Consider the following 54,871-nt stretch of genomic DNA (forward strand, 5'->3'; position numbering starts at 1 on the left):
GGTGTTGGAATGGTGCGCGTGGTCGGTCATGGCTCGAACCGCTTGCGTTCGTTGAGGGAAAGGGGCGTGACGTTTTCGTTCGTCGCCGGCTGCGCGGACGGCGCTGCGGGTGTCTTGGATATGTCCGGCTCGGGCTCCAAAACAGGAGCCGGCTGGCGTGCGGCGCGGGCGGCTGCGAGCGTCTCGTGCAGTTCGATCGAGCGCAGCATGTCGGCGGCGGTGATGCGGTCGGCGTCTGTGAGGCCGTCCTCATTGCGACGTAGCGCCGCCATCACCACCGCCATGACGGCGACGAAGACGCCCGGCAAAAGATCGATCGAGATCGCACCGGCCCAACTCGGCAGGAAGCTCGTCGCGTAGACGAGGACGGCCTCCGCCGAGGAGAGCGGCACGAAGCGGCGTTCGTCGACGCGGGGCTGGGCGAGGATTTCGTTGGCGGCTTCCGAGAGCGCGGCGGACTGCGCGGCAACGGAGGCGCGCACGGTTTCCATGACGGTGGACTGGCGGCCGGCAAGCTCCGCATCGGCGCCGCTCGTCACCGGGGCGATGAAGCCCATCGACAGATCCTGCGCGGCGCGGGCGACCGAGGGCGCGATCGAGGTCTGTTCGAGCGAGGCGATGACGCCGGACAGCGCCACCGTTTCCTGCGCGAACTCGTTGGCGCGCGGCTCGACCGGGCCTGCGGCGGAGACGAGCTGGCGCATCGCCGTCAGGTGAAGCTGGCCTTCCTCGAACAGCGTCTGCACGCGTTCGCGCGAGCCTTCGATCGTCGCCTGCAGCTCGTTCATCTGCGCCGACATCTGCGTCAGGAGCTGGACGACGCTGCCCGAGCCCGACGTGCCGGTGAGCGCGCCGGACGCGCGCTCGTCTTCGGCGAGACGGGCGAAGCGCTCCTGCGCGCGCTGAATGTCGGGCAAGAGCGAGAGCGCGCCGAGCGCGTTCGAATGCGCCTGGTCGAGGTCGGCGGTGTATTCCTGCTGGGTCGTCGCCAGATGCTGCTCGACGGCGGCGGAGCCGGCGAGTGCGGCGGCATTCAGCCAGGACGACATGGCGATGATCATCACCGAGCCGACGATCATGATCAGGAAGAGCGCGATGCGTGAGGCGCCGTCGCGCATCTCGGGAACGAAGCGGATCAGATAGGTCCAGAAACCGTAGATGCCGACCGAGACGGCGACGGAATAGATGATCGCGCCGAGGAAGACGAGCGTCGCCGAACCGTCGAGCAGGCCGCGCACGCCCAGATAGGTGTAGACGCCGCTCGCCAGCGCCAGCGTCGCCAGGACGAAGCGCGTCATCGTCTGCAGCGAGGCGATGTGGTTGCGCAGGCGGCTCGCGGATGCCGATGTCGAATGGTTACTCATTTCTTAACCTCTTCATTCGCAAAGGCAAAAGAAAGGTGTCGAAATGTGGACGCGCGCCCGCGCGCCGGCATCACGAGGATGTGTGCGCTCAGCGGCAAAGCGCGTCCGCCGGGGTCGGCACGACATGGTCCGGCAGGCCGTACATGTAGCTGCGGCCGTGGAGGAGGACGGCGCCGAACTCGCAGTCGCGATAGGGGCGAAGTTGCAGGCGCTGGCCGCCATGATAGGCGACGCGCGGCGCGTCGGTCTCGTGGTAGGAGCCGGTCGCGCGATAGCCCGATGCCGCTTCGCCCGCGCCGACGACGATGCGCTTGTAGCCGGCAGGCGAGTAGATAACGAGATTGCCGAAACTGTCGGCATGGACCTGGTCCTGGTAGAGGCTGCCGGCAGTGGCGGCCGATGCCGTGGCGGCGAAGAGCGCGGCGGTGAGGGCGTATGCGAGCGTGTTCATCACGGTCCTCCGGAACGGGGCTTGCGGCATGTTAAGACAAGTTAACGCTTTCTTAACCCTTGTCACCCGAAACGGGGCGCTTGCCCGCGCGTCTTTCTGCGGACATGGTTAATGCCGGACCGTCGCAGACGCGCCTTGAACAAGGACACGCATGAAACGCATCCACATTCCGCTGGCCTTGGCGGGCGTCCTCGTCGCCTCCGGCTGCGTCGCCGATCTCGACGATGTCGCGACCGGCTCGGTGCCCGCACAGCCGCCGCTCGCGACCTATGCCTGCGAGGACGGGAGCCAGCTCAAGGTGGCGGCAGCCGGATCGTCGGTCGTGGTCGATGCGCAGGGCGAGGAGGAGCCGGTCGCGCTGCCCGCAAGCCCGCCCAATCAGCTCTACCGATTCGCCGAAGGGCTCTACTCGCTGGTGGTCGAAAACGGCGAGGCGCTGTGGATGAAAAACGGCGAGGGCGCGCTCGCCTGCCGCACCTGACCAAACATTTCAGCGGTTAATCGATTGAAGCGGCGAGGGGGCGCTTTTCATTTGCGGCCTCACCGCTAAATGGGCGCTGGTCCAGCGTTTTCCGGCTTTGACGCATTGCAAAAACCGCATTAGAAAGCGCCCAACACTTCACGTCGCAGTCCGGCGACGGCATGACGCATAAAGGGTCCGTGCCGCCGTCGAACGGGGGAGCCATGAGCAAGACCACAGCCACCCGTGCGAGACCCCTGTCTCCGCATCTCCAGATCTACAAGCCGATCCCGACGATGATGATGTCGATCATCCATCGCATCACCGGCTGCGCGCTCTATTTCGGAACACTGCTGGTCGCGATCTGGCTGATGGCCGCTTCCGGCACGCCGGAAACCTTCGCCCGCGTGCAGGCGATCTACGGTTCGTGGCTCGGGCTGGTCGTTCTGTTCGGCTTCACCTGGGTTCTCGTCCACCACATGCTCGGCGGCATCCGCCACCTCGTCATGGATACGGGCAGCGAAGCGGCGCTCGGCAAGGATCAATCGAGACGGGCAGCCGTTGCGATGCCGATCATCTCGATCGTGCTGACGATCCTCGTCTGGATCGTCGCCATCATGGCGCGGGGAGCCTGAACATGAGCGACATGCGCACTCCGCTCGGCCGCGTCCGCGGCCTCGGTTCGGCCCGCGAGGGCACGATCCATTTCTGGCGCCAGCGCCTCACCGCCATCGCCAACGTGCCGCTCGTCCTGTTCATGGTCGGGCTGATGGTGGCGCTCGTGGGCGCGCCCTACGAGGAAGTCCGCGCGACGCTCGCCAACCCGTTCGTGACGCTGGTGGTGATCCTGTTCCTCGTTTCGGTGCTCTATCACATGAAGCTCGGCATGCAGATCGTCATCGAGGATTACGTGCATGGCGAAGGCGCGAAGGTGGCGCTGATCGCGCTCAACATCTTCTTCCCGCTCGTCATCGGCGTCGCCTCTGTCTTCGCCCTTCTCAAAATCGCATTCGGAGGCTGATCCGTGGCCGACGCTGAAACCAGAATGAACGCCTCGCGGCCCGCCAGCGACAGCTACACCTATGTCGACCACAAATATGACGTCGTGGTCGTCGGCGCCGGCGGCGCGGGCCTGCGCGCCACGCTCGGCATGGCCGAGCAGGGACTGAAGACGGCCTGCATCACCAAGGTCTTCCCGACCCGTTCGCACACGGTCGCGGCGCAGGGCGGCATCGCCGCCTCGCTGCAGAACATGGGCGCGGATTCGTGGCAGTGGCACATGTACGACACCGTCAAGGGGTCGGACTGGCTCGGCGATGTCGACGCAATGGAATATCTGGCGCGCGAAGCCCCCGCTGCCGTCTACGAGCTCGAGCATTACGGCGTGCCGTTCAGCCGCACCGAAGAGGGCAAGATCTACCAACGCCCGTTCGGCGGCCACATGCAGAATTTCGGCGACGGCCCGCCCGTCCAGCGCACCTGCGCTGCCGCCGACCGCACCGGCCACGCCATTTTGCACACGCTCTACGGCCAGTCGGTCAAGAACAACGCGCAGTTCTTCATCGAGTATTTCGCGCTCGACCTCATCATGACCGATGGCGTGTGCACCGGCGTCGTCGCCTGGAACCTCGACGACGGCACGATCCACCGCTTCTCCGCCAAGATGGTGGTGCTGGCGACGGGCGGCTATGGCCGCGCCTACTTCTCCGCGACGAGTGCCCACACCTGCACCGGCGACGGCAACGGCATGGTCGCGCGTGCCGGCCTGCCCTTGCAGGACATGGAGTTCGTCCAGTTCCACCCGACCGGCATCTATGGCGCGGGCTGCCTCATCACCGAGGGCGTGCGCGGCGAGGGCGGCTATCTCGTCAATTCCGAAGGCGAGCGCTTCATGGAGCGTTATGCGCCGTCGGCGAAAGACCTCGCCTCGCGCGATGTCGTCTCGCGCTGCATGACCATGGAAATCCGCGAGGGCCGCGGCGTCGGCAAGGCGAAGGATCACATCTTCCTGCATCTCGACCATCTCGACCCTGCCGTCATCCACGAGCGCCTGCCGGGCATCGCCGAGAGCGCGCGTATCTTCGCCGGCGTCGACGTGACGCGCGAGCCGATCCCGGTTCTGCCGACGGTCCACTACAATATGGGCGGCATCCCGACCAATTACTGGGGCGAGGTGCTGAACCCGACGGCCGAGAACCCCGATGCGATCGCGCCCGGCCTCATGGCCGTCGGCGAAGCGGCCTGCGCCTCCGTGCACGGCGCCAACCGCCTCGGCTCCAACTCGCTGATCGACCTCGTCGTCTTCGGCCGCGCCGCCGCCATCCGCGCCGGCCAGGTGATCGACCGCGACGCGGCGATCCCGGCGATCAACGTCGCTGCCTGCGACAGGATCATGGAGCGCTTCGACCGTATTCGGAACGCGAACGGCTCGACGCCGACGGCAAAGCTGCGCGACCGGATGCAAAAGGCAATGCAGGATGACGCCGCCGTGTTCCGCACCCAGGAATCGCTGGCCAAGGGCTGCGAGAACATCTCGGCGATCTGGAACGACCTCTCCGACATCAAGGTCACCGACCGCTCGATGATCTGGAACTCGGACCTCGTCGAGACGCTCGAACTCGACAATCTGATGGCCAACGCGATCACCACGGTCTATTCGGCCGAGGCGCGCAAGGAAAGCCGCGGCGCGCATGCCCGCGAGGACTTCTCCGAGCGCGACGACGCCAACTGGCGCAAGCACACGCTCTCCTGGGTCGACGAGGCCGGCAAGGTCCGCCTCGACTACCGCCCGGTCCACACCGAGCCGATGCTGGCATTGGCCGATGGCGGCATCGATCCGGCCAAGATCGCCCCCAAGAAGCGCGTTTACTGAGGAACGGAAGAATGGTCGAAATCACCCTTCCCAAGAATTCGCGGATCAACGAGGGCAAGACCTGGCCGAAGCCGGCCGGTGCCACGAACCTGCGCGAATACAAGATCTACCGCTGGTCGCCGGATGACGACGAGAACCCGCGCACCGACACCTATTATGTCGACATGGACGATTGCGGACCGATGGTCCTCGACGCGCTCCTGTGGATCAAGAACAATGTCGATCCGACGCTGACGCTGCGCCGTTCCTGCCGCGAGGGCATCTGCGGTTCGTGCGCGATGAACATCGACGGCACCAATACGCTTGCCTGCACCAAGGGCGCGGACGAGGTGTCGGGCGTCGTCAAGGTCTATCCGCTGCCGCACATGCCGGTGGTAAAGGATCTCGTGCCGGACCTGACCGTGCCCTATGCGCAGCTCTCGTCGATCCAGCCGTGGCTGCAGACGGTTTCGCCGGAGCCCGCCAAGGAATGGACGCAGAGCCATGAGGACCGCCAGAAGCTCGACGGGCTCTACGAGTGCATCCTGTGCTTCTGCTGCCAGACGTCCTGCCCGTCCTACTGGTGGAACGGCGAGCGCTATCTCGGCCCCGCCGTGCTTTTGCAGGCCTATCGCTGGCTGATCGATAGCCGCGACGAGGCGACTGGCGAGCGGCTCGACAACCTCGAAGACCCGTTCCGCCTCTATCGCTGCCACACGATCATGAACTGCACGCAGGCCTGCCCGAAGGGGCTGAACCCGGCCAAGGCGATCGCGGAGATCAAGAAGATGATGGTGGAACGGCGGGTTTAGCCCGCGCCACCGCGCGTCATCCCGGAAGGGGATCGGCGCGCAGCGGCGAGACCGTATCCGGACCCATTCCGTGACCTTCGACCGCACGGAATGGTTCCCGGCTCTCGCCTCGCTTCGCTCGGACTTCGGCCGGGATGACGCCCGGCATTGGATAGATCACGTCCCCATCCCGCAGCCTTGATTTGAAACTGCCCCGCACGGCGCTACGTTCCTTCGCAACACCCTCGGAGGACGACCATGTTCCGCACTGCCGCGCTTGCGCTCACCCTTGCCTTTACCGCCCTGCCGGCCTCCGCGCAGAACACTGAGCGGGCGATCTTCGCCGGCGGGTGCTTCTGGTGCGTGGAGTCCGATTTCGACAAGGTCGGCGGTGTCATCTCGACGACGTCCGGCTATATCGGCGGGACGAACGAGAATCCGACCTACGAGAACCACACCGCCGCGCGGCACCGCGAGGCGGTCGAGATCGTCTATGACCCGTCGCGGGTCAGTTATGATGCGCTCCTGTCGGCCTTCTTCCGCTCGGTCGATCCGACCGATGCGGGGGGGCAGTTCTGTGATCGGGGCTTCAGCTATTCGACCGCAGTCTATGCGGTCGGCGACGCCCAGCTTGCGGCCGCGCAGGCCGCGAAGACGGAAGCCGCGCAGGCGCTCGGCGGCGTGCAGCTTGCGACCGAAGTAGTGCCCGCGCCGCAGTTCTGGCCGGCCGAGGAATATCATCAGGACTATTACACCAAGAATCCGCTGCGCTACCGCTACTATCGCGGCGCGTGCGGCCGTGACGCGCGGGTGAAAGAGGTCTGGGGCTCGGAAGCGATGGCCGGCATCAAGGGCAGCTAAGCAGGACGCGCCGATATCAGGCCTGAGCGGAATGCAAATGGCAGCTTTCTGCGCTTCCGGTGCTCATGGACCGAATGTCCACTCCGCTCCGGTTCTCGAAGTCCGCCATTTTCGTCTCGCCCATGCCAGATATCGACACGTCCTGAGCCGATTCCGACCGGGGTCGGTTTTCCGATCTCCCGGCCGGTTCCCCTCGGGTCCGGTTGATCAGTGGCGCGCGGCGACGCGCTCGTCGGCGATTTCCTCGGCAATCGCGTTGGTCGGGCGTTTCTCCGTATCCGCGCGGCTGAAGATGTCTGCAAGCGTCGCGGGGATCGTCTCGACGAGCTTCATCGCGCGGGCGCGGACATAGCCGCCGGGCAGGAGTTCGCTCGCGACGTTGATCAGGCCGCCGGCATTGATGACGTAGTCGGGTGCGTAGAGGATGCCGCGTTCGGCGAGGAGTGCCGCGTCGGCCTCGTCGGCCAACTGGTTGTTGGCGGCGCCTGCGACCACCTTGGCCTTGATGGCGTCGATCATGCCGGCATGGATGACGCCGCCAAGCGCGCAGGGGGCGAACACGTCGACATCGGCGGTCGCCATGGCGTCGGAGGCAAGCGCGGTCGCGCCGAAGTCGCGGATGGCCTGATCCACGCGCGTCTTGTCGATGTCGGCGACGACCAGCGTCGCGCCGGCTTCGTGTAGTTGCTCTGCCAACCGGCGGCCGACGGAGCCAAGGCCCTGCACGCCGACCCGCAGGCCCTTCAGATCGTCGCGGCCGAAGCGGTGCTTCGCGGCGGCGTTCAGGCCGAGAAAGACGCCGTGGGCGGTGACGGGCGAGGGGTTCTCGCTGCCGCCGATCGTGGTGCCGGTGACGTTGGGCGTGCGGGCGCGCAGGAAGTCGGCGTCGGCGAGCGTCAGGCCGACATCCTCCCCGGTGTAGTAGTCGCCGTCGAGCTCGGCCAGCATCTCGGCATAGGCTTCGAGGAGTTCGGGCGTCTTGTCCGTCTTTGCATTGGCGAGGATGACCGCCTTGCCGCCGCCGAAGGGCATGCCGGCAATGGCGGATTTGTAGGTCATTCCGCGCGACAGGCGCAACGCGTCGGTGATCGCGGCTTCAAGGCTTTCGTGTTTCCAGACGCGCGTGCCGCCGAGCGCGGGGCCAAGTTTGGAGTCGTGGATCGCGACGATGGCGATCAGGCCGCGCGTCTCGTCGCGGCCGAGCACGATGCGCTCATGGCCGTCGAAGCCGGGCAGCAGGCTGGCATCGTCGGTGATGTCGGTGAGTTCGAGCGTGGAGCGCATCGCGGTGCGCTGGATGGGCTTGTGAGCCTGCAACATGGCGTTTCCTCCCGTCTGTTACATCTGCAACAGTCTAGGCGAAACGCGCGGATCTTTGGTTGCGAAGACGCAAGGGAAACGGATGTTCCCTTGCGTAAAAATCGTTCCTCTGCTCAGGAAATTACGCGAGCTTCGCGTCGAGCGTGACCTTGATCGCGCCGAGCGCCTTGGAGACCGGGCAGCCTGTCTTGGCCTTTTCGGCCAGTTCCCGGAACTTGGCCTCGTCGACGCCCGGCACTTTGGCGTTAAGCTTCAGCGCGCTTTCGGTGATCTCGAAGCCGCCGCCGGCAGTCGGGCCGTAGGTGACGGTCGCGGTGGTCTCCAGCTTTTCGGCCGGCGTGCCGCTTTCGGCCAGAAGATGCGAGAGCTGCATGGAGAAGCAGCCGGCATGGGCGGCGGCGATCAGCTCTTCCGGGTTGGTGCCCGACTTGCCGCTCTCGTCCTCGAAGCGGCCCTTGAAGGAATAGGGCTGCTTGGAGAACGCGCCGCTCTGCATGTCGAGCGTGCCCGATCCGTCCTTGAGCGCGCCTTGCCAGATTGCCGTTGCGTGCCTGTTCATGTTGCTCTCCTTCAAGAGGGTTGGTGTCGTCCCTCAACGTAGGAGCGTGCCGCATGGTTTCCAGTGGCTATTGGCACACGTCGATCCATTCGGCGCCGGTGAGCGCGACGAGGCGGGTCGTCGGCAGGCGGATCGCGGCGTTGGTGGCGCCGGCGGCCGGGACGACCTCGTCGAACTTTTGCAGCGACACGTCGCAATAGATCGGGAGCGCCGAGGGCAGGCCGAAGGGGCAGACACCGCCGACCGGATGCGAGGTGACTTCCACCACCTCTTCGGCCGGCAGCATGCGCGCCTTGCCGCCGAAGCGGTCTTTGAACTTGCGGTTGTCGAGCCGCGCCAGACCCGAGGCGACGATCAGCATCGGCGCCTCGCCGACGCGCAGGCAGATCGTCTTGGCGATCTGGTCGGGCGCAACGCCATGCGCCTCGGCGGCCAGCGCCACGGTGGCGGAACTTTGCTCGGTTTCGATGACGGCAATGTCGGGGGCGTTCTCGGCGAGAAACGCGCGCACGCTTTCAAGGCTCATGTGATTTCCTGAAATTTCAGATGGCTTCGCCGCGCAGGAGGCGCGGGGCGGCGGGCGAGAGGCCGGAGGCCTGGCGGATGAAGAATTCCTTCAGGCGCGGCATGCGCTCGACGAGGCCGAGACCGATGTCGCGGACAGCGCGAACGGGCGCGATGTCATTGGAGAAGAGGCGGTTCAGCACATCCGTGGTGACCCCCATCTGCACCGTGTCGAAGCGGCGCCAGCGCTCGTAGCGCTGGAGAACGTCGAGCGCGCCGATGTCCTGGCCGAGCCGGTCGGCCTCGACGATGGTTTCGGCGAGTGCGGCGGCGTCCTTGAAGCCGAGGTTGAGGCCCTGGCCGGCAATCGGGTGGATGCCGTGCGCGGCGTCGCCCACCAGCGCGAAGCGCGGCTTGACGAAATCGCGCGCGAGCGTCAGCCCGAGCGGCCAGGCGCGGGGCTTGCCCTCGACATGGATTTCGCCGAGTTCGAGGCCGAAGCGCTGTTCGAGTTCGTGCTCGAAGACGATCAGGTCGTCGGCGACGAGGCGGTCCGCGTCCTCGGTGCGCTCGGTCCAGACGATGGAGGAGCGATTGTTGCCGTCTTCGTCGGGCGCGAGCGGCAGGGTCGCGAAGGGGCCGGCGGGCAGGAAGTGCTCCTCGGCGCGGCCATTGTGCGGGCGCTCGTGGCGGACGGTGCAGACGATGCCGGACTGGCCGTAGTCCCAGTGGACCTTGCGGATGCCGGCCATGTCGCGCAGCCGCGATTTGACGCCATCGGCGGCGACGAGCAGCCGTGCCTCGACACTCGACCCGTCGGCGAAGTCGACGCGGGTCGTCGCCGCAAGCGGCGCGAAGCCGGTGACGCCAAGCCCCTCGCGGATTTCGACGCCGAGTTCATCGGCGCGACGACGTAGCGCGCCGTTGAGATTCCTGTTGGCGACCATGTGGGCGAAGGCTTCTCCGGGTCCGACTTCGCCGTCGAAGGTGAGGAAGACCGGCCGCACCGGGTCTGAGGTGCGCGAATCGGTGACGATCATCTCGGTCATCGCCTGCGCGCCGGGGGCGATCTCTTCCCAGCAGCCGAGTTGGTCGAGCATCCGCGTCGCCGCCGCCGCAATGGCCGAGGCGCGGGTGTCGCGCTGCCAGACGCCCTCGGGCGCGGCATCGACGATCAGGACGGACAGGTTCGGCCGCGCCGCCTTGATCGAGACAGCAGTCGCCAGACCGACATAGCCCGCGCCGGCGATGACGATGTCGACCGCGCGCGTCTTCGTGTCTTCAACCATGGATCGGTCCTTCCGAATGCTGTGTCTTCTTGACTTCGCGGTGCGTAGCTGTTGCAACCCGCGCATATTTCCAAGGAATGTCGGCCTTCGCCGGGGGATTTCAACATGACGACCGCCATGCAGGAACTTCTGTCCATACTCGATCTCGAGCGGCTGGAACACAATCTGTATCGTGGTCGCAGCCCGCAGGCGGGCTGGCAGCGCGTTTTCGGTGGCCAGGTGATCGGCCAGGCGCTCGTCGCCGCGCAGCGGACGGTGGAGGTCGAGCGCCACGTCCACTCGCTGCATTGCTACTTCATGCGGCCGGGCGATCCCTCGGTGCCGATCATCTACGAGGTCGACCGCATCCGCGACGGCGGATCTTTCACCACACGGCGCGTCGTCGCCATCCAGCACGGCCATGCGATCTTTTCGCTCGAGGCCTCCTTCCAGGCCGAGGAGGTGGGGCTGGAACACCAGATCGACGGGCCGACCGACGTGCCGGAGCCGGAGACGCTGAAGTCGCAGACCGAACTCATCGAGATGATGGGCGACAACGTGCCCGAGGCGATCCGCAAGTTCTGGGCGCGCGAGCGGCCGCTCGAGATCAAGCCGGTCATCCTCGAACATTACACGACCCGCAAGAAACTCCCGCCGCAACAGCGGGTCTGGGTGCGCACCTCGGGCGACGTGCCGGACGACCGCGCGCTCCAGGCGGCAATCCTCGCCTATCTTTCCGACATGACGCTGCTCGACACGTCGACCTTCGCGCACGGCCGGACCGGCTTCGACCCGGACCTGATGATGGCGAGCCTCGACCACGCCATGTGGTTCCACCGCCCGCACAAGCTCGACGACTGGCTGCTCTACAGCCAGGACAGCCCCAACGCGATCGGCGCCCGCGGGTTTACGCGCGGCTTCCTCTACGGCCGTGACGGACGGTTGATCGCCTCGGTGGCGCAGGAAGGCCTGGTCCGCGTGAAGACGACGCCCAAGAAATAGGCAAAACGCGTCCAGCCTCATGAAACTGATCATTAATTAGGCGGCCGCTTGCTTGGCGGTGGTCGCCAATGCCCCATTTCGGCCCTGATTCCCGCATGCGCGCCAATTGGCACGCGGCTTGATTCCCTTTGCCTGATCGTCAGCTCGCACGGCCGGCCGGCGATGTCACGCAACGGCGGGGGACCGCAGGGAAAAGGGCGAAAGCTTATGAAAATCGTGATGGCTATCATCAAGCCGTTCAAGCTCGACGAGGTGCGCGAGGCGCTGACCGCCGTCGGCATCCAGGGCCTGACTGTGACCGAGGTCAAGGGCTACGGACGCCAGAAGGGGCACACCGAAATCTATCGCGGCGCCGAATACGCCGTCTCGTTCCTACCGAAGATCAAGATCGAGGTCGCCGTCGGCGCAGAGCTCGTCGACCGGGCCGTCGAGGCCATCTCGTCGGCGGCCAAGACCGGCCAGATCGGCGACGGCAAGATCTTCGTCTACGGCATCGAGCAGGCGCTGCGCATCCGCACCGGCGAAACCGACACCGACGCGCTTTGACGGCCGCCCAGTTCTCAGGAGAAAATCATGAATAGTCGCAATTACCTGGCCCTCGCGCGGCCAATGGTCGGAGCGCTCGCGCTCATCGGACTGACGATGCTGCCGGCCGGCGCGCAGGAAGCGGCCCCCGAGGCGGCCGAAGCCGTGGCGGGCGAGGCTGCCCAGCACACCCAGTTCATCCTCAACTCGCTTCTGATGCTCATCGGCGGCATCCTCGTCTTCTGGATGGCGGCGGGCTTCGCCATGCTGGAGGCCGGCTTCGTTCGCACCAAGAACGTGTCGATGCAGCTTCTGAAGAACATCACGATGTATTCGCTCGCCTGCTTCGCCTACTACCTGATCGGCTACCAGATCATGTATCCGGGCGACGGCTGGACGGTCGCCGGCGTGATCGGCGCCTTCGGCGTCGCGGCGCTCGAACCCGTCGCGGTCGGCGCGGACGGCGTCGACCTGACCTATGCCACGGTCAGCGCCGACTTCTTCTTCCAGGTCATGTTCTGCGCCACCGCCGCCTCGATCGTCTCGGGCACGGTCGCCGAGCGCGTGCGCCTGTGGCCGTTCCTGGCCTTCACCTTGTTCCTGACCGCGCTGATCTACCCGATCCAGGCCTCCTGGAAGTGGGGCGGCGGCTTCCTCGACGAGGCGGGCTTCCTGGACTTCGCCGGCTCGACGGTCGTCCACTCGGTCGGCGGCTGGGCGGCGCTCGTCGGCGCGTTCATCATCGGTGCACGCAAGGGCAAGTACAATGCCGACGGCTCGGTCAACGTTCTGCCGGGCTCCAACATGCCGCTGGGCGTCCTCGGCATGTTCATCCTGTGGATGGGCTGGTACGGTTTCAACGGCGCATCGCAACTCGCCATGGGCACGATCGGCGACATCGCCGATGTCGGCCGCGTCATGGCCAATACCAATGCCGGCGCCATCGGTGGCGCATTGGCGGCGGCGATTCTGACCCAGCTTCTCTACAAGAAAGTCGACCTGACCTTCGTCATCAACGGCGCGCTGGCCGGCCTCGTCTCGATCACCGCCGAGCCGCTGACGCCGGGCCTCGGCACGGCCTCGCTGATCGGTGCGGTCGGCGGCGTGATCGTGGTGTTCTCGGTCCCGCTCCTCGACAAGTTCCGCATCGACGACGTCGTCGGCGCCATCCCGGTCCATCTTCTGGCCGGCATCTGGGGAACGATCGCGGTCGTCTTCACCAATGCCGAGGCGAGCCTGGTCACCCAGCTCTACGGCATCGTGGTCGTCGCGATCTTCGTGATCGTCACCAGCGCGGTCGTCTGGCTGGTCCTCAAGGCCATCATCGGCCTGCGCCCGACCGAGGAAGCCGAATATCTCGGCCTCGACAAGGCCGAGGTCGGCGTCGAAGCCTATCCGGAGTTCCCCGGCGCGACGATCCGCTGATCGTCATCCATCCCGTCGCAATGTCGGACCTCCGGCATTGCAACCTTGGGGCCCGGTTCGCCGGGCCCCTTTTTCCTTTCATGAGAAACCGGAGACCCTGAAATGATCCGCAACACGCTCATCGCCCTGGCCGCCACCACTGTGGCCGCGGCTGCCCAAACCGCGACGCCGGTCGACCAGACCGCGCGCACCGCTGTCATCTCCGCCTTCCAGCCGGAGTGGACGCTTCTGCAGGAAATGATCGAGGACCGCGAAGATCACCTCATCAACGGCACCGCCTTTATCACCGGCACGCTGGAGGACAAGCCGGTCGTGCTGTTCCTGTCGGGCGTTTCGATGGTCAATGCGGCGATGACGACGCAGATGGCGCTTGACCATTTCGAGATCGAGAACATCGTATTTTCGGGCATCGCCGGCGGCGTCGATCCGGCGCTGACCGTCGGCGACGTCGTGGTTGCCGAGGAATGGAGCCAGTATCTGGAGGCCGTCTTTGCCCGCGAGACGGACGGCGCCTTCGCTACGCCCTCATTCCTGCCGACGGAACTTCCCAATTATGGCATGATCTTCCCGCGGCCGGTCGACGTCGCGCGCGGCGAGGACGGGATCGAGGAACGGCAGTGGTTTTCCGTCGATGCCGCCCTTCTTAAAACCGCGCGTAAGGTTGCCGAGGAGATCGAACTGCAAGATTGCGTCGACCAGACATGCCTGTCCAAGGCGCCTTCGGTGATCGTCGGCGGCAAGGGCGTTTCCGGTCAGGCCTTCGTCGACAATGCCGATTTCCGCGAATACGTCTTCGAGACGTTCGACGCGCAGGTGCTCGACATGGAAAGTGCTGCGGTCGCACATGTCGCCTACGCCAACGAAGTGCCCTTCATCGCCTTCCGCTCGCTTTCCGACCTTGCCGGCGGCGGCGAGAGCGAAAACGAGATGGGCACCTTCATGCAGGTCGCCTCGGACAACTCCGCTGCCGTGGTGAAGGCGTTCATCGCCGCGCTGTCGGAATAGGCAGGATCATCTGCAGCATTCTGTGGACGGGCAGGCGGATCGCGCTTCGCCTGCATCCTTCCCGCCCATGGTTAATGCGGCCTTAACCCCCTGTCGTTAGCGTCGGTGCGAATCTGGCGCCGATCACGCGGCGCGACGGGCATACGGGGTCAGCCATGCGTTCGCAGTCACACGCACTCACCTTGAACGAGGGCGATAGCGGTTTCACCGGCTTCCTGCGCAGGCAGGTGCGCAAGCTGACGGGCACCGCGATTCTCGTTGCCGTCGCCGCGATCGTCGCAAGCCTCGCCACCTGGAACGTCGCCGATCCGAGCTTCAGCCACGCGACCGACAATCCCGTCACCAATGCCGCCGGCTATCCGGGCGCCGTCGTTTCCGATCTCCTGATGCAGTTCTTCGGGCTCGGCTCGGTCGTCGCGCTCGTGCCGGCGATCGTCTGGGCGATCGGGCTGGTGCTCGGGCGCGGCATCCTGCAGCCGGGCAAGCGCGCCTTCGCATGGTTCGGCGCCGCCGCGCTGGGCGCGGGCATCATCGGCTGCATGGAAGCGCCGCCGACCTGGCCGCTGCCGTCGGGTCTCGGCGGCGTCTTCGGCGACATCGTTCTGGCGCTGCCGGGCAAGTTCATCGGCGCCTATCCGAGCGGCCTTGCCGGCTTCGTCACGGCTGCGCTGCTCTTTATTCCTGCCGGCGCGCTGCTCTACGTTGCCTGCAATGCGCTGACGTCCAAGCCGGTCGAACGCAAGAAGCTCGCCCGCAAGCCGATCGAGGAAGAGGTCGACGCGGACGAGGACGAGGATTATGACGACGAGGGCACCGAAGGCCGGTTCCTGGCCCTCGGCGCGGTCGCGCATATGTGGCTTTCGGCGCAGGCTTTCTTCCGCCGTCACGGCGGTGGGGCTCTGGCTGCCCGCACCCGCCATCGCGACGACACGCTTGACGCGTTGGACGAGATCGAAAACCGCCCCGTTCGCCCGGTGGGCCGTGTCGAGCCCGGCTTCGAGCCCGCGCCGCGCGCGGCAGCCCCCTCGATCGAGCCGCCCTTCGATATCGACGATATCGGCCTCGACGAGGACGATCTCGACCCCAATACGCCCGTGCCGACACCGCAGCAGATCGCCGCGCGGCGCGCCCAGGCGGCTCCGCGGGCAGCAGCAGCGGCACCGTCCTCCGCCCGCGTCGAGCAGACCGCGCCGCGCCCGGCGCCGAGCGCTTCGAACGCGCGTCCGCCTGTTTCCGACGGTTTCGAGATGCCGGACCTCGAATTCCTTTCCGAGCCGAAGGCGATGGCGCGCGACGCCTCGCTTTCCAAGGATGCGCTGGAGCAGAACGCCCGCATCCTCGAAGGCGTGCTGGAGGATTTCGGCGTCAAGGGCGAGATCATCCAGGTTCGCCCCGGCCCGGTGGTAACGCTCTACGAACTGGAGCCGGCGCCCGGCATCAAATCCTCGCGCGTCATCGGCCTGGCCGACGACATCGCCCGCTCGATGAGCGCGATCGCCGCGCGCGTCGCCGTCGTGCCGGGCCGCAACGCGATCGGCATCGAACTGCCCAACGCCAAGCGCGAGACCGTCTATCTGCGCGAAATCCTCGCTAGCCAGGATTTCGACCAGACCAAGGCGAAGCTGGCGCTCGCGCTCGGCAAGTCGATCAATGGCGAGGCGGTGATCGTCGACATCGCCAAGATGCCGCACGTCCTCGTCGCCGGCACCACCGGTTCGGGCAAGTCGGTCGCCATCAACACGATGATCCTGTCGCTGCTCTACCGCATGACGCCGGACGAGTGCCGCCTGATCATGATCGACCCGAAGATGCTGGAACTGTCCGTCTATGACGGCATCCCGCATTTGCTGACCCCCGTCGTCACCGATCCGAAAAAGGCCGTCGTCGCGCTCAAATGGACCGTGCGCGAGATGGAGGACCGCTATCGCAAGATGTCGAAGGTCGGCGTGCGCAACATCGACGGCTACAACCAGCGCGTCGCGACCGCCGAGAAGAAGGGCGAGCAGATCAGCCGCACGGTGCAGACCGGCTTCGACCGCGAGACGGGCGAGGCGATCTACGAGACCGAGACGCTCGAAATGGAGCGCATGCCCTATATCGTCGTCATCATCGACGAGATGGCCGATTTGATGATGGTCGCCGGCAAGGACATCGAAGGCGCGGTGCAGCGCCTGGCGCAGATGGCGCGTGCGGCCGGCATCCACGTGATCATGGCGACGCAGCGCCCGTCGGTCGACGTCATCACCGGCACGATCAAGGCCAACTTCCCGACGCGCATGTCCTTCCAGGTCACGTCGAAGATCGACAGCCGCACCATCCTCGGCGAACAGGGCGCCGAGCAGCTTCTGGGCATGGGCGACATGCTCTACATGGCCGGCGGCGGGCGCATCCAGCGCGTCCACGGACCGTTCGTGGCCGATGACGAGGTCGAGAAGGTCGTCGCGCATCTGAAGCTTCAGGGCGTGCCGGAATATCTCGATTCGATCACCGAGGACGACGAGGACGACGAGGGTGGCGGCGGCGCGTCGGGCAAGTCCGGCGGCGGCAACGGCAACAGCAATCTCGACGATTCGGACGATCCCTACGACCAGGCGGTCTCGGTCGTGCTGCGCGACGGCAAGGCGTCGACCTCCTACATCCAGCGCCGTCTCGGCATCGGCTACAACCGTGCTGCCTCGATCATCGAGAAGATGGAGCAGGAAGGCATCGTCGGCCCGGCCAACCATGCCGGCAAGCGCGAAATCCTCGTGCCGACCGAGGAAGAGACCTACTAGCGGGGAAGGGGCGCGACAAATTTGCCGCGCTTCCGGCCAAACTAAAGCCCCACTGGCGCGTTATCCGCCTCAGTTGAGGGCAACACAGATGATTTCGCGAGTTTCAAGAATGGCAAAATCCAGTTCGAAGACCCGCCGCGGCGTTCTCGCGCTTGGCATGGGCGCGGCGCTTCTCGCCGCCTCCGGCATCCTGCCGTCAGGCAAGGCCATGGCGCAGCCGGCCGAGGCGCAGCAGATCGCCGACCACTTCTCGTCCGTGAAGACCATGATGGGCGATTTCGTGCAGTTCGGCCCGAGCGGCGAGCAGACCGGCGGCAAGTTCTTCATCGAGCGTCCGGGCAAGGTGCGCTTCAACTACGAGAACCCGTCGACCTTCAAGGTCACGGCGGACGGCACGTCGGTCGTGCTCGAAAACGCGCGCATGAACACGGCAGACCTCTATTCGCTGTCCTCGACGCCGCTGAAACTGCTGCTCGACGAGCGCATCGACCTGTCCGGCAACAAGGTGCAGGACGTGCGCCAGGAAGCCGACGCCACCACGATCACGCTCGCCGACCGTTCGGTCTTCGGCAATTCGACCATCACCATGATGTTCGACCCGCAGAACTACGAATTGAAGCAGTGGACGATCCGCGACGCGCAGGGCAAGGACACGACGGTGATGATCTACAACGTCCAGTCGGGCGTCACCTTCGACCGTTCGGTCTTCGCGATCAATTACGACCGCATCAACGAGATGGTCTCGCCCAACCGCTGATCATCGGCGCTGACCTGTGGACGAGCGGCCGAAACGGCCGGTTCTCGTCCCGAAGCTTGAGTTCGAAGGATGCGGCTGGCAGGGTCCGGCCGCATTTCTCATTTCGGGCGCAGCTTCTCCATGCCGTTTTCCATCGCCACCTGGAACATCAATTCCGTGCGCCTGCGTATGCCGCTGGTCGAGCAGTTCGTGACGCAGTATCGGCCGGACGTCCTGTGCCTGCAGGAGACGAAGTGCCCGGACGATCTGTTCCCGCTGAAGGCGCTGCGCGCGCTCGGCTACGAGCATATCGAGATCAGCGGCCAGAAGGGCTATCACGGCGTTGCCACCATCTCTCTGCGCCCGCTCGAAATCGTCGAGAAGCGCGATTTCTGCACCATGGGCGACTGCCGGCACCTCGCGGCCAATGTCGAGGCGGGCGGCCACAAGATCCTCGTCCATAATTTCTACGTGCCCGCCGGCGGCGACGAACCGGACCCGGCGATCAACCCGAAATTCCGCCACAAGCTCGATTTCGTGTCCGAGATGCACGGGGTGCCCGCCACGAGCGGCAAGGCGGCCTCGTCGATACTGGTCGGCGATCTGAACATCGCGCCGCTCGAGGCCGATGTCTGGTCGCACCGCCAACTCCTGAATGTCGTCAGTCACACGCCGATCGAGACGGAAAGCTTCGAGGCGATGCGCCGGGCGGGCAACTGGGTCGATCTGATGCGCCAGGCGATCCCCGAGCCGGAGAAGATCTACACCTGGTGGAGCTACCGCGCCAAGGACTGGGAAGCCTCCAACCGCGGCCGCCGGCTCGATCACGTCTGGTCGTCCGCGAACATCGCGCCGAAGCTGTCGTCGATCGAGGTGCTGAAGGAAGCGCGCGGGTGGGAGCGCCCGTCGGACCATGTGCCGGTGATTGCGCGGTTCGATCTGGAGTAGTTTTTTCGAAGGGGACCCCCACCCTTTATCCCTCCCCACAAGGCGGAGGGAGGCATCCACGTCGTGCCTTTCCATCAGCCAAGCACGATCTTGAAGGAAAAAGCGCAACGTCTACGACTCCCTCCGCCTTGTGGGGAGGGATAAAGGGTGGGGGTCTGCTTCGGGAAAAACTACTCCGAAAACCGCGGCGCCAAGCTTTGGATATCCGCCAACAGCGTCCCCAGATTGTCCGTGATGCGTTGGTGCAATAATGCCGCCGTCTCGGGGTATTCGGTGAGGATACGTCGAAACAGCGTGCGGTTGAGGCGGATGAGTTCGACGTCGCTTGTCGCCAGCGCGCCGGTCAGTCGGGTCGTGGGGGCGATGATGGCGAGTTCGCCGAGCATGGTGCCGGGTCCGACTTCTGCGAGGCCGATGCGTTCGCCGTCGCGTTCGCGAAAAAGCGAGACGGTTCCGGTTGTCACCACATAGCCGCTCTCGGCCGATTGTCCCTCGCGATAGAGGACGCGGCCGGAGGCGAGGCGCAGGCTTTCGGCGCCGAAGGCGAGCAGACGCAACTGTTCCGACGTAAAGCCGGCAAGCAGCTCCACGGCCGAGAGAATGCGAATGTCGTCGTCCAAGGCCATCGGCGTCCCCGTCTGCGCGCGCCGACCCCCATCGGCTGCGGCAGCACGTCCGTGCCTGAAATCAGGGCACCAGCTTGTATCCGCCGCTTTCTGTCACAAGAATTTCGGCATTGGAAGGATCGCGCTCGATCTTCTGGCGCAGGCGGTAGACGTGGGTTTCCAGCGTGTGGGTGGTGACGCCCGAATTGTAGCCCCAGACCTCTTCGAGCAGCACGTCGCGCGTGACGACCTTCTTGTCGGCCCGGTAGAGGTACTTGATGATCGAAGCTTCCTTTTCCGTCAGGCGGATCTTGCCGCCCTTGGCGTCGGTCAGGAGCTTCTGGCTCGGCTTGAAGACGTAGGGGCCGACATTGAAGGTGGCGTCCTCGCTCTGCTCGTGCTGGCGAAGCTGGGCGCGGATGCGCGCCAGGAGCACGGCGAAGCGGAACGGCTTGGTGACATAGTCGTTGGCGCCCGCTTCCAGGCCGAGGATCGTGTCGGAATCCGTATCCTGCCCGGTCAGCATGATGATCGGCGCCTTGTAGCCGCCCTTGCGCAGGATCTTCACCGCCTCGCGGCCATCCATGTCCGGCAGGCCGACATCCATGATGAGCAGGTCGACGATGCCGCCGCGCGCGGTCTGGACGCCCTTGGACGCGGTCGGCTCCTGCAGGACGTCGAATTCCTCGTAGAGCGACAACTGGTCGGCCAGCGTCTCGCGCAGATCGTTGTCGTCGTCGACGATGAGAATGGTGCGTGACGTCATCGTTCAGTCCATCTTGTTGAGATATCTGGCGGTTTCGCCTATCGCTCTAGGCTGGGCGGGTAAGTCTGGATAGTCTTTCACGGTGATTTGCTTGAGCAAACGATCATACTCCAAATTCCGTGAGTGCAATGGCGGTGCGGCGAAAAAAGGACGCGTTGTCAGGCATATGGTAGTGCGGCCCCGCCCCGGCGACCAGAGGCAAGGGCTGCTCGTCGTCGCAAACAGGGTGCTGCGCTGCGCAATCGGCAAGGGCGGCATGCGCGCCGTCAAGCGCGAAGGCGATGGCGCGACGCCGCTCGGGCCGATGCGGCTTCTCTCCGCCTTCGTGCGCCGCGACCGTCCGCGCCGTCTCGTCTCCAGCCTCGCGCTTGACCCGATCCGACCCGGCGACGGCTGGTGCGACGCGCCCGGCGACCGCAACTACAACCGGCCCGTGCGCCTGCCCTACGCCGCCAGCCACGAAAAGATGCGGCGCGAGGATCATCTCTATGACGTGGTGATCGTGCTCGACGCGAACATCCGCCCGCGCCGGCGCGGGATGGGCAGCGCGATCTTCTTCCACCTCGCCCGGCCCGGCTATACGCCGACGGAGGGCTGCGTCGCGATCAGCGCGCACGACATGGCGTGGCTCCTGCCGCGCCTGTCGCCGCGCACTATCATGACGGTAACGCGCTAGGATCGCCGACGCTCAGCCAGCCGATGATCGCACCCATGATCAGGGCGACGCCGAGCCAGTGGCCGCCGTCGATCATGGTCAGGTCCCAGCCATAGGCCTGGTAGCGGTGGTTGACCGCCATGACGGTGACCATGAAGCCGAGCCAGACGAGAAAGCCGGTGAAGAGGCCGCCTCCAGCGTCACCTCGCCGGCGCCGACGATGCCGGCCAGGACGAAAGCCATGACGAGTTCGGCGCCGAACGTGACGCCGAGAATCGCGGCGCCGGGACGCGCCTGCACGGCATCGATCCTGCCGGCCTTCATCCAGGCCTTCGACAGGACGCCGTAATATCCGGCGCCGAAAATGAAGGCGGCGATCGCTGCCAGCAGGACCGACAGATAGTTGATGGCCGAGAAGTCCATCGTCTCCTCCCAACGATGAAAAAGCGATGCTGACAGGTTCGTGATCGCGGTCAAGCTAGACGAATTGCCAGACCGTCGTCCGCTTCACTTCAGTGTCTTCGAGAATGCGCGTCACCGGCACCTCGTAGCGCGCAAGCTCGGCCAGCCTGTCGCGCGGCAGGTAGGCCCGGCCCGGATCGCCGACGAGGACCGTGACGCCCGCCGCCGTTAGCTCGCGCAGCCAGGGCACGAGCCGTTCGGCAAAGGCGCGGTCGTAGAAGACGTCACCGGCCAGAAGCACGTCGCAGTCGGGCGCTGTGCCGACGAGATCGCGTTCGGTCGTGCTGACCGCGACACCGTTCGCGGCCGCATTGAGCGCGACGGCGGCGGCGCAGAACGGGTCGATGTCGCTGGCGATGACGTTCGCCGCGCCCGCCTTCATCGCCGCGATGGCGACGAGGCCGGAGCCGGTGGCGAAGTCGACCACGCGCTTGGCCGCGACGGTTTCGGGATGGTCGAGCACGTAGCGCGCGAGACCCTGCCCGCCGGCCCAGGCGAAGGCCCAGAAGGGTGGCTCGAGGCCGATGGCTTCGAGCTCGGCTTCGGTCCGGTGCCAAAGCTCATGCGCCTCGTCGGCAAGGTGCAGCCGGATTTCGGGCACGTGCGGCGGCGCGATCAGCGCCGTGTTGGCGCGGATGAAATCGCGCCGATCTTTCACGGGGTTTTCTTGAATCCGGCCATCCGGCACACTTCCGCCCACTCATCCTCGGTCACGGGCTGGACGGAAAGTCGCATGGAAGTGACGAGCGACATGTTGGCGAGCTTGGGATTGGCCTTGACCTCGGCGAGCGTGACCGGTGTCGGGACCTTTTCGACGGCGCGCACATCGACGCATTCCCAGCGAGGATCGTCGGTCGTGGAATCGGGGTGAATTTCGCCGCACACCTCGACGATGCCGACGACTTCGAGCCCGATATTGGAATGGTAGAAGAAGCCGCGGTCGCCGATCTTCATCGCCCGCATGTTGTTGCGCGCCTGGTAGTTGCGCACGCCGTCCCACTCCTGGCCCTTCTTCCCCTTGGCCTTGAGGTCGTCGAAGGAAAAGACGTCGGGCTCCGACTTGAACAGCCAGTATTGCATCAGGCGGCGTCCGGCTTCTTGAAGACCCAGTTCCAGGGGCGGATGTCGACGCTCTCGAAGAGCCCGGCCTTCGCGTAAGGGTCGCCATCGGCGATCGAGCGGGCGGCGGCTTCATCCTCGGCCTCGACGGCGACCATCGAGCCGGTTGGCTTGCCTTCGGTGTCGAGGAACGGGCCGGCGAAGCGCAGCGCGCCTTTAGCATCGAGGCCGTTCAGATAGTCGACATGGGCGGGGCGGTTGTCGAGGCGGGTCTGCAGGTGCCCCGGTCTGTCCTTGCACAGAAGAATGTAGATCACGCGCGCGCCCTTTCTCGTTCAATCGGATCGGCTTTGGAGATAGTCCGGGGGCGGCCCCAAAAGCAAGACGGCCATGCGTCCGGTGAGACACATGGCCGTCTTCGATAACAGTGTCGCTTCGGGCTTACGCCGCGCCGGCGATCTTGGCCGACTTTTCGAAGCGCTTGCGCTCGTGCGGATCGAGATAGAGCTTGCGCAGGCGGATCGTCTTCGGCGTGACCTCGACGAGTTCGTCGTCCTGAATCCAGGCCAGCGCGCGCTCCAGCGTCATGCGGATCGGCGGAGTGAGGCGCACGGCCTCATCCTTGCCGGCGGCGCGGATGTTGGTCAGCTTCTTGCCCTTGAGGACGTTCACTTCGAGATCGTTGTCACGGCTGTGGATGCCGATGATCATGCCCGCATAGACCTTGACGCCGGCGTCGATGACCATCGGGCCGCGATCTTCGAGGTTCCACATTGCGAAGGCAACCGATTCGCCCTGGTCGTTGGAGATCAGGACGCCATTGGTGCGACCGGCGAGCTCGCCCTTGTAGGGCTGGTACGAGTGGAACAGGCGGTTCATCACGGCGGTGCCGCGCGTGTCCGTCAGGAGCTCCGACTGGTAGCCGATGAGGCCGCGCGTCGGGGCGTGGAAGACGAGGCGCTGGCGGTCGCCGCCGGACGGGCGCAGCTCGACCATATCGGCCTTGCGCTCGGACATCTTCTGCACGACGACACCCGAATGCTCCTCGTCGACGTCGATCACGACCTCTTCGATCGGCTCGAGCAGGTCGCCGTTCTCGTCCTTCTGCATGACGACGCGCGGACGCGAGACGGCAAGTTCGAAGCCCTCGCGCCGCATCGTCTCGATCAGGACGGCAAGCTGCAATTCGCCGCGGCCGGAAACGTAGAACGAATCCTTGTCGGCCGATTCCTCGATCTTGAGCGCGACATTGCCCTCGGCCTCCTTCATCAGCCGGTCGCGGATGACGCGGCTCGTGACCTTGTCGCCCTCGGTGCCGGCGAGCGGCGAATCGTTGACGATGAAGGACATGGTGACGGTCGGCGGATCGATCGGCTGCGCCTGCATCGGCTCGGTCACGGCCGGGTCGCAGAACGTGTCGGCGACGGTGCCCTTGGACAGGCCCGCGATCGCGACGATGTCGCCCGCCTGCGCTTCCTCGATCGGCTGGCGCTCGAGACCGCGGAAGGCGAGGATCTTGGAGACGCGGCCGTTTTCGAGCAGCGAGCCGTCATGGTGCAGCACCTTGACCGACTGGTTCGGCTTCAGCGTGCCCGAGGCGATGCGGCCGGTGATGATGCGGCCGAGGAACGGGTTGGCTTCGAGGATCGTGCCGATCATGCGGAACGGGCCGGGCGCGACGGTCGGCTCCGGCACGTGCTTGACCACCAGTTCGAACAACGGTTCGAGGCGCTGGTCCTTCGGGCCTTCCGGGTTCTCGGAGACCCAGCCGTCACGGCCCGAACCGTAGAGGATCGGGAAGTCGAGCTGCTCGTCGGTCGCGTCGAGCGCGGCGAAGAGGTCGAACACCTCGTTGACGACCTCGACATGGCGGGCGTCGGGACGGTCGATCTTGTTGATGACGACGATCGGGCGCAGGCCGACCTTCAGCGCCTTGCCGACGACGAACTTGGTCTGCGGCATCGGGCCTTCGGCGGCGTCGACGAGGACGATCGCGCCATCGACCATCGACAGGATGCGCTCGACCTCGCCGCCGAAATCGGCGTGGCCCGGCGTGTCGACGATGTTGATGCGGGTGTCCTTCCAGTCGACCGAGGTCGCCTTGGCGAGAATCGTGATGCCGCGCTCCTTTTCGAGGTCGTTCGAATCCATGGCGCGCTCGGCGACGCGCTGGTTGTCGCGGAACGAGCCCGACTGCTTCAGGAGTTCGTCGACGAGCGTGGTCTTGCCATGGTCGACGTGCGCGATGATCGCGATGTTGCGGAGCTTCATTGTGGGTACCCGGGGGTTTTTGCGTCCAGCGCCCAACATGGCGCGGCGATTACGTTGGCGCGCTCTTACAGGTTTTTTCGCAAATGCGAAAGGGGGCGCGGTGCGCCTCGCATTGGAGGCGCCGTCCGCGACCTCAATTCCGGCCGCATGCCTGCCCTAGATCAGGGCCGGCGCGACCGTGGTCAGGATGAACTGGCGCAGGAAGAAGATCAACAGAAGAAGGATGATCGGCGAGATGTCGATGCCGCCAAGATCGGGCAAAAGGCGCCGGATCGGCCGCAGCGCCGGTTCGGTCACCCGGTGCAGGAAATTGCCGATCGTGCCGACGAACTGGTTGCGCGGATTGACGACGTTGAAGGCGTAGAGCCAGGAGAAGATCGCCGACAGGATGATCAGCCACCAGTAGATATCCAGTGCCAGGATGATGGTCTGAATGAGGGCGATCATGCCGGTCTCCATTGGTCGCGATCGGCCGCGACCGATGCTCGTTCGTTGGTGGCCGACATGTAGACGCTGGGTCCTTGCCCGGCAAGCCCCGGCCCGCGCGGCAGGGGCGCAGCGCCGCAAAGATCAACTTGACAGTAAACCGGGGCAATCCCTAAATGCGCGGCACTGGTCATGGGGCTGTAGCTCAGTTGGGAGAGCGCGTCGTTCGCAATGACGAGGTCAGCGGTTCGATCCCGCTCAGCTCCACCAGTCTTCACCCGCAAACACTTGGCTACGGTCCCCCGAAGGGATTGCGTCGCGATCTTCACGATCTCGATTTCGGCCCCGCCAAAGCGGGGCCGCGGGCAGGGTGCCCTACTCCAGGGGCAGGCTCGGATCGCCGGCCCATTCGTGGAACGAGGCATCGTAGTTCCGTGCCTTCGAGAACCCTGCGTCGCGAAGCGCGAGCGCCATATGCGCGGATCGAATGCCCGCCGTGCAGTAGGCGATGATCTCGTCGTCCCGGCCTATGCCGGATTGCTCCATCCTGGCCTCGAGCAGGTCGGCATCGAGGAGTCGCCCGTTTTCGTCGAAGACTTCCGTCCACGGGATGTTGACCGCGCCGGGAAGATGACCGCCCCGCGCTTCTCCCAGCTTCTGCGAGCCTGCGAACTCTTCGGGCGTCCGCGCGTCGATGATCTTCGCGCCGTCGATGGCCGACAGGACGTCCTGCTTGTCGGCGGTCAGCGACATGTCTGCCTGCACCACTTCAAATGTCGTCGGCTCGGGCATGCGCGGCGTCGTGGAAAGTTCACCGCCTGACGCGGTCCAGGCGTCGATGCCGCCGTCGAGGATGACGGTGTCGGCGACGCCGGCCTGGATGAGTGTCCAGGCGACACGGCCATCTTCGCCCCAGCCCGCGGGAGACGCCGAGTAGACGACGACGCGGCTCTCATTGGAGATGCCCAGTTTGCCGATCGCCTCGCCAAGCTCTTCCGGGCTCAGCACGACGCCCCAATTCGCGTCGCCCGGCTTGCCGGACATGTCCGAGAGCGACTGCCACGGCGCATTGACGGCGCCCGGTATGTGCCCCGCAAGATAGTCGCGTTGCGCCCTTGCATCGACGATGATGACGTTCTCGAGCGTCTCCAGTTCGCCGGAATCGATCCACCTTCCGGCCTGCGCGGGCATGATCCACGACACGCAAAGGAAGGCGGCCATGAGGATTGTCAGGAAGCGCTTGTTCATTTCGATTTCCTCCGAAATTGCACGGCCTTGAATGAAAAGGTGAGCGTTCCTGCCAGCAGCATGAACAGGATCGCACCGAGAAGCAGCCCGGCGTCGACGGCGAGAAAGTCGCCGGCCATGGAATAGACGATCGTCGCCGGAAGCTGCCCGAGCCCCGTCGCGACGAGGAATCCCCAGAAACGCAGGCGCAACAGGCCGGCCGCATAGGAAACGGCATCGAACGAGACGAAGGGCATCAGGCGTGCCAGAAACACGGCCCACAGGCCGTAGCGATCGCTCGCCTCGTCGAGACGCGTGACCACGCCCGTCGGCGCATAGCGCTCGACGAGACTGCGGCCGAGCCCGATCGCCAGCCAGTAGCAGACCACGGCGCCCAGCATGGCGCCCGTCCAGGAAATAGCCGCCCCCCACGCCCATCCGAAAATCGCGGCATTGGCGAACGTCACCGCGACGGCGGGCAGGGGTGCCAGGACCGCCTGAAAGACCATGATGAAGATCGAGATGGCAGGCGCCCACGCCCCGGCCCACTCGACCCAGCCCCGGACCGCATGAATGTCCGCCATCGACAGAACGAAGATCAGCCGATTGATTTCGGACCGGATTGCCGGAACCAGCAGATAAGCGGCGATACAAACGGCAACCAACGCCGCAGCCGCGAAAAAGGAACGCAGCGCAGTGCGCGGTGCCGGGCGGCTGCCCGCTTGCTCGATGGATTTGGAAATGTCGAGGCTAGGTGCGACAGACTGTCGACCCGGATGGTGGTTCAAGGACCATCGAAACCCGAATTGCTGAAGTCGGCGATGCAGATCAGCGAGCAAGACATGCCTGATTGTTATTTCGTACGTGGCACCGGGTCAATGTGATCGAATGGATCTCGAATCGTTCGGACACCCGGTATGGCCGATCTTCTCCCGGTTGCTGTCACATCCCTGCAATTGAATTTGAAGCCTCGCTGCTCCAGTCTGACGAATTGTGATTCGGCACTGGCGACGAGGGACATGGCCAATACGATCACGCATGACAGGCGCGCGGTCCGGCAGGGCGTGATCGCGGCGCTTTTTGCGGCTTTGCTCGCGGGATGCAGCGGCACCACGCAGTTCCAGCGATCGGCGTCGAATGCGCGCGTCGGCGCCGTCGAGGCGATGGCTCTGCCGCCGCCCGGCGGCCCGGCTGTCATCGATGTCGTGGAGCGTCGCTTTGCCAATGCGGTCCAGCAGGACATCGCGCTTGGAACACGCTCGCGCGTTGCCGGGCAAAATCTGCTGCGCGTGCAGCTCTTCGGGCCGATGGGTTCGGAAGCGGGCCAGACGACCCTGTCGAACCTGCCGCTGACCGAGGCGTCCATCCGGCGCGAGATGCGCAGCTTGTTGCCGGGCATCGCGATGCAGACATCGGCGCTTTTCGTGCAGAACAATTACGGTCCGTTCGGTTACGCATTCGGTCGCAGCGGTCGCGATCTTTGCCTTTACGCCTGGCAGCGGGTGAGTGCGCCGCGCACCGCCGCACCCTTCAACCTGCGCGGAACGATGCAGACCCGCTTGCGCCTGTGCGAAACCGGCGCCTCGGAACAGGCTCTCCTCAAGGTGATGTACGGCTATACGGTGACCGGCGGGTTCGGCGCCGAAAGCTGGAATCCGTTCGGCAATCCGCCGCCGCCCGACGAGCGCCTCGGACGGACGGGCAGCCCGGTCTTTCCGGCCGGGAGCGCGCGGTTCGAAACCGTGCTGGAGCCCGAGCCGGTCGTCCTGAGGCCAGCCAACAGGCGTGTCGTGATCGCCGCTCCCGCCGCCGCCGCCCCTTCGGCGCCGCAAGAACAGGCCTTGCCTCCGGGCGCGCCCATCGTTCCGCCGCCGCCCACGTCTACCCAGGCGGCACCCATCGTTCCCGCGCCGCCGCCCGCGGCCGAGACGACACCCAATCCGTGAATGCGGGGACGAGACGCTCGTTAACCTCGGATTCAGCATGAACGGCGGTGTGATTGGCCGCAGCGGAAGGAGTGACCGATTTTTCCAACCGGCTGGAATCACAGGAAAGACGGAGCGAAATGACATGATGCGTAAAGCGAGCGGCACCGAGACATGATCAAGCTTGCCCTTGCAGTCGTGTGGATCACCGCCGCAGCCTGCGTCCTCTTCATCGTCTCGCTTCCGATCAACCTGCAGACGCATCTCATCGCCGGGACGATCGTCGTCATCCTGATGATGGTCTTCAAGCTGTTCCGCTCGGACGGGACATGGCGCCTGGTCGCGCTCGCCTTCGGAACCGCGATCGTGCTGCGCTATGTCTATTGGCGCACGACGAGCACACTTCCGCCGGTCACGCAGCTCGAGAACTTCATTCCCGGCCTGCTGCTCTACCTTGCCGAGATGTACAGCGTCTTCATGCTGTTTCTCAGCCTGTTCATCGTCGCCCGGCCGCTTCGCCCGCGTCCGGCGCCGAGCGTCGAAGAGCAGGTCCTGCCGACCGTCGACGTCTTCATCCCGACCTATAACGAGGACCCGGTCCTGCTCGCCGACACGATCGCGGCGGCCAAGGCGATGGATTATCCCGCAGACCGCTTCACCGTCTGGCTGCTGGATGATGGCGGGACGGAGCAGAAGCGCAATTCCGACAGCGTCGTCGACGCGCAAATGGCCCAGCGTCGCTACATCGAGCTGCAGCAGCTTTGCGAGGAACTGGGCGCGCGCTACCTGACGCGGGCGCCCAACGAGCACGCCAAGGCGGGCAATCTCAACAACGGGCTCGAACATTCGACGGGCGAATTGATTGCCGTCTTCGACGCCGACCACGCGCCGACGCGGCCGTTCCTGCGCGAGACGGTCGGTTATTTTCGCGAGGACAAGCGTCTGTTCCTCGTCCAGACACCGCACTTCTTCCTCAACCCGGACCCACTCGAGCGCAATCTGAGGACGTTCGAGAAGATGCCGTCCGAAAACGAGATGTTCTACGGCATCATCCAGCGCGGCCTCGACAAGTGGAACGCGGCCTTTTTCTGCGGCTCGGCGGCGGTGCTTCGGCGCGAGGCGCTTGCCGAATCGAAGGGTTTTTCGGGCATTTCGATCACCGAGGATTGCGAGACGGCGATCGAGCTGCATTCGCGCGGCTGGAACAGCGTCTATGTCGACAAGCCGCTGATCGCGGGGCTGCAGCCGGCGACATTCGCCAGCTTCATCGGCCAGCGCTCGCGCTGGGCGCAGGGGATGATGCAGATCCTGCGCTTCCGCTTTCCGCTCCTCAAGCGCGGGCTCTCCCTGCCGCAGCGCCTTTGCTACATGTCGTCGACGCTGTTCTGGCTGTTTCCCTTCCCGCGGACGATCTTCCTCTTCGCGCCGCTCTTCTACCTGTTCTTCAACCTTCAGATATTCACGGCGTCGGGTGGAGAGTTCCTCGCCTATACGCTCAGCTACATGCTCGTGAATTTGATGATGCAGAACTACCTCTACGGCTCTTTCCGATGGCCGTGGATTTCGGAACTCTACGAGTACATCCAGACGGTCCATCTCCTTCCGGCCGTGATTTCCGTGGCGCTCAATCCGCGCAAGCCGACCTTCAAGGTCACGGCCAAGGATGAAACCATCACCACGAGCCGGCTGTCGGAACTGTCGCGGCCGTTCTTCCTGATCTTCGCCGTGCTTCTGATCGGCGTGGCCGTCACCGCCTGGCGCATCTATGCCGAGCCCTACAAGGCCGACGTCACACTCGTCGTCGGCGGCTGGAATCTGCTCAACCTCATCATGGCGGGCGCTGCCCTCGGGGTCGTTGCGGAGCGCCGCGAGCGTGCGGCGACCCGGCGCGTGAAGATCAATCGGCGCTGCGAATTCGGCGTCGGCGAGATTTGGTATCCGGCCACGATCGAGGATGTGTCGGTCAATGGCGCGCGCGTCCGGGTCGCCAATCAGGACGCGCTCTCCGGCATCGACAGCGGCCAGGCCGCGATCCGTTTCACGCCGCATTGGGCAAGCGAGCCCCAGGCGCTGCCGCTGGTGATCCGCAACAAGGACAGGGTCGGCGATGCGCTGGCGATCGGCTGTTCGTTCGTGCGCTCGCAGACGATCCATCACCGTATGGTCGTCGACCTGATCTTCGCCGATGCCGGGCAGTGGTCGAGTTTCCAGAGCTTGCGCCGACGCAACCCCGGCGTCCTCCTGGGCACCATCTGGTTCCTGCGCGTCGCCCTGTTCCAGACCTATCGCGGCCTCTACTACTTCGTGCGCAACAGGTCGGATCGCACCGACGCCGCGCGCGCGGCATCGGGAGCGCGGGCATGAAGCGCGAACTGGCCGCAGCCCTCATGCTCCTCGCGCCGGGCGCCGCCCTTGCACAGGGCACGCCCTTCGACATGTCGCCCGAGCGGCCGGCGGCCGAGGAGCAGGTGCCGGCGATCGAGGCGCCGCAACCGCTTCCCGCTCCGCAGCCCGAGTCGGCTCCGGTCCCGGAAGCCACAGACGAGCCTGCGCCCGAGGCCGAAACCACGGACGATCCGGTGCCAGAGGCGGAAATGGCCGACGACCCGGCCGACGCGTCGGTGCGCCATTTGCTGCCGCTGGCAAGGATGCGATTGAACGGCGAAAGCGACAGCCGTGCTTGGGCGGTCTATCTGACCGGAGATCAGGCGCAGTCGGCCGCGCGGCTCGATCTGGCCTACAGCAACGCGATCGTGGTGGCGCCCGAAACCTCGCGACTGTTCGTTTCGGTCAACGGCATCTCGATCCTCGACCAGAGCATCCAGTCGGCGGAAACCCTCAGCCATCTGTCGCTGGACGTCGCGCCCGGCGTGCTCCAGCCGGGACGAAACGAGATCAGCGTCCGCGCGGTCCACCGCCACCGCACCGATTGCTCCATCGCCTCCACCTACGAATTGTGGACCGAACTCGACGGCGCCGGCACGACGCTCACCTTTACGGGCGATGCGGCGGTCGGGCCGGAGAGCATCGAAGAATTGCGCGCGCTCGGCGCGAACATCGACGGAGAAGCGCAGATCGCGATCGTCGCGCCCAGCCTGTCGCGCAGCGACATCGGCGCCGACCTGCTACGGCTCGCCCAGGCGGTGACGCTGTCGACCAGCCTTGCCAATTCCCGTTTCTCGATCGCGGCGAGCATGGACGAGGCGTCGCAGGATGCCGCGCTGGTGGTCGTCGTCGGAACGGCCGAGGAGGTTGCGGCGCTGGCAGAGGTCGACTCCGGCGAAATCGACGGCGCGAGCGCGTCCCTGCACACCCCGGCCGGCGGCGTTCCGACGCTGCTCGTCACCGGCAGGTCGCGCCAGGAATGGCTCGCCGCGATCGACGGGATCGCCCAGCAGGTCGATCGGCCCGCCAACTCGCCGCGCGAATTTCTGGTGACGGAAGCTGTGCGCACGCCGAATGCGCCGATGCTCTACGAGGCCCGCAGCGTCAGCTTCGCCGAGTTCGGCATCGCCTCGGAGCAATTTGCCGGCCGCCGCTACGCGCGCTCGTTCCAGTTCGCGATTCCCTCGGACTTCTATGCCGGGTCGTACGGGCAGGCCCGCATCCTGCTCGACGCGGCCTATACGAGCGCGGTGCTGCCGGGCGGCCTCATCAACGTCTATGTCAACGGCAACATCGCGACGTCCGTGCCGATGACGGCCCGCCGAGGTGCGGTGCTGCGCCAGTTCCCGATCAAGGTGACGATGGAGCACTTCCGGCCGGGCGTGAACACGGTGCTGCTCGAAGTCGATCTTCTGACGGAGGCCGACCAGGTCTGCGCGCCGGGCGCCACGACGGACGAGACGCCGCGTTTCGCCGTCTTCGACACGTCCCGTTTCGTCCTGCCGCAATTCGCGCGGGTGGGGCAGTTTCCCAACCTGGCGGCGGTGGCCGGAACCGGCTTTCCCTATAATCGCGCCGAAGAGCCCGTGCCTGTCCTCATCGGACGGGGTTCGACGGCGGGGCTGTCGGCCGCGGCCAATTTCCTCGCCAATCTCGCACAGGTGGGCGGGCGCATCGTCCCAGTTCAACTGGTGATGTCACCCGAGGCCGCGCGGGAGCAGAATGCGCTCTTCTTCGGCACGCCCGCCAGTGTCCCCGCAAACGTTCTCACGCAGGTGGGCATCGATGCGCAGGCGGCTTCGAGCTGGGCGCCGATCCGCGCCACCGGATCGGTCGCGGCGTCGGCCGGGACCGCCGGCGCCAACCCGGTGACCATGGAAGACTGGCGCACCCGCATGGATACGGGCCGGGTCAGCCAGGCGATCGACGCGACGCGGAACTGGCTCTCGGAAACCTTCGACTTGACCGCCGACATGCTGCGCTTTGCGCCGCGCGACGACCCGCCCTACACGCCCGCGCAGACCGACGCGCTCGTCGTCGCGCAGGGGCTCAACCCGGCGGGCACGGGGACATGGACCGTGGTCGCGGCTGCCGACGACGTCGGGCTGGAAGCGGGCGGGCGTGCGCTCGCATCGGCCGCAAACTGGTCGCAGATCGCCGGTCATATCGCCGCCTTCCCCGCAGAGGCCGGTCCCCCGCTCGTTCTCGACGCGGGGTCCGTCGCCTTCGTCGCATCACAGGAGCCGTCTCTTGGCAATTACCGGCTGATCGTCGCAAACTGGCTGTCGTCGAACATCCTGTCCTACGCGCTGGGCCTGGTGGTCATCTGCATCGTTCTGGGCGTTTCGACGTCGAGATTGCTGGCGCGTCTTGGGAGACGCAATTGAAACCCATCGCCTTTGCGGCGCTCATGCTGGTGCTTGCCGCCGGAGCCGCCATGTCACAGGAAACCGCCCCGATCACCGAAGCCGAATGGCTGCTCTACAGCGACCGGTTCGTGACTGAGGAAGGGCGGGTGCTGGACGATGCCAATGACAATATCAGTCACAGCGAGGGCCAGGGCTACGGCATGCTCCTCGCCCGGATCGCCGGCGCGCGTGACGATTTCGAGCGCATCTGGTCGTTCACACGCCGCGAACTCCTCTTGCGCGACGACGGCCTCGCCGCGTGGAAATGGGAGGCCGACCAGACCCCGCACGTCACCGACGTCAACAATGCCAGCGACGGCGACATCCTCATCGCCTACGCGCTCGCGACTGCCGGCCAGAAATGGAACGACGAGCGGCTGACGGCATCCGCGGCGACGCTTGCCGAGGCGATCGGGCGTCACCTCGTCTATGAGCATGACGGCCGTGTGATGCTGCGGCCGGGAGTCGCCGGATTTTCCGGCGAGGAGCGGGAGGACGGGCCGGTGGTCAATCCATCCTACTGGGTGTTCGAGGCTTTCGCGTCCTTCGAGGCACTTGCCCCCGAAACGGACTGGCAGGCGCTTGCGCAGGGCGGGTTGGAACTCGTCTCGTCCGCACGGTTTTCCGACCGGCAACTGCCGCCCGACTGGCTTTCGATCGGATCTGTGTCCGCACCGGCACAGGGGTTCGAAGCCGAATTCGGCTACAATGCGTTGCGAATCCCACTTTACCTGATGCGCGCCGGCATGGGCGGCGCCGGACTGATCGACGAGATGCGACGCGGAATGGTCGACGAAGATGCGAATCTGACCCTGGTGGATCTCGCCACCGGCACGACCAAGACGGCCCTGAGCGATGCTGGCTACCGCATCATACCCGCCATGGCCGCATGCCTGGTCGATGACACGCCGATCGAGGCCGAACTCCTGACATTCGCGCCGACCGTCTATTATCCGTCGACGCTGCATCTTCTGGCACTCGCGCATCTGCGCCAGCGACATGCGGAGTGTCTTCCATGACGTCGCGCCTTGCCCTTCTTGCCTCGGCCATCTGCCTTGCAACCGCCGCGCCGGCGGGTGCGCAGTTCTGGAACATCAACGGCGACACAGGCTCCGTGCAGACAACAGGCGCGGTCGCCTCGCCGCCATTTTCGGCCGGCGAACAGACCTCGTTGCCCGAAGCGCCGCTGGTCGCCCAGGCGCCGGCGCCTACACCGCCGCCCGACCAGCCGATGCCGACCGTCGACGAATCGGCGCTTCGCTATTTCGCGCGCCAGGGCGACACGCGCAGGCTGGAGATCGAGATCGCGCGCCTGCGCGCTCTTTATCCGTCTTGGACCCCGCCGGCCGATCCGCTCGCGGTTCCGCTGAGCGTCGACGAGCGTCTCGAGGCCGTCTGGCTTCTCTATTCGCAAGGGCGCCTCGCCGAAGCGCGGCAGGCGATCGCCGAGCGTCAGATGTCCGAGCCGCAATGGCAACCGCCGTCCGACCTTTTGGACCGGCTCGCCGTTGCCGAGGCGCGCGAACGGCTGGTGAATGCGTCCAATCTCGACCAGTACCAGACGGTCGTGCGCGTCGGGTCCGAGAATCCGAGCCTGTTGACCTGTTCGGAGGTCGACGTGCTCTGGCGCGTTGCCGAAGCCTTCGCCATGACCGAGCGCCAGCCGCGCGCGCGCGATGCCTACCGCTACGTCCTGACTACCTGCGACGCTCCGCAGGAGCGCCTGGCGACGATGCAGAACGCGGCGCAGCTTCTATCCTCCGATCTGCGCGACGAACTCCTGACGCTGGAGCGTTTCGGCGACGATGGCGCCGGCGAGTTCGCGCCGGTGCGCGACGATCTCGCGCGCGACGCGCTGGCCGCCGCCGGCGAAGACGCTTCCGTGACCGCCAGCGCCGAAGACATCGCACGCGTCGAGCGGCTGGCCGGCGAAGGACCGAGCGCGAGCGACGCGCGGCTGCTCGGCTGGTACTATCTCGGCCGCGACGACGCCGAAGCGGCGGAACGATGGTTCCGCATGGCCTTCGAGGCTGAAGCCGAGGGCGATGCGGCCGAAGGGCTCGCGCTCGCGCTGATCGAACGCGACGCGTTCGCGGAAGCCGAGGACGTCGCCTTTCCCTATCGCGACGAGAACGACGACCGGCGGCAGGTCTATCTCGCCGCAGCGGCCAACCTTCTCGCCGTCGAGCCGCGCGTTGCGCTCGCGCCCGACATTCTGGCCCGTATTGTCGGGGAGGTGGTCGAGGCCCGCAACGCACCGGCCGCCCAGCAGCTTGGCTGGTACGCGCGCGCCTACGGCCAGCACGAAACCGCCGGCCAGTGGTTCTCCACCGCCCTCGGCTTCGATCCCGACGACGAAGCGTCCGCCTACGGCCTCGCTTTGACGTATCTGCAGCTTGGCGACACGGCCGGCCTCGCGGAAGTGAAGCGGCAATGGACCGGTCGGTCGGACAGGATCGCGACGGTCGGAACGCCGCAGGCCGAGCCCGCAGCGCCGGCGCCTCCACCGCCCGCTCCGGGCGGGGCGCAAAACGTCCAGCCCACCCAGCCGCTTGCCTATGCGGCAGCGCCCGTCCGGCCCGCCGCGCCCACGATCATCGTCGAAGCAGAACCTCGAACCGCAGTGCCGGCGCGAACGCGCCAGAGTTCGGGATGCAGCGCCTCGACCGATCCGCGCGGCTTGGCGCCGCGCGCCGCGCTCACCCTCGGCTGGTGCCTGATGGAGCTCAACCGTCCGCTCGAAGCTGCCCGCGCCTTCGGCGTCGCACTGCGCTCGGACAGCGACACGGCGCGCGATGCGGCCTATGGCCAGAGCCTTGCCTATCTGCGCGCCGGGCTGGTCGACGAGGCCGCCGTGGCCGCCACCGCCGCGCCGATGAATTCCGAGCGCAGCTCCGAACTGCAGGCGAGCATTCTCGCTGAACGCGCGCTCGGCGCATTCGAGCGCCGCCGCTACGCCGAGGCGCTGATGGCGCTCGACCAGCGCGCGCAGATCGCCGCGGAACGCAACGATTTGATGGTCCTGCGCGGCTACGCCTATCTCAACCTCTACCGAACCGAAGATGCGAGGCGCGTCTTCCAGTCGGTCGCGGGAACGGGCAGCCGCGAAGGCCTGCGCGGCCTCGCCGCCGTCGACGACCAGATGAATTCGCAGCGATGAACCATGGCTCCATCGTCAAGCAGGACGCTCCGCGAGCGGGACCGTCCTGCGGCACGTCCACAATAAAAATCTGAATGGGGGAGATATCGCCATGAACAACCCGCTCGACCTGACCGGCAAGGTGGCGGTCGTCACCGGTTCGACCCGCGGCATCGGACGCGCCATCGTCGAACTCTTCGCCGAACTGGGTGCCTCGGTCGTCGTGTCGAGCCGCAAGGCGGAGGTTTGCGACGCAGTGGTGGCCGGCATCGCTGCCAAGGGCGGGCAGGCGATCGCGGTTCCGTGCAACATCACGCGACGCGACGAGGTTCAGGCGCTTGTCTCGACGACCCGCGACAGGCTCGGCCCGATCGACATTCTCGTCTGCAACGCGGCCGTCAATCCGGTCTACGGGCCGCTGTCGCAGATGACCGACGAGGCCTTCGACAAGATTTTCGACGCCAACGTGAAGAGCAATCTGTGGCTGGCGAACCTGACGATCCCCGAAATGGCGGAGCGGGGCGGCGGCTCGGTGGTGATCGTGTCGTCCATTGCCGGCATCCGGGGAACCGACCGGATCGGCGGGTACGGCATCTCGAAGGCGGCCGACTTCGCACTGGCGCGCAATCTCGCCGTCGAATGGGGGCCGCGCAACGTGCGCGTCAATTGCGTCGCGCCGGGCCTGGTGAAGACCGATTTCGCCCGCGCCCTGTGGGAAGACGAGGAACTGCTCGCCGAGCGCAACCGGACGACCCCGCTGCGCCGCATCGGCCAGCCCGGTGAAATCGCCTCGATCGCCGCCTTCTTGGCATCGGGCGCATCGAGCTTCATCACCGGCCAGACCATCGTGGCCGATGGCGGCGTGACCATTGCCTGAGATCATTGCCGCACCGATGACAATATTGGTGGTTTCGATGGCGGCGAAATCGCAATCGAAGGAATGAAAAGGATTGAAAACAACGTCCGGCGGGCGTGGCACGATATTGGCCGAAAGTGCCGAAGTTCATGCGAATTGCGCGCATTGTTCGGGCGGCATTCGACAGATAACTGGCACGCCGTTGAAATTGATCGGGTTGCATTGAGCCGCGTTGGACAAAAGCTGGACGGGATGCAATGGTCGAAATGGGAGGAGTAAGGCGCAGACCGGGCAATTCCGCGGATGAATTTTCAAGCCGCCAAAGGTGTCGAGCCGCCACCGGCATCCTTCCGCCCGACGATTGCCATCCACATTGAGAGCTGCGTGCGACCGGGGAGGTTCGGTTCGATCACGCGGAATCCGACGATTTGGAAGACCACAGAGGAGGAGCATTCATGATCGGAATTTCATTGCGTTCCCGCACAGCGGTCGCGGCCGGCATTCTTTGCGTTTTCGCCGGAACGGGGCAGGCATCGGCGCAGGATATCGAACTGCCCGGCCAGCTTGCCTGGACCGCCTATGATGTCGGCTCTGGCGGCTACAATCAGGCGGTCGCCATCGGCGGCGCGCTGAAGAACGAACTGGGCATCGACCTGCGCGTGCTGCCCGGACGCAACGACGTTTCGCGTCAGGTTCCCCTGCGCCAGGGCCGCGTCCAGTTCTCCGCGACGGGCGTCGGCGCATCCTATCTCGCGCAGGAGGGTGTCTTCGAATTCGGCGGCGCGGATTGGGGCCCGCAGGCGGTTCGCCTGCTTCTGGCGGCCAATGGCGACGGCAATCTCGGCATCGGCGTCGCGGCGGATGCGGGCATCGAGACCATCGCGGACCTGGCCGGCAAACGGGTCGCCTACGTCGTCGGCGCACCGTCGCTGAACGAGAACATCACGGCGATCCTGGCCTTTGCGAACCTGACATGGGACGACGTGGAGCGCGTCGAGTTCTCGGGCTTCGGCGCGGCCTGGGAGGCGATCATAAACGACCAGGCGGACGCGGCGTTTGCCGCCTCGACATCGGGCCAGGCCTATCAGCTCGAAGCCTCGCCCCGCGGCCTGTTCTGGCCGCCTTTGCCGCATGACGACACGGAGGGCTGGCAGCGCCTTCAGGAACGGGCGCCGTTCTTCATTCCCAATGACGGCACCGAAGGCGCCGCGATGGGGGCGGACAACGTCAACGAGGCGGCGACCTATCCCTACCCGGTGCTGACGACCTATGCCGAGCAGGACACAAGTCTCGTCTACAACATGACGAAGGCCATGGTCGAACTCTACCCGACCTATCAGGACAGCGCGCCGGGGATCAACGGCTGGGCGCTGGACAATCAGGTGTTCGCCTGGGCGGTGCCCTATCATGAAGGCGCGGTGGAGTATTTCCGCGAGGCGGGCGTCTGGACCGAAGAGCACGACGCGCACAACGACGCCCTGATCGAGCGACAGGGCGTCCTAGCCGCGGCTTGGGAGGAGATGCAGGGCGAAGAGGTCGCGGAGGCGGACTTCGAGGCGCGCTGGATGGAAGTTCGCGCCCAGAAGCTGGAAGAAGCCGGGCTGAGCGTGGTCTTCGAATAGCCCAACGGCCAAGGAAGTGGAGGCCCGCGCGGGGCCTTCATTTGTCTGCTTCCAGCACGGGAACCCTGCGATGACCGGTCAGCATTTGACGGGAGGCGCCAAGAGCGCGTCTCTCGCGGAAACAGCGGTCCTGCAGGACCACGCGAAGGAAGAGATCGCCCAGGAGCTGCGCTATCGCCTCGTTCCGGGCTCGATACGCTGGGTGCTGGCGCTCGCGACGCTTGCGGCGATCGCGCTGGCCGTCAATCAGCTTTTCAACCTTCGGCTGCTGCCGACCACCATCCTCGATCCGCAATATCTGTACGTCCTGTCCGGCATCTTCCTGGCCATGACGTTCATCGCGTTCCCGGCATTCGCGGGCGCGCCGAGCCACCGGATTCCCTGGTACGACTTCATCCTCGCCGCAGCCAGTGCGGGCGTGTCGGGATATTTCGCCTACACGGCCCAGACCAGCCTTCTTCAAGGCTGGGAGTACGGCGCACCGCCGCTCGCGACCTATCTGAGCTTCGTCATGTGGGCGCTCATTCTCGAAGGCGCCCGCCGCACCGGCGGCCTCATCATCTTCGTGCTGGTGCTGCTGTTCTCGCTCTATCCGGTCGTCGCCGACAAGATGCCGGGCCCGATCTCGGGATTTCCGTCTCCGCTCAACGAGACGATCGCATTCCACATCATTTCCGCCGAAAGCTCGTTCGGCATTCCGATGCGGGCTTTCGGGCAACTCGTCATCGGCTTCATCGTCTTCGGGGCGGCGCTTCAGTTCACCGGCGGTGGCAGGTTCTTCAACAATCTGGCGCTCGCGCTCGTGGGCCGATTCCGCGGCGGCGCGGCGAAGGTCGCGATCTTTGCCTCGGGTTTCATGGGGTCGATGTCGGGAAGCGTCATCTCCAACGTGCTGACGACAGGCGTGGTCACGATACCTGCGATGAAGCGCGCCGGGTTTTCCGCGCGCTATGCCGCCGGCACCGAAGCCTGCGCCTCGACGGGCGGGACATTGATGCCGCCCGTCATGGGCACGACCGCCTTCATCATGGCGTCGTTCCTCGGCCGGCCGTATGTCGAGATCGCCATTGCCGCCATCATTCCGTCGGTCCTCTTCTATTTCGCGCTGTTCGTCCAGCTTGACGCCTATGCCGCCAAGCGCAACCTCAAGGGCATGCCCGAGAGCGAACTGCCGACATTCCGGCAAACCTTCGCGGAGGGCTGGCAGTACATCGCGGTGTTCGCAGTCCTGATCTTCGTCATGATCGGCCTGCGGCAGGAAACGCTGGCGCCGTTCTATGCGACGGCGCTGCTCCTGATCATCAACCAGATCTGGCCGTCGACGCGGCTTTCCATCGGCGGCTTCGCCGATCTGCTCGTCTCGATCGGCCGTTCGCTCGCGGAACTCGTGGCGCTGCTGCTGGCCGTCGGCATGATCGTCGGGGCGTTTTCGGCAACCGGCCTCGCCGGCACGCTGGTCAACGATCTCGTCTTCCTCGCCGGCGACGGAACGCTGACCTTGCTGATCATGGGCGCCGCGACGGCGTTCATCTTCGGCATGGGTATGACGGTCACCGCCTGCTACATCTTCCTCGCCATCGTCCTGGCGCCGGCACTGGTGCAGTCGGGCCTCGACCCGCTGGCCGTGCACCTCTTCATTCTCTACTGGGGCATGGTGTCCTTCATCACGCCGCCGGTCGCGCTCGGCGCCTTCGCGGCGGCGACGATCGCGGGCGTCAGCCCGATGAAGGCTGCGGCGTCGGCCTGTGTCCTCGGCAGCGTGATCTACGTCGTTCCGTTTTTCTTCGTCCTCAATCCCGCGCTCATCGGGCAAGGCACGCCGCTCGAAGTCGGCGCGGTCTTCGTCACCGCCCTCGTCGGCGTCCTCTTCATCGGCTCCGCCGTTCAGGGATACATCGCGGGTCTGGGTGCGATACAGGACGGAGCGCCGGGCTACGCGATGCGGATCATGCTCGCAATCGGCGGACTTGCGCTGGCCGCACCGGGCGTTCAGAGCCTCGGGCTGTCGAACCTGGAAACTGCCGGGATCGCGCTCCTGATCGCCGCGCCGACACTTGTGATGACGTTCATCCAGAACAGACGCGCCCTCCCTGCATGAGAGAGTTGAGAGGGCCGCCGGGGGCCATTCTCTTGATACGGTTCAATCCGGCGCGTCGGGCGCGGAGGTCATGCATTTCTTGAGTTCCTGAATGAGACTGCCGGCGAAACTGGAAATGGAGCTGTCGCGCCGCGTGGCGAAATAGGTCTGAAAGCTCGTTTCCTCCTCGATCGGGATCACGGCAAGGCGCCCACTGCCGATATCGGCGACCGAGAACGTGTCGATGACGGCGACGCCCGCATTGCGTTCGACGAGCGACATCACGGTCGTGCCGAAGCGCGCGCGGATCGGGATGTTGTATTCGAAGCCGTGCCGCTCGAAGAGCGAGACCATGATGCGGCCGTAAGGGTCGTTCGGATCGATGCCGATGAGCGGGTAGCGGGCGATCTGCGCAACGGAAATGCTGGGCATCCGCGCGGCCTCGTGGTCGGGCGCGGTGATGAAGACGAGCTTGCCGGTCGCCAGCGGCTCGAAGACGAGCGAGGGGTGGTCGAGGCGGTAGCTCATCAGCGCGACCTCGCCGCGCGCCAGCATCAGATAGTCCACGGCTTCCTCGATCTTGATGATGTCGATGTTGAGCCGCAGGTCGGGATAGCGCTTCTGCATCGCGACCACCGCGCGCGGGACCATGACGTTGGCGATCGAGGGCACCGATCCGAACTGCAGCCCGACATCCTTGCCCCGGGCGAGCCGGTCGATCGCAAGCTGGAGGTCGTCGATCTTGCGATGCACGTCGTTGATCTGCTCGAACACGGCGCGCGCCTCCTCCGCTGGTACGTAGCGGCCGCCGCGGCGGACGAAAAGCCTGATGCCGAGGGAGGTTTCCAGATGCTTCATCAGGCGGCTGATGCCCGGCTGCGAAACATTGAGATGGCGTGCAGCCCCGGCGATGGAGCCCGAAACCATGATCGCACGAACCACTTCGACCTGTCGCAACGTCAGCATCTCGAGCCAACCTTAACCTGATGTTATGTCATTCGACGATCTTGGTAATTGTGTTTGCACGCACGCTGCTTGTAAATGGCGGAACGCATGCGGCTAGCGGGAGGGCAAGTCCGCGCCTGCGTTGAATGCCGGGTTGCCGCATGGTGTCTCGTTGCCATTTGGGAGGAATGAAATGATCCGTAGCATCGTAATGGCTGCCGGCCTGGCGGCCTCGGTCGGCGTGGCCGTCGCGCAGGACTATCCGGAGCGCGAGCTTCTGGGTGTCATCATGTGGGGCGCGGGCGGGGCGACCGATGTCGTCGCGCGCGCCGTGACGCCGGCCGCCGAAGAAGCGCTCGGCCAGAAGATCGTCATGCTCAACAAGGCCGGCGCAGCCGGCGCGATCTCGACCACCTATGTCGCCTCGGCCCCGTCCGACGGCTACACGATCCTCTTCGGCGCGGAGAACCCGCAGCTTCATGGCGTGATGGGGCTCGGCGAGATCGACTACAACCAGTTTTATCCGGTCAACATCCTGGGCCGCGGCGTCGGCGTCATCGTCACGAACCCGGATTCGCCGTGGGAAAGCTTTGCCGATGTCGTCGCCGATGCGCAGAGCCGGCCGGGCGAGATCAAGATGGGCTCGACTGGGCCTGGCGGCATTCCCTACGTCATCGGCGCGATGCTCTCGACGGTTGCGGATTACGAGGTGACGGCCGTTCCGTTCGATGGCGAGGGCCCCGGCCTGACTGCGCTTCAGGGCGGTCATGTCGACTTCATGCCCGTCGGCGCCTCCGCCGCAGCCGAATTGATCAAGGCCGGCACGGTCAAGCCGCTGGCGGTCTTCAATGCCGAGGAGATCGACGCGCTGCCGGGCGTACCGCCCATCACCGAAGACTATCCCGAGCTTTCCTCGCTGCTCCCCTGGGGCCCGTTCTATGGCGTCTTCGTCAAGGCGGACACGCCGGACGACGTCAAGGCCAAGCTCACGGAAGCGTTCAAGACCGCGGCCGACACCGACGCCTTCAAGACGCTCATGGCCGACCGCACCAACATCACGATGAACATATCAGGTGAAGAGGCGAACGCGTTTTTGAAGCAGTGGCAGTCCGCTACTGTCTGGACGCTGGCCGATGCCGGCGCAGTCGAGCGCTCGCCCGAGGAACTGAACATCCCGCGTCCCTGACCCGGACGCAACGGCCTGTCCGCCGCTTGGCGGCGGACGGGTCGCTCGTTCGTGCCACGAGCGCGGACGGTGCAATGAAATCCCAGCAAGATCAGAGCGCCAGATGAACCTTGCGAGCGCTCGAAAAGCGGATGGCTGCCGCGGGAGGACCCCATGAACGAGCCTGACCAGACCGGCAGCACCGCCTATCAGCGCGCGCCCGAGGGCGTAGCGCCCGGCAGCGCGATCTTCAATGTCCTCCTGGCAATCGCCAGCCTCGTCCTTGCCTATCAGGCGTGGTCGATCGCCGGCTTCAAGTCGCTGTCGTCGGCCGGCGTCTTCCCGATGCTGGCGACGGGAACGATGGTGTTGACCGCGATCGTCATCATCGTGAAATCGGCCCGGCGAGAGGGCGGCGGCGATGGCCGGCAGTTCTTCGGCGACGTGGTCTCGTTTCGCATCGTGGCGTTTGCGGCCCTGATCATCGGCTACATGCTCGCCCTTCAGCCGCTCGGCTTCATCGTCGCTTCCTACCTCTTCCTGTCGGCTGCCATGATCCTGCTCTACCGCAAGCGGCTCTTGCTGACGCTCGTGATCAGCGCCGTCTCGGTCGCCGTGATCTACGGCCTGTTCCGCTACGTCTTCGTCGTCGTTCTGCCGAGGGGAGCATTCTTCTGATGGAGAATTTCGGCTACTTCTTCATGGGATGGCTCGATCCCAGCCTGCTCGTCTGGACGGCGATCGGCACGTTCGCCGGCATCTATATCGGCGCCATACCCGGCCTGTCGGTGACGATGGCCGCATCGATCCTGATCTCCTTCACCTTCACCTGGGACGTGAACGACGCGCTGGCCCTGATCGCGGGCGTCTATATGGGCGGCGTCTATGGCGGTTCGCGCACCGCCATTCTGCTCAACATTCCCGGCGCGCCAAGCGCTGTCGCGACCGCACTCGACGGCTATCCGCTCGCCCAGCGCGGCGAGGCGGGGCCGGCCATCGGCCTTTCGACGGTCATGTCGGTCATCGGGGGCTTCGTGGGCATCATCGCGCTCGCGGTGGCCGCGCCGGTGATCTCGAAATTCGCCTTGATGTTCGCGCCGCGCGACTATCTGCTGATCGCCATCATCGGCATTCTGCTTGTCGGCAGCCTGGCCGCGAGTTCGCTCGCCAAGGGCATCTTCGCCGCTTCGCTGGGCATCGTCATCGGCCTCGTCGGAATGGACCCGATGACGGCGCAGGCGCGCTTCACCTTTGGCGAATTCAGCCTGATGGGCGGCATCTCCTATGTCGCCGCGATGATCGGCTTCTTCGGCGTTGCCGAAGTCCTCTATCAGTTGCGGACCTTCGACCTGCCGGCAATCAAGCAGAAGGTCGGCAGCGTCATTCCAAAATGGTCGCTGATCCGCAAATACCTTCCGCTCTCGCTGCAGTCGTCCGCGATCGGCGTGACCATCGGTGCGCTGCCCGGAACGGGCGGAGACATCGCCTCGCTGCTCGCCTACGACCAGGCGAAACGGACGGTCAAGAACCCGTCGCGCCCCTTCGGCGAAGGCGCCTATGAAGGGCTTGTGGCGCCCGAATCGGCCAACAACGCCGCGGTCGGCGGCGCCTATGTGCCCATGCTGACGCTCGGCATCCCCGGTGACGCGGTGACGGCGATCATCATCGGCGCCCTCTATATCCACGGTCTGAAGCCCGGCCCGCTGCTGATGGTCGAGACGCCGCATCTCTTCTGGTTCATCGTCGGCAATCTCGTGCTGGCCAACATCTTCCTGCTGATCTTCGGCCTCAGCGGCATCAAGCTCTTCTCGAAGATCGTGGAACTGCCCAAGGGCATCATCCTGCCCCTCATCGTCGTCCTGTCTGTCGTCGGCACGTTCGCGGTGCAGAACAGCGTGACCGATGTCTACTGGATGCTGGCCTTCGGCATTCTCGGCTACTTCCTGAAAGTGTACGGGTTTCCCGTCGCGCCGGTCATCCTGGGCATTATCCTCGGGCCACTGATGGACGTCTCCTACAGGCGTGCGATGATCTCCGCGCGCGACGATGTGATGATCTTCGCCGGCGAGTTCTTCACCAGTCCGCTGTCGCTGATCCTGACCCTCTCGCTGATCGCGATCATCGTCGGCCAGACCCCGCTATGGGCGCGCCTGCGTGGACGCAAGACAGCCGAGGCGCCGTCATAAGGTTCCGGTATCGAACGCGGTCGACGCGGATGCCGTGGGAATAGAGCAAGTTTGCCATGCCGATGTCAGCGGTTCGATCCCGCTCGGCGCACCCAGTCTTCAGGCGCGCGCAGCCGCCTGGCGCATTCGACGTTGCCGCCCCCAAGGTTCGCAACGCGTATCCCCGCCGAGATATTGATCGGCATCGCGTGCGATCTGGTCGATCCTGCGCCGATTGACCCATTTGGACCAACGTTGAATCGGGATCAGGACGCGCTCGCCATAGCCATCCACGCACACGCATTCAGGTATGCCGTTGCGCGCCTCGGTATAGACGATGTTGTTGGCATGGATATCGTTCAGGACGATATGCAGTTCCCGGCAGCGCTCGAACATGGTCTCGAGCGCCTGCCGGTGCTTGTTGGCAAGCGTGCCGGACGCTTGCAGGCTTCCGATCGTCGGTGCAAGACCGCCATCTGTTCCGACGATCTTCTCGACGAGAAGACCGGCCCCCTCGTCGGTCTGGACGATGCCGTGAATATGAGCGATCGGAAGTGAAAACGCCGACTCGCAACGGTGTTTGCGAAACTGGATCAGAAATTCGCGCAGTTCGCGCGCAAACCCGTGATAGCAGCCCTCCAGACGTACCTTCTTGATGGCGCTCTTGCCGGCGAGAAATCCGTTCTCGTCGACCTTGTCGGGGCGAACGGTCTTGAGGACACTGCCGGGATAAATGGGCAGGTCGTAGATATTTCGCGCATTGCCGCGACAAACGGGAACAGCATCGCGCAATTCGAGTACTTGCCTGCCCATCCGCAGCAATATCCATATTAGCAACAGCTAAATACTCACCCAGTGCATGCTTTGGTACGCGGCTGGATGAACGTCATAGTTAGCTCGTTCAATATTCGACTTAACGGATATTGAACGAAGCCCTGCAACGCTTATTCCAGACTGATGGACAGATTGTCGCAATTCTGTTGCAAAGACGTCGCATCCGCGCGTCAGCGCACCCGATGCAGGACCGGGATCGCCATCATGATGACGGCTGCCGCGGCGAGGATGCCGACATGGGCCTTGCCGGCCCGCGCGCCGTCGTCGTTCATGTGTTCGTCGGGAACGAAGGTCTCGGCCGGCTTGCCGAGCGTGTCGGCCATGGTCGCACCGCGAATGCCCATGGGCAGGTCCGCGCCGGTCGTCGTGTCGAGGGCAGTCTGGTGCTCCATCTCGGCGTTGATCTCGGCGCCGACGATGACGATCATGGCGGAAATCCACGTCCACATCATGAAGCCGATGACCGCGCCGAGCGAGCCGTAGGTCGCGTTGTAGTCGGCGAAATTCTGCAGGTAGTAGGAAAAGCCGAATGAGGTCACGATCCACACGACCGAGGCGAAGCACGCGCCCCAGGACAGCCAGCGCCACTTGGCCTGCTCGCGGCTCGGGCCGAACCGGTAGAGCAGCGAGATGCCGGTGACGATGATGACGAGCATGACCGGCCAGCGCAGGGCCGCGATCAGCATCGGGCCGAAATCGTCGAGGCGCAAAAGGGCGAGGATCGCGGGCACCACGCCGACGGTGAAGATGAAGGCGATGGCGAGGAACATTGCGCCGAGCGTGAAGCAGAACGAGCTCAGGTTCAGCCTCACGAAGGAGCGCTTCTCGTTCTCCTGATTGGCGACGTTCATCGCCTCGAACATCGACTTGATGCCGTTATTGGCGCTCCAAAGGGCGATGAGGAAGCCGAGGACGAAGCCGAAGCTCAGCGCCTCCGGCCGCTGCTCGGCGAGCGCCTCGAGCTGGGCATAGATGAGGTCGAGCGACGCCGACGGGAGCAGGCCGCCCAGAAACGAGATGTGGTCGCCGACGGTCACCGGATCGGCGACGAAGCCGTAGAGCGAGACGAAGGCGGCAAGCGCGGGAAACAGCGCCAGCAGCAGGTAGAAAGTGACGCCTGCGGCGATCAGCATGACGCGATGTTCGTTGATGTTGGCCCAGACCCGCCAGGCGATGTCCTTCCAGCCCCTTGCGGGGATTGCCGAAGGACGGTCCGCGTTCCGTCCGCGCCCCGTCGTCCTGCCCGTCTCGTCCATTCCTGTCGCCCCTTTTCGTCTATGAGCGAAACCTTGAAGACGCCGATAGGTTGCATGGCGCAAGCGCGCGAGAAGCGCTGGTCCAGCCGCTTGGTAGAGGCGCGCCGGGGCGCGAAAGGGTCTATCAGACGGTGCAGCCGATCCGGACCCGCCCATGACCGAAGCCGAAACCGCGCATCCCGACGACCGCTACGCGGCGTTTCGCCATTCCTCCTATCTGCGCTTCTGGGTGGCGCGGTTCTTCATGACCTTCGCGACGCAGATCGTCTCGGTCGCGGTCGGCTGGCAGGTCTACGATCTGACGCGCGATCCGTTCGATCTCGGCCTCGTCGGCCTCGTCCAATTTGCGCCGGCCTTGCTGCTCGTGCTGGTGACGGGCGCGGTCGCCGACCGGTTCGGCCGCCGGCTCGTCATGGGGCTCGCGTCGCTGCTCGAGATGGGCTGCGCCGCGGCGCTGCTCTGGCTTTCCGTCCGCGGGCTCGGCTCGGCCGCGCCGGTCTTCGCGGTGCTGCTCGTCTTCGGCGTCGCGCGCGCCTTCTTCGGACCGGCTTCCGCCTCGCTCGTCGCCAATCTCGTCCCGCCGAAGGATTTCGCCAACGCCGTGGCGTGGAACTCGTCGGCCTGGCAGACCGCGACCATCGTCGGGCCGGTCGCCGGCGGCCTCCTCTACGGCCTTGCCAGCGAGGCTGCCTACGGCACCGCGGCGGCGATGATGGGCATCGCCTCGCTCTTGATCTTCTCGATCCCCAAGCCGAAGCAGCACACCGAAACCGAGCGTCCGTCGCTGGAGACGATCTTCGCCGGATTCCGCTACATCCGGTCGGAAAAGGTGGTGCTCGGCGCGATCTCGCTCGATCTCTTCGCCGTGCTTCTGGGCGGTGCGGTCGCGCTGCTGCCGGTCTATGCGCGCGATATTCTCGAACTCGGCCCCTGGGGCCTCGGGCTCCTGCGCGCCGCGCCGGGCATCGGCGCCATCGGCGTCGCCATCTGGCTCGCGGGCCATCCGATCCGCGACCATGCCGGCATCATCATGTTCGTCTTCGTCGGCCTGTTCGGCGTCTTCACCGCGATCTTCGGCCTTTCCACCATTCCGTGGCTGTCGATCGTCGCGCTGGCGCTTCTGGGCGCCGCCGACATGATCTCGGTCTATATCCGCGAGACGCTGATCCAGCTCTGGACACCCGACCGCGTGCGCGGCCGCGTCAATGCGGTCAACATGGTGTTCGTCGGTGCATCGAACGAGCTTGGCGAGTTCCGCGCCGGGACGATGGCCGCCATGATTGGAACGGTGCCGGCGGTGGTGCTGGGCGGCATCGGCGCGGTCGGCGTCGCGGGCCTGTGGGCCTGGCTATTTCCCGAACTCAGAAAGGCGCGACGTCTCGACGGACGCATGTGACGCCTCGAACGCCTCGCGGTCGAAAATGAGCTTCAAAAAGCCGTCGAGCCAGGCCTTGAGCTTCAGATCCCACAGCATGCGGCCGTGCAGATGGTCGCGGCCCTGCTGAGCGCCGGGCAGGACGAAGCGATGCGCGCCCTTGACCACCCATTTGTGCATCATGACGCGCGTCAGTTCGGCGTGGAACTGGATGCCCCAGGCATTGTGGCCATAGCGGAACGCCTGGTTGGGGTAGGATTCGGCGGTCGCCAGAAGTTTCGCGCCCGAAGGCAGCGAAAAACCCTCGCGGTGGAACTGGTAGACCATTGACGGCCAATCGAGTGGCAGCGCGCGCGCCTCGTCGGTGGCCTCGATCGGATACCAGCCGATCTCGACATGACCGTCGTCGCGCCCGCCGACCTTGCCGCCGAGATGATTGACCAGCATCTGCGCACCGAGGCAGATGCCGAGAAACGGCTTTTCCTCACGCAGCGGCACCGAGATCCAGTCGGTCTCGCGCTTGACGAATTCTTCCGGGTCGTTGGCGCTCATCGGCCCGCCGAAGATCACGACGCCCTCGTGGTCGGCGAGCGTGGCGGGCAAAGCATCGCCCAGAGGCGGGCGGCGGATGTCGAGATGGTAGCCGTCGGCGGCGAGCAACTGCCCGACGCGGCCGGGGCTCGAATGCTCCTGATGCAGGACGATCAGGATCTGCTTCCCCTTGTGGGATGCGTCTTTCGAGATCGGTCCGTGCAACATTCGTCTATCCGTTGTCTTCGTTCCTGAATTGCAGGCGTTCGGCGACGCGCTGGCGCAGGGCCACGCGTTCCGGCCCGTCGATGCCGACGAGTTCGCAAACGCGCCAGACGAGATTGTCTTCCAGTTCATGGCGCTCGCCATCGGCGTAGACCATTTCCCACAGGAGCGAGATCAGTTCCTGCCTTGCCGGCAAATCCAGATGCCGATTGATGACACTGGTGAAGGCGTAGAGATCGACCGCGTCCCGCTCGGCAGTCTCGCCCGCGACGAGGATGCGGTCGAGTTCGTCGCCGGAAAGCCGGTAGGCCTCCGCGATGGTCCGGCGCAGCGCATCGGCTTCGTCCGCGCCGCGCACGCCGTCCGCATCGATGATGTGGTACATCAACGCCGCAACCGCCACCCTCGGATCGTCGGAGCGGTCGGTGTCGGATCGGCCCGCGGGAACGTCACGGAAAAGCGAAAGAAGGCGGTCGAGCATGAGGCGGCGTCAGGTCCCTTGCGGCACGACCAGCGAATCGCGCCCGAATGCCTTCATTTAGCGCAAGGACGGCCAAAAGGCCAAGATGCGGGCAATCGTTTGGATGTGGGGGTGGAGGAGATTGGTTTCTTCTGAAGTGACCCCCACCCTTTATCCCTCCCCACAAGGGGGAGGGAATCCGTGGGCGCGGCGTTCAATCCGTCAAAGCTGGTCCCGGATTAAAGGATGAGGCACGACGTGGATGCCTTCCCTCCCCTTGTGGGGAGGGATCAAGGGTGGGGGTCCCCTTCGCAAAAACAGCACCCACCACCCACGCAAACCTCAGAACAGCCTGAACCGACTCTCCACTGCCGGCTTTTCGCCTTCCTCGACGCCCGGATCGTCCGGGATCGGCATTCTGGTCGGTCGATCGGTCTCGTCCTCGATCATCTCGGCGTCGAGCGGAGCAGAAGCTACTGGCTCGGCAGCGGCAGCGAGCGCCGCGACGGGAGCCGGGCCCTTGGCGTCGTTTGCGGCGACGGGGCGGGCCGGTTCGGGTTTCGAGGCCGGTTTTTCGGGCGGCGTCGGTTCGATGACAGGGTCAGGCTCGACCGTGGCGACGGGTTTGGGAACGGCCACCGGAGCCACCGCCTTCGCCGGCTTCGTTTCGGGCTCGCTTGCCGGCTCGGGCGCGGTCTTCATCGGTTCTTCGACGATGATGTCCTCGACCGGCTCCGTCTCGGCGGCGACCACCGGCTTCGTCGGCCGGTGCTCGTCGTGCTCGATCGGCGCGGGCAGGGTGGGGGTGATCGCGAGTGCCTCGTCGCCGGCCTCGATGACTTGGCCGAGCCGCTCGACCGGAGCGCGCCATTCGAAGGCGTCGAGGCGGCCCGTGACCGGCGAGAGCGGCGCCCAGCGGTCCGAGACGTAGCCGTCGGCGACCCAGGCCGAATCGCGCGGTGCGCGGACGGCCTTGCCGAGCCACTGGCGCACACGGCCCTGGTCGCCGGTCTCAGTCTCCTCGATATCGGCCAGAAGCAGATAGGCGCCTTCGCGCGGTTCCTGCCGGATCGCGGCTTCGGCTTGCGCGCGGGCAAGCTTGTAATCGCCGGCGGCGAGCGCGGCGCGGGCGACTGCGAGCGCGGATTCGGGATTGTTCTGTTTCAGCGCCTGCAACTTCTTCGCCCGCGTCAGACGATCCAGCGTCGAATCGCCGAGGCGCGCATTGACATAGGCGTCGGCGATCTCGGGATGCGCGTTGCGCTTCCAGCCGGCTTCGAGAATCTTCGCGCCCTTGCGCAGATCGTCGAGGCGGAACAGCGCCTTGGCCGCGACGATTGCAGCCGGGACGAGGTCGGGCGCGAGGCGGTGCGCCTCGAGAGCCGCGTTCTTCGCCTGCACTGGTTCGGCATCGAGGAGTTCGGTGGCCTTGGCTGTCAGCAGCACCGCCTTGCGGCGTTCGGCGGTCTCGCGGTCGATCTGCTGGGTCGATTTCTGCGTGTCGACGAGGCGCAGCGCGGCGTCCCACTCGCCTGCCTCAGACTTTTCTTCCAGCGCCGCGCCGGACGCCCAGGCAAGCTGCGGCGCGGTTTCGACGGCGCGTTCGGCATAGTGCCGCGCGGCCTGCCGATCGCCCACGCGCTCGGCTTCGAGGTAGAGGCCGCGCAGGCCGAGAAGTTTCATCTCGGGCTTGTCGAGCATCGCCTCGAACTTCTGCCGCGCGCCCGGATGATCGCCTTCGAGCAAGGACGCCTGCGCGTCGAGGAGATGGACCAGCGGTTCGCGGTCGGAGGAGAGGAGCTTCAGCGCCTCCTTCTTCTTGCGCCGCGCGAGCGCCGGATCGCCGGCGCCGGCCGCGATCATGCCCATCGACAGCGCCTCGTAGCCGCGGTCGCGGCGTCGGGTGCGGAAGTGGCGCGAGATCGTGTGCGGGCTGGTGACGATCGACTTGACCAGCCACCAGAGGATCATTGCGGCGGCGACGACGGCGGTGATCAGGATCGCGGCAACGAGCAGGCTCACCTGCATCTGGTAGCCGCCGAAGGTCAGCGTCAGATCGCCCGGGCGGTCGGCAAGCCAGGCGAAGGCGAAGCCGAGGATGAAGACGGGAACGAGGAAAAACAGGATGCGGATCATGATGTTTCGTTCCCTCAGGCGCCCTGGAGCGCGGTGGTCAGAGCACGGTCGATCAACTGGTCGGCGGCATGGCGGGCGCGCACCTTGGCCATGAAGTCCGCACCGGCGGCCTGAACGTTTTCCGGCAGGCCGTCATATTCGGCGATGGCGCGCTCGTAGTCGTCGGCGCGCACCGAGGCTTCGAGCCGCGCGACCTTCGCGCCGACATCCTCGCCCTCGGCCATGCCGACGGGGCGGACCTGGACGAGCGAGCGGGCGCTGGCCGACAGGCGGTCCATGATGCCGGCATTTTCGTCGACGCCGCTGGAAGCTGCGACCATCGCCTGTGCCGCCTGTCCCACTTCTTCCGCGATCTGCGCCCGCGTGGCGACGCCGTCGGCCGCGAAGTCGCGCAACTCGCCGACTTCCGCCGCGTCGGCGTCGAGACCGGCATAGGTTTCGAGTTCGGTCGCGAAGGGCTGGCCACGATCGATCGCGGATTTCAGCGCCGACGCCGCGATGACGCGCTGCGCGCCGCTGTTTTCGAGTTCGCCTAGCCGTGCCTCGATGTCGTCGAGCCGTTCGGCATTGGCGCTCGATGCTTCACCAGCGCTTGCAAGCTGCTGTTCGACCTCGGCGAGCGCAGCTTCGGCGTCGGGCGCGTCGCTGACGGCGGCGATCGCTTGTTCGAGCGCGGCAAGCCTGTCGTCGGTCGCCGAAGTGTCGCCGGATGCGGAGCGCAGTTCCTCGAATTCGGAGCGCAGCGCCGCCACATCTTCCGACGCGCCCGCATTCGCGATCTCGCCTCGCAACGTCTCGATCTCGGCCTGCAACGCTGCGACCTGCTCGTCATTGCCCTGTTGCGTACCGGGCCAGATGCCGGCGGCCTGCAGCCCGGCGCCGAGCGCGAGCACGATCAGACCGCCGACGATGCCGCCCATCAGGGCGCTGCCGCCGCGCCTGGAATCGGCCTGCGCCGTTGCGGGACGTGGGGAGGATGCCTGCGAGGTGGCGAAGGCCGACGGGGTCGCTGGTTTGGTGTCGGGTTTGGGAGCATCAGTCTTGGGAGCGGGCTTTGGCGTCTCGATCGGTTTGGATGCTGATGCTGTGTCGGTCTTGGCAGCCTCCACCTTGGCGGTGGGTGCCTTGGCTTCCTTCACAGGCTCCGGCTTGGAGGCGATCATAGGCTCGGTCTTGGCCTCAACGGCAGCCGCCGCCGCCTTGTCCGCGCCGATCGCGGCAGGGTCGGTGATGTCGCTGATATTTTCCTCGGAGGTGCCGGGGTTGGCCGCCTTGTTGTCGAGACGCGTCACGTCCTTCGGGTCGATGTCGATGGTCGATCCGGCCTTCTTCGGCTCCGAATAGCGTGATTTCGGCGTCTTCGACATGCCACTCCCCTTCAATTATCCATATGCAGCCAATTACCCGGATGCGGCCGCGCTTTGATCAAGTTCCGCAAGCTTTGCCATCATGCCCGCTTCATCGGGCGTCGCGGCAAGTCCGATACGCCGCCCTGCCAGACCTGCTGCCGCCTCGGCGGATATGCACACGAAGACCGTGGGTTGGAAGCTGGACGGTGCCTTGGCAGCGATCCTACCCAGAATTTCGCCCCCGCGCTGCGAATAGACCAATGCGGCCCAAAACGGTTCCGACCCCAGTTTGGTTCCGGTTTCGCCTGGCGCGAACTCGGTGGCGCGTGCGTCGTAGAGCTCGATTTCCGTCACCCGATGGCCCTGTGCTTCAAGGGCAAGCCTGAGTTCGGGACGGCGGACACGGCCAGTCAGGTGCAGAACATGCGACGCTGCGGCAAGGCGGCCGGAAAGCATCTGCGCCAGTGCCCTCGCATCGGGTGCAACCGACACGACCTCGCGGCCTGCAGCCTCGGCGGTCTTCGCGCCGACGACATGGAGCGGCAGGTGGCGCAGCTTTTCCATCAGGGAAGCCGGCGCATGGCGAAACGCGTTGGCGCTCGTCGCGACGACCGCGTCGATGCGTTCGGGAAGCGCGATTGGCTCCAGCGCCACGATCTCGGTCAACGGCAGCACGACCGGCGCGTAGCCGCGCTCGATCAGCCGCGCGGCGGTGGCGGCGGCGCCGGGCTCGGGCCGGGTCACCAGCACGCGCCGCGCCATCGTCAGCTCCAGCTTTCGAAGAAGGCGGGCCCCGCGCGGTCGCGGATGTCGGCACCGGCCTTTGCGCCGATCAAAGCGGCATCGACGGCACGGCCTTCGGCCCGGATTTCGTGCACATGCCTTCCGTCCGGCGACAGGATCATGCCGAAGAAGGAGAGCGCTTCGCCGCCGATCTGCGCATGGCCGGCAAGCGGCGTGCGGCAGGAGCCGTCGAGCGTCGCCAGAAACGCGCGCTCGCAGGTCAGCGCCTCGGTCGTCGCCAGATGCCCGATGGGCTCGAGCAGCTTGCCGATGCGCGCGTCACCGACGCGGCTTTCGATGCAGATCGCACCCTGGCCCGGCGCGGGCGGAAAGGTCTCGACAGGCAGAAGTTCGGTGATGACATGGGCGAGACCGAGCCGCTTCAGGCCGGCATTGGCCAGAAGCGTCGCGTCTACCACGCCTTCCTCCAGCTTGCGCAGCCGCGTCTGCACGTTGCCGCGATAGAGAACGACGTCGATGTCGGGGCGCAGGCGCCGGATCAGCGCCTGTCGGCGTAGCGAGGACGAGCCGATAACAGCATTTTCAGGCAGGTCGAGGAGCTTCGGCGCTACGCGGCCGATATAGGCGTCGCGCACGTCTTCGCGTTCGAGGAAGCAGGAGAGTTCCAGCCCCTCGGGCAGCGCGGTCGGCATGTCCTTGGACGAATGGACGGCGATGTCGATCGCGCCCGACAGGAGCGCTTCCTCGATCTCCTTGGTGAACAGCCCCTTTCCGCCGGCCTCGGAGAGCGGACGGTCCTGGATGCGGTCGCCGGAAGTCGATATGACGACGATCTCGAGCGCCTCCTGCGGCAGGGCATGCGCGGCCATCAGGCGCGCGCGCGTCTCTTCCGCCTGCGCCAGCGCAAGGGCGCTGCCGCGCGTTCCGATCCTCAACAGGTCTGTTTGCATCAAGTGGCG

At 65.6% G+C, this 54,871-nt stretch carries 53 protein-coding genes and 1 tRNA gene (1 of these 54 only partly in view); 27 read left to right on the forward strand and 27 right to left on the reverse strand.

The window, feature by feature from the left end:
* The 3 genes from ACT6QU_RS08545 to ACT6QU_RS08555 form a co-directional block, all read right to left on the reverse strand.
* A protein-coding gene (locus ACT6QU_RS08545; protein ID WP_444564096.1) for a hypothetical protein crosses the window boundary here: on the reverse strand, positions 1-30 show its beginning. The gene continues 801 nt to the left of window position 1, outside the view; 30 of the gene's 831 nt are visible here — the first part of the coding sequence; the start codon lies at positions 28-30; its stop codon lies beyond the left edge, outside the window.
* The gene (locus tag ACT6QU_RS08550; RefSeq protein WP_444564095.1) at positions 27-1,364 is read right to left on the reverse strand and encodes a hypothetical protein; all 1,338 of its coding nucleotides are present in this window, start codon (positions 1,362-1,364) and stop codon (positions 27-29) included. The genes ACT6QU_RS08545 and ACT6QU_RS08550 overlap by 4 nt, the downstream gene beginning before the upstream one ends.
* A gap of 88 nt (positions 1,365-1,452) precedes the next feature.
* Positions 1,453-1,815, reverse strand: coding sequence for a hypothetical protein (locus tag ACT6QU_RS08555; protein ID WP_444564094.1), 363 nt, complete (start codon positions 1,813-1,815; stop codon positions 1,453-1,455).
* A 151-nt stretch (positions 1,816-1,966) separates the two neighbouring features.
* Between ACT6QU_RS08555 and ACT6QU_RS08560 the strand changes: the two genes are divergently transcribed.
* The 6 genes from ACT6QU_RS08560 (at position 1,967) to msrA (ending at position 6,778) form a co-directional block, all read left to right on the forward strand.
* Entirely contained in the window at positions 1,967-2,296 is a 330-nt protein-coding gene (locus ACT6QU_RS08560) for a hypothetical protein (RefSeq protein ID WP_444564093.1), read from the forward strand.
* 203 nt (positions 2,297-2,499) lie between these two features.
* Positions 2,500-2,910 (forward strand): succinate dehydrogenase, cytochrome b556 subunit, encoded by a 411-nt coding sequence (sdhC, locus tag ACT6QU_RS08565; protein ID WP_024586965.1) that lies wholly within the window; start codon positions 2,500-2,502, stop codon positions 2,908-2,910.
* A 2-nt stretch (positions 2,911-2,912) separates the two neighbouring features.
* Complete coding sequence (gene sdhD / locus ACT6QU_RS08570; protein ID WP_444564092.1) at positions 2,913-3,296, forward strand: succinate dehydrogenase, hydrophobic membrane anchor protein; 384 nt, start codon at positions 2,913-2,915, stop codon at positions 3,294-3,296.
* Positions 3,297-3,320: 24 nt separating this feature from the next.
* Complete coding sequence (gene sdhA / locus ACT6QU_RS08575; protein ID WP_444564144.1) at positions 3,321-5,147, forward strand: succinate dehydrogenase flavoprotein subunit; 1,827 nt, start codon at positions 3,321-3,323, stop codon at positions 5,145-5,147.
* A gap of 11 nt (positions 5,148-5,158) precedes the next feature.
* Complete coding sequence (locus ACT6QU_RS08580; RefSeq protein ID WP_024586969.1) at positions 5,159-5,938, forward strand: succinate dehydrogenase iron-sulfur subunit; 780 nt, start codon at positions 5,159-5,161, stop codon at positions 5,936-5,938.
* Positions 5,939-6,175: 237 nt separating this feature from the next.
* Entirely contained in the window at positions 6,176-6,778 is a 603-nt protein-coding gene (gene msrA / locus ACT6QU_RS08585; protein WP_444564091.1) for a peptide-methionine (S)-S-oxide reductase MsrA, read from the forward strand.
* 207 nt (positions 6,779-6,985) lie between these two features.
* Here the strand turns inward: msrA and ACT6QU_RS08590 are convergent, their stop codons facing one another.
* From ACT6QU_RS08590 to ACT6QU_RS08605, 4 genes are all read right to left on the reverse strand, one after another.
* Entirely contained in the window at positions 6,986-8,098 is a 1,113-nt protein-coding gene (locus ACT6QU_RS08590) for a Leu/Phe/Val dehydrogenase (protein WP_444564090.1), read from the reverse strand.
* Positions 8,099-8,219: 121 nt separating this feature from the next.
* On the reverse strand, positions 8,220-8,657 hold the full coding sequence (locus ACT6QU_RS08595) for an OsmC family protein (protein WP_444564089.1): 438 nt from the start codon (positions 8,655-8,657) through the stop codon (positions 8,220-8,222).
* Positions 8,658-8,724: 67 nt separating this feature from the next.
* Positions 8,725-9,183 carry a YbaK/EbsC family protein gene (locus ACT6QU_RS08600; RefSeq protein WP_444564088.1) on the reverse strand — a complete coding sequence of 153 codons (459 nt, stop codon included), beginning with the start codon at positions 9,181-9,183 and terminating at the stop codon, positions 8,725-8,727.
* A gap of 16 nt (positions 9,184-9,199) precedes the next feature.
* Positions 9,200-10,450, reverse strand: a complete 1,251-nt coding sequence (locus ACT6QU_RS08605) for a ubiquinone biosynthesis hydroxylase (protein ID WP_444564087.1) — start codon at positions 10,448-10,450, stop codon at positions 9,200-9,202.
* 105 nt (positions 10,451-10,555) lie between these two features.
* On the opposite strand from ACT6QU_RS08605, the gene tesB reads away from it, so the two are divergent.
* The 7 genes from tesB (at position 10,556) to ACT6QU_RS08640 (ending at position 18,844) form a co-directional block, all read left to right on the forward strand.
* Positions 10,556-11,431 carry an acyl-CoA thioesterase II gene (tesB, locus tag ACT6QU_RS08610; protein WP_444564086.1) on the forward strand — a complete coding sequence of 292 codons (876 nt, stop codon included), beginning with the start codon at positions 10,556-10,558 and terminating at the stop codon, positions 11,429-11,431.
* A 207-nt stretch (positions 11,432-11,638) separates the two neighbouring features.
* Positions 11,639-11,977, forward strand: a complete 339-nt coding sequence (locus ACT6QU_RS08615) for a P-II family nitrogen regulator (RefSeq protein ID WP_024586976.1) — start codon at positions 11,639-11,641, stop codon at positions 11,975-11,977.
* 27 nt (positions 11,978-12,004) lie between these two features.
* Complete coding sequence (locus ACT6QU_RS08620) at positions 12,005-13,381, forward strand: ammonium transporter (RefSeq protein ID WP_444564085.1); 1,377 nt, start codon at positions 12,005-12,007, stop codon at positions 13,379-13,381.
* Between the two features lie 102 nt (positions 13,382-13,483).
* Positions 13,484-14,386 (forward strand): 5'-methylthioadenosine/S-adenosylhomocysteine nucleosidase, encoded by a 903-nt coding sequence (locus ACT6QU_RS08625; RefSeq protein WP_444564084.1) that lies wholly within the window; start codon positions 13,484-13,486, stop codon positions 14,384-14,386.
* 155 nt (positions 14,387-14,541) lie between these two features.
* Positions 14,542-17,160 (forward strand): DNA translocase FtsK, encoded by a 2,619-nt coding sequence (locus ACT6QU_RS08630; protein ID WP_444564083.1) that lies wholly within the window; start codon positions 14,542-14,544, stop codon positions 17,158-17,160.
* 109 nt (positions 17,161-17,269) lie between these two features.
* The gene (locus ACT6QU_RS08635) at positions 17,270-17,917 is read left to right on the forward strand and encodes an outer-membrane lipoprotein carrier protein LolA (protein WP_444564082.1); all 648 of its coding nucleotides are present in this window, start codon (positions 17,270-17,272) and stop codon (positions 17,915-17,917) included.
* Between the two features lie 120 nt (positions 17,918-18,037).
* Entirely contained in the window at positions 18,038-18,844 is an 807-nt protein-coding gene (locus ACT6QU_RS08640) for an exodeoxyribonuclease III (RefSeq protein WP_444564081.1), read from the forward strand.
* 170 nt (positions 18,845-19,014) lie between these two features.
* On the opposite strand, the gene ACT6QU_RS08645 is transcribed toward ACT6QU_RS08640, so the two are convergent.
* On the reverse strand, positions 19,015-19,470 hold the full coding sequence (locus tag ACT6QU_RS08645) for a cyclic nucleotide-binding domain-containing protein (RefSeq protein ID WP_444564080.1): 456 nt from the start codon (positions 19,468-19,470) through the stop codon (positions 19,015-19,017).
* 61 nt (positions 19,471-19,531) lie between these two features.
* The gene (locus tag ACT6QU_RS08650) at positions 19,532-20,215 is read right to left on the reverse strand and encodes a response regulator transcription factor (protein ID WP_444564079.1); all 684 of its coding nucleotides are present in this window, start codon (positions 20,213-20,215) and stop codon (positions 19,532-19,534) included.
* 166 nt (positions 20,216-20,381) lie between these two features.
* Here ACT6QU_RS08650 and ACT6QU_RS08655 point away from each other — a divergent pair, with 166 nt between their 5' ends.
* On the forward strand, positions 20,382-20,891 hold the full coding sequence (locus ACT6QU_RS08655; protein ID WP_444564078.1) for a L,D-transpeptidase family protein: 510 nt from the start codon (positions 20,382-20,384) through the stop codon (positions 20,889-20,891).
* Here ACT6QU_RS08655 and ACT6QU_RS08660 read toward each other — a convergent pair.
* From ACT6QU_RS08660 to ACT6QU_RS08690, 7 genes are all read right to left on the reverse strand, one after another.
* Entirely contained in the window at positions 20,872-21,012 is a 141-nt protein-coding gene (locus tag ACT6QU_RS08660; protein ID WP_444564077.1) for a hypothetical protein, read from the reverse strand. The two genes, ACT6QU_RS08655 and ACT6QU_RS08660, sit on opposite strands and share 20 nt — an antisense overlap.
* Complete coding sequence (locus ACT6QU_RS08665) at positions 20,970-21,293, reverse strand: DUF1761 family protein (RefSeq protein WP_444564076.1); 324 nt, start codon at positions 21,291-21,293, stop codon at positions 20,970-20,972. The genes ACT6QU_RS08660 and ACT6QU_RS08665 overlap by 43 nt, the downstream gene beginning before the upstream one ends.
* Positions 21,294-21,348: 55 nt before the next feature.
* Positions 21,349-21,990, reverse strand: a complete 642-nt coding sequence (locus ACT6QU_RS08670; RefSeq protein WP_444564075.1) for a class I SAM-dependent methyltransferase — start codon at positions 21,988-21,990, stop codon at positions 21,349-21,351.
* Positions 21,987-22,412, reverse strand: a complete 426-nt coding sequence (locus tag ACT6QU_RS08675) for an EVE domain-containing protein (RefSeq protein WP_444564074.1) — start codon at positions 22,410-22,412, stop codon at positions 21,987-21,989. The genes ACT6QU_RS08670 and ACT6QU_RS08675 overlap by 4 nt, the downstream gene beginning before the upstream one ends.
* A complete protein-coding gene (locus ACT6QU_RS08680) occupies positions 22,412-22,708 on the reverse strand; it encodes a YciI-like protein (protein ID WP_444564073.1) in 297 nt (98 codons plus the stop codon). The genes ACT6QU_RS08675 and ACT6QU_RS08680 overlap by 1 nt, the downstream gene beginning before the upstream one ends.
* 124 nt (positions 22,709-22,832) lie before the next feature.
* On the reverse strand, positions 22,833-24,662 hold the full coding sequence (gene typA, locus ACT6QU_RS08685) for a translational GTPase TypA (RefSeq protein WP_024586895.1): 1,830 nt from the start codon (positions 24,660-24,662) through the stop codon (positions 22,833-22,835).
* A gap of 156 nt (positions 24,663-24,818) precedes the next feature.
* Complete coding sequence (locus ACT6QU_RS08690; protein ID WP_444564072.1) at positions 24,819-25,109, reverse strand: YggT family protein; 291 nt, start codon at positions 25,107-25,109, stop codon at positions 24,819-24,821.
* Between the two features lie 173 nt (positions 25,110-25,282).
* On the opposite strand from ACT6QU_RS08690, the gene ACT6QU_RS08695 reads away from it, so the two are divergent.
* A tRNA-Ala gene (locus tag ACT6QU_RS08695) sits at positions 25,283-25,358 on the forward strand.
* A 105-nt stretch (positions 25,359-25,463) separates the two neighbouring features.
* Here the strand turns inward: ACT6QU_RS08695 and ACT6QU_RS08700 are convergent.
* Both ACT6QU_RS08700 and ACT6QU_RS08705 read right to left on the reverse strand, forming a co-directional pair.
* Positions 25,464-26,336: a sulfurtransferase gene (locus ACT6QU_RS08700; RefSeq protein WP_444564071.1), complete on the reverse strand. Its 873-nt coding sequence runs from the start codon at positions 26,334-26,336 to the stop codon at positions 25,464-25,466.
* Positions 26,333-26,980 (reverse strand): TVP38/TMEM64 family protein, encoded by a 648-nt coding sequence (locus ACT6QU_RS08705; RefSeq protein ID WP_444564070.1) that lies wholly within the window; start codon positions 26,978-26,980, stop codon positions 26,333-26,335. The genes ACT6QU_RS08700 and ACT6QU_RS08705 overlap by 4 nt, the downstream gene beginning before the upstream one ends.
* Positions 26,981-27,379: 399 nt before the next feature.
* Here ACT6QU_RS08705 and bcsN point away from each other — a divergent pair, with 399 nt between their 5' ends.
* The 8 genes from bcsN (at position 27,380) to ACT6QU_RS08745 (ending at position 40,748) form a co-directional block, all read left to right on the forward strand.
* Complete coding sequence (gene bcsN / locus ACT6QU_RS08710; protein WP_444564069.1) at positions 27,380-28,261, forward strand: cellulose biosynthesis protein BcsN; 882 nt, start codon at positions 27,380-27,382, stop codon at positions 28,259-28,261.
* A 153-nt stretch (positions 28,262-28,414) separates the two neighbouring features.
* Entirely contained in the window at positions 28,415-30,604 is a 2,190-nt protein-coding gene (gene bcsA / locus ACT6QU_RS08715) for a UDP-forming cellulose synthase catalytic subunit (protein ID WP_444564068.1), read from the forward strand.
* A complete protein-coding gene (locus ACT6QU_RS08720) occupies positions 30,601-33,012 on the forward strand; it encodes a cellulose biosynthesis cyclic di-GMP-binding regulatory protein BcsB (RefSeq protein WP_444564067.1) in 2,412 nt (803 codons plus the stop codon). The genes bcsA and ACT6QU_RS08720 overlap by 4 nt, the downstream gene beginning before the upstream one ends.
* The gene (locus ACT6QU_RS08725) at positions 33,009-34,052 is read left to right on the forward strand and encodes a glycosyl hydrolase family 8 (RefSeq protein ID WP_444564066.1); all 1,044 of its coding nucleotides are present in this window, start codon (positions 33,009-33,011) and stop codon (positions 34,050-34,052) included. Before ACT6QU_RS08720 ends, ACT6QU_RS08725 begins: the two co-directional genes overlap by 4 nt.
* A complete protein-coding gene (locus tag ACT6QU_RS08730) occupies positions 34,049-36,193 on the forward strand; it encodes a cellulose synthase (RefSeq protein WP_444564065.1) in 2,145 nt (714 codons plus the stop codon). Before ACT6QU_RS08725 ends, ACT6QU_RS08730 begins: the two co-directional genes overlap by 4 nt.
* Positions 36,194-36,284: 91 nt before the next feature.
* A complete protein-coding gene (locus ACT6QU_RS08735; protein WP_444564064.1) occupies positions 36,285-37,049 on the forward strand; it encodes an SDR family NAD(P)-dependent oxidoreductase in 765 nt (254 codons plus the stop codon).
* Between the two features lie 434 nt (positions 37,050-37,483).
* A complete protein-coding gene (locus ACT6QU_RS08740) occupies positions 37,484-38,650 on the forward strand; it encodes a TAXI family TRAP transporter solute-binding subunit (RefSeq protein ID WP_444564063.1) in 1,167 nt (388 codons plus the stop codon).
* A gap of 70 nt (positions 38,651-38,720) precedes the next feature.
* Complete coding sequence (locus ACT6QU_RS08745; protein WP_444564062.1) at positions 38,721-40,748, forward strand: TRAP transporter permease; 2,028 nt, start codon at positions 38,721-38,723, stop codon at positions 40,746-40,748.
* 42 nt (positions 40,749-40,790) lie between these two features.
* Here ACT6QU_RS08745 and ACT6QU_RS08750 read toward each other — a convergent pair whose 3' ends face one another.
* Positions 40,791-41,693 (reverse strand): LysR family transcriptional regulator, encoded by a 903-nt coding sequence (locus ACT6QU_RS08750; RefSeq protein WP_444564061.1) that lies wholly within the window; start codon positions 41,691-41,693, stop codon positions 40,791-40,793.
* Positions 41,694-41,865: 172 nt separating this feature from the next.
* Here ACT6QU_RS08750 and ACT6QU_RS08755 point away from each other — a divergent pair, with 172 nt between their 5' ends.
* The 3 genes from ACT6QU_RS08755 (at position 41,866) to ACT6QU_RS08765 (ending at position 45,023) form a co-directional block, all read left to right on the forward strand.
* Entirely contained in the window at positions 41,866-42,858 is a 993-nt protein-coding gene (locus tag ACT6QU_RS08755; protein ID WP_444564060.1) for a Bug family tripartite tricarboxylate transporter substrate binding protein, read from the forward strand.
* 153 nt (positions 42,859-43,011) lie between these two features.
* Positions 43,012-43,515 (forward strand): tripartite tricarboxylate transporter TctB family protein, encoded by a 504-nt coding sequence (locus tag ACT6QU_RS08760; RefSeq protein ID WP_444564059.1) that lies wholly within the window; start codon positions 43,012-43,014, stop codon positions 43,513-43,515.
* Complete coding sequence (locus ACT6QU_RS08765) at positions 43,515-45,023, forward strand: tripartite tricarboxylate transporter permease (RefSeq protein ID WP_444564058.1); 1,509 nt, start codon at positions 43,515-43,517, stop codon at positions 45,021-45,023. The genes ACT6QU_RS08760 and ACT6QU_RS08765 overlap by 1 nt, the downstream gene beginning before the upstream one ends.
* Positions 45,024-45,122: 99 nt before the next feature.
* Here the strand turns inward: ACT6QU_RS08765 and ACT6QU_RS08770 are convergent, their stop codons facing one another.
* Both ACT6QU_RS08770 and ACT6QU_RS08775 read right to left on the reverse strand, forming a co-directional pair.
* Positions 45,123-45,815: a YrbL family protein gene (locus tag ACT6QU_RS08770; RefSeq protein WP_444564143.1), complete on the reverse strand. Its 693-nt coding sequence runs from the start codon at positions 45,813-45,815 to the stop codon at positions 45,123-45,125.
* Between the two features lie 191 nt (positions 45,816-46,006).
* Positions 46,007-47,092: a YihY/virulence factor BrkB family protein gene (locus tag ACT6QU_RS08775; protein ID WP_444564057.1), complete on the reverse strand. Its 1,086-nt coding sequence runs from the start codon at positions 47,090-47,092 to the stop codon at positions 46,007-46,009.
* A gap of 154 nt (positions 47,093-47,246) precedes the next feature.
* Here ACT6QU_RS08775 and ACT6QU_RS08780 point away from each other — a divergent pair, with 154 nt between their 5' ends.
* Positions 47,247-48,488 carry an MFS transporter gene (locus ACT6QU_RS08780; protein WP_444564056.1) on the forward strand — a complete coding sequence of 414 codons (1,242 nt, stop codon included), beginning with the start codon at positions 47,247-47,249 and terminating at the stop codon, positions 48,486-48,488.
* Here ACT6QU_RS08780 and ACT6QU_RS08785 read toward each other — a convergent pair.
* From ACT6QU_RS08785 to hemC, 6 genes are all read right to left on the reverse strand, one after another.
* The gene (locus ACT6QU_RS08785; protein ID WP_444564055.1) at positions 48,441-49,226 is read right to left on the reverse strand and encodes a glutamine amidotransferase; all 786 of its coding nucleotides are present in this window, start codon (positions 49,224-49,226) and stop codon (positions 48,441-48,443) included. The genes ACT6QU_RS08780 and ACT6QU_RS08785 overlap by 48 nt on opposite strands.
* Before the next feature lie 4 nt (positions 49,227-49,230).
* Positions 49,231-49,704 carry a tellurite resistance TerB family protein gene (locus ACT6QU_RS08790; protein ID WP_444564054.1) on the reverse strand — a complete coding sequence of 158 codons (474 nt, stop codon included), beginning with the start codon at positions 49,702-49,704 and terminating at the stop codon, positions 49,231-49,233.
* Between the two features lie 321 nt (positions 49,705-50,025).
* Entirely contained in the window at positions 50,026-51,819 is a 1,794-nt protein-coding gene (locus tag ACT6QU_RS08795; RefSeq protein ID WP_444564053.1) for a heme biosynthesis HemY N-terminal domain-containing protein, read from the reverse strand.
* A gap of 14 nt (positions 51,820-51,833) precedes the next feature.
* Entirely contained in the window at positions 51,834-53,186 is a 1,353-nt protein-coding gene (locus tag ACT6QU_RS08800) for a hypothetical protein (RefSeq protein WP_444564052.1), read from the reverse strand.
* Between the two features lie 33 nt (positions 53,187-53,219).
* A complete protein-coding gene (locus ACT6QU_RS08805; RefSeq protein ID WP_444564051.1) occupies positions 53,220-53,930 on the reverse strand; it encodes a uroporphyrinogen-III synthase in 711 nt (236 codons plus the stop codon).
* A gap of 2 nt (positions 53,931-53,932) precedes the next feature.
* A complete protein-coding gene (hemC, locus tag ACT6QU_RS08810) occupies positions 53,933-54,862 on the reverse strand; it encodes a hydroxymethylbilane synthase (protein ID WP_444564050.1) in 930 nt (309 codons plus the stop codon).
* Positions 54,863-54,871 lie beyond the last annotated feature (9 nt).

The sequence above is a fragment of the Aliihoeflea sp. genome, assembly GCF_052435475.1.
Lineage (GTDB): Bacteria > Pseudomonadota > Alphaproteobacteria > Rhizobiales > Rhizobiaceae > Aliihoeflea.

What these genes read in the sequence shown, in the direction of transcription:
- ACT6QU_RS08550 (WP_444564095.1), bottom strand. Translation starts at nt 1,364, where the DNA reads ATGAGTAACCATTCGACATCGGCATCCGCGAGCCGCCTGCGCAACCAC.
- ACT6QU_RS08555 (WP_444564094.1), bottom strand. Translation starts at nt 1,815, where the DNA reads ATGAACACGCTCGCATACGCCCTCACCGCCGCGCTCTTCGCCGCCACG.
- ACT6QU_RS08560 (WP_444564093.1), top strand. Translation starts at nt 1,967, where the DNA reads ATGAAACGCATCCACATTCCGCTGGCCTTGGCGGGCGTCCTCGTCGCC.
- sdhC (WP_024586965.1), top strand. Translation starts at nt 2,500, where the DNA reads ATGAGCAAGACCACAGCCACCCGTGCGAGACCCCTGTCTCCGCATCTC.
- sdhD (WP_444564092.1), top strand. Translation starts at nt 2,913, where the DNA reads ATGAGCGACATGCGCACTCCGCTCGGCCGCGTCCGCGGCCTCGGTTCG.
- sdhA (WP_444564144.1), top strand. Translation starts at nt 3,321, where the DNA reads ATGAACGCCTCGCGGCCCGCCAGCGACAGCTACACCTATGTCGACCAC.
- ACT6QU_RS08580 (WP_024586969.1), top strand. Translation starts at nt 5,159, where the DNA reads ATGGTCGAAATCACCCTTCCCAAGAATTCGCGGATCAACGAGGGCAAG.
- msrA (WP_444564091.1), top strand. Translation starts at nt 6,176, where the DNA reads ATGTTCCGCACTGCCGCGCTTGCGCTCACCCTTGCCTTTACCGCCCTG.
- ACT6QU_RS08590 (WP_444564090.1), bottom strand. Translation starts at nt 8,098, where the DNA reads ATGTTGCAGGCTCACAAGCCCATCCAGCGCACCGCGATGCGCTCCACG.
- ACT6QU_RS08595 (WP_444564089.1), bottom strand. Translation starts at nt 8,657, where the DNA reads ATGAACAGGCACGCAACGGCAATCTGGCAAGGCGCGCTCAAGGACGGA.
- ACT6QU_RS08600 (WP_444564088.1), bottom strand. Translation starts at nt 9,183, where the DNA reads ATGAGCCTTGAAAGCGTGCGCGCGTTTCTCGCCGAGAACGCCCCCGAC.
- ACT6QU_RS08605 (WP_444564087.1), bottom strand. Translation starts at nt 10,450, where the DNA reads ATGGTTGAAGACACGAAGACGCGCGCGGTCGACATCGTCATCGCCGGC.
- tesB (WP_444564086.1), top strand. Translation starts at nt 10,556, where the DNA reads ATGACGACCGCCATGCAGGAACTTCTGTCCATACTCGATCTCGAGCGG.
- ACT6QU_RS08615 (WP_024586976.1), top strand. Translation starts at nt 11,639, where the DNA reads ATGAAAATCGTGATGGCTATCATCAAGCCGTTCAAGCTCGACGAGGTG.
- ACT6QU_RS08620 (WP_444564085.1), top strand. Translation starts at nt 12,005, where the DNA reads ATGAATAGTCGCAATTACCTGGCCCTCGCGCGGCCAATGGTCGGAGCG.
- ACT6QU_RS08625 (WP_444564084.1), top strand. Translation starts at nt 13,484, where the DNA reads ATGATCCGCAACACGCTCATCGCCCTGGCCGCCACCACTGTGGCCGCG.
- ACT6QU_RS08630 (WP_444564083.1), top strand. Translation starts at nt 14,542, where the DNA reads ATGCGTTCGCAGTCACACGCACTCACCTTGAACGAGGGCGATAGCGGT.
- ACT6QU_RS08635 (WP_444564082.1), top strand. Translation starts at nt 17,270, where the DNA reads ATGGCAAAATCCAGTTCGAAGACCCGCCGCGGCGTTCTCGCGCTTGGC.
- ACT6QU_RS08640 (WP_444564081.1), top strand. Translation starts at nt 18,038, where the DNA reads ATGCCGTTTTCCATCGCCACCTGGAACATCAATTCCGTGCGCCTGCGT.
- ACT6QU_RS08645 (WP_444564080.1), bottom strand. Translation starts at nt 19,470, where the DNA reads ATGGCCTTGGACGACGACATTCGCATTCTCTCGGCCGTGGAGCTGCTT.
- ACT6QU_RS08650 (WP_444564079.1), bottom strand. Translation starts at nt 20,215, where the DNA reads ATGACGTCACGCACCATTCTCATCGTCGACGACGACAACGATCTGCGC.
- ACT6QU_RS08655 (WP_444564078.1), top strand. Translation starts at nt 20,382, where the DNA reads ATGGTAGTGCGGCCCCGCCCCGGCGACCAGAGGCAAGGGCTGCTCGTC.
- ACT6QU_RS08660 (WP_444564077.1), bottom strand. Translation starts at nt 21,012, where the DNA reads ATGGCGGTCAACCACCGCTACCAGGCCTATGGCTGGGACCTGACCATG.
- ACT6QU_RS08665 (WP_444564076.1), bottom strand. Translation starts at nt 21,293, where the DNA reads ATGGACTTCTCGGCCATCAACTATCTGTCGGTCCTGCTGGCAGCGATC.
- ACT6QU_RS08675 (WP_444564074.1), bottom strand. Translation starts at nt 22,412, where the DNA reads ATGCAATACTGGCTGTTCAAGTCGGAGCCCGACGTCTTTTCCTTCGAC.
- typA (WP_024586895.1), bottom strand. Translation starts at nt 24,662, where the DNA reads ATGAAGCTCCGCAACATCGCGATCATCGCGCACGTCGACCATGGCAAG.
- ACT6QU_RS08690 (WP_444564072.1), bottom strand. Translation starts at nt 25,109, where the DNA reads ATGATCGCCCTCATTCAGACCATCATCCTGGCACTGGATATCTACTGG.
- ACT6QU_RS08700 (WP_444564071.1), bottom strand. Translation starts at nt 26,336, where the DNA reads ATGAACAAGCGCTTCCTGACAATCCTCATGGCCGCCTTCCTTTGCGTG.
- bcsA (WP_444564068.1), top strand. Translation starts at nt 28,415, where the DNA reads ATGATCAAGCTTGCCCTTGCAGTCGTGTGGATCACCGCCGCAGCCTGC.
- ACT6QU_RS08720 (WP_444564067.1), top strand. Translation starts at nt 30,601, where the DNA reads ATGAAGCGCGAACTGGCCGCAGCCCTCATGCTCCTCGCGCCGGGCGCC.
- ACT6QU_RS08730 (WP_444564065.1), top strand. Translation starts at nt 34,049, where the DNA reads ATGACGTCGCGCCTTGCCCTTCTTGCCTCGGCCATCTGCCTTGCAACC.
- ACT6QU_RS08735 (WP_444564064.1), top strand. Translation starts at nt 36,285, where the DNA reads ATGAACAACCCGCTCGACCTGACCGGCAAGGTGGCGGTCGTCACCGGT.
- ACT6QU_RS08740 (WP_444564063.1), top strand. Translation starts at nt 37,484, where the DNA reads ATGATCGGAATTTCATTGCGTTCCCGCACAGCGGTCGCGGCCGGCATT.
- ACT6QU_RS08745 (WP_444564062.1), top strand. Translation starts at nt 38,721, where the DNA reads ATGACCGGTCAGCATTTGACGGGAGGCGCCAAGAGCGCGTCTCTCGCG.
- ACT6QU_RS08750 (WP_444564061.1), bottom strand. Translation starts at nt 41,693, where the DNA reads ATGCTGACGTTGCGACAGGTCGAAGTGGTTCGTGCGATCATGGTTTCG.
- ACT6QU_RS08755 (WP_444564060.1), top strand. Translation starts at nt 41,866, where the DNA reads ATGATCCGTAGCATCGTAATGGCTGCCGGCCTGGCGGCCTCGGTCGGC.
- ACT6QU_RS08760 (WP_444564059.1), top strand. Translation starts at nt 43,012, where the DNA reads ATGAACGAGCCTGACCAGACCGGCAGCACCGCCTATCAGCGCGCGCCC.
- ACT6QU_RS08765 (WP_444564058.1), top strand. Translation starts at nt 43,515, where the DNA reads ATGGAGAATTTCGGCTACTTCTTCATGGGATGGCTCGATCCCAGCCTG.
- ACT6QU_RS08770 (WP_444564143.1), bottom strand. Translation starts at nt 45,815, where the DNA reads ATGGGCAGGCAAGTACTCGAATTGCGCGATGCTGTTCCCGTTTGTCGC.
- ACT6QU_RS08775 (WP_444564057.1), bottom strand. Translation starts at nt 47,092, where the DNA reads ATGGACGAGACGGGCAGGACGACGGGGCGCGGACGGAACGCGGACCGT.
- ACT6QU_RS08780 (WP_444564056.1), top strand. Translation starts at nt 47,247, where the DNA reads ATGACCGAAGCCGAAACCGCGCATCCCGACGACCGCTACGCGGCGTTT.
- ACT6QU_RS08785 (WP_444564055.1), bottom strand. Translation starts at nt 49,226, where the DNA reads ATGTTGCACGGACCGATCTCGAAAGACGCATCCCACAAGGGGAAGCAG.
- ACT6QU_RS08790 (WP_444564054.1), bottom strand. Translation starts at nt 49,704, where the DNA reads ATGCTCGACCGCCTTCTTTCGCTTTTCCGTGACGTTCCCGCGGGCCGA.
- ACT6QU_RS08795 (WP_444564053.1), bottom strand. Translation starts at nt 51,819, where the DNA reads ATGATCCGCATCCTGTTTTTCCTCGTTCCCGTCTTCATCCTCGGCTTC.
- ACT6QU_RS08800 (WP_444564052.1), bottom strand. Translation starts at nt 53,186, where the DNA reads ATGTCGAAGACGCCGAAATCACGCTATTCGGAGCCGAAGAAGGCCGGA.
- ACT6QU_RS08805 (WP_444564051.1), bottom strand. Translation starts at nt 53,930, where the DNA reads ATGGCGCGGCGCGTGCTGGTGACCCGGCCCGAGCCCGGCGCCGCCGCC.
- hemC (WP_444564050.1), bottom strand. Translation starts at nt 54,862, where the DNA reads ATGCAAACAGACCTGTTGAGGATCGGAACGCGCGGCAGCGCCCTTGCG.